Raw genomic sequence first — 45,832 nt, 5'->3', positions numbered from 1 at the left:
AATGCCCCTTGCGACTTGGAGCGCGAAGCGGCCTGAAGATTCTTAAATAATCGTCCAATTTATCTTGACCACTCCAAACCTAAAATCTCTATTAAATCACGGCTGTGAAATGCGACCCTCTTCGAGTGCAATAATGGCGTACTCAACTCGTTCGCGGGCTTCAGTTCGGCGGCGGAATGCTGTTGAGCGTCCTACTCCGAGCTCTGTCTGGATTGTTTCAATTGGGTTATTAAGCAGCCAGTCGTCTATTTGATTCTGGGTCATTTTGCTTATAGCGCTTTTAGTTGGGATAGTTTTTTTCTTGCGCCCTGCATTGCGTTTATGGGCTTCTCGATCGTATTCAAATATAAGCGCACCGCCAGATAGGGGGTTGGGCATCTTGACAGTGATGCCCATTATGCTCAGATCCTTTGCTAAAGATTCAAGGGATTGGATATCCGTATCGTTCAGGTTTTTTGCTAATGGAATAGCTATTTGAGTTTGCATTATGGAGCTCCTGATTCAGTTCTCGGGTAATTAATAGTATCATAATTAAATACGGTACTCATAAAACGATGCTTAGAAGCGGTGAGTGGAAAATGATGCCAAGGGAAAAACTGGCCAAATATGGTGCAAGCAACTTGAGCGATCTGGAGTTGTTGCGCTTATTGATTGGGAGTGGGAACAAGCAGGCATCGGCGCAGAGCATCTCGAAGCAGATTTTGAAGTTGCTGCGGGACAAAGGCAGCTCAGTTACCTATAGCGAACTAGTAAATATTAAGGGCATGGGTATCGCCAAAACAAGTGAAATCGTGGCGCTCTTTGAACTTGGCAAAAGGTATTTGATGCCAGCCGAAAACCCAGTTATTTCCGATACAGATGCAGCTGTCGAGCAGTTAAAAGACATTCGAGGCAAGAAGCAAGAGCACTTTGTGGTTCTAACGCTGGATGGGGCAAACAGGCTCATTAGCAACACGGTTATATTTCAAGGAACGTTGAATCAGAGCTTAGTTCATCCGAGAGAAATATTTGCGAAGGCTATCGAGGATCGAGCGGCAAGTATTGTTGTTGCCCATAATCACCCAAGTGGAAATGTAGAGCCATCGGATGAAGACGTGCAGATTACGGAGAAGCTTAGAGAGGCGGGGCAATTGCTTGGTGTTCCGGTTAATGAACATATCATCGTTACTAAGTATTCTCATTGGAGCATCTGATTCCCTATGAATTGCAAATTGTAATAATCAAAAATTACATATTGACAGGAATCTATAGAATGTCATACTGACATTGTGGCGGTGCGTATTATCGAAAGTTGAGGGGCTCAGTATTATGCTGCGATTGTCAGACATAGCCGAACTTAAAAGCGGAACTTCGCAGTATCGCACCGTGGAATCTTCCTCTGAAAATGATCCGATTTATTACTTCTACGGGCAGTCGGAAATGGAAAACGATTTGTCCGGAGTGGAAATCTGCAGCGAAAGCAGCAAGAGGATTAGAACTAAAGATAGAGTAATGACTTTGGAAGCCGGGGCTCTGGTCTATAGTCTTGCTTCTGGCAATGCCGCGATTGTTAGTCCTAAACATAGCGGATATCTTCTTACGCAGAACTATGTGAAGTTCATGCTCTCCCCTGGTGTTGACGCGCGCTATTTAGCGTATTTGCTCAACGAGAACGCTTTCATCCGGCGCCAACTGACAGGCGGTCTCCAGGGCTCCGCAACGCTCAAGTTCACGGTTAAGCAGCTTTCCGAACTTCAATTACCTGATTTGCCTTCTATTGAGCAGCAGCGGATTGTTGGGGCGTTGTATTTCAATCAACTGAAGCTTGCGGCACTGAAAAAACGTCTGGTTGATCTAGAAACAAAAAAGATGATGGGAAAACTCAAGGAGATAGTCAATCATGAATGAATCTCAGTTTGAAAATGAACTTATTCAATATCTTTGTAGCGGAACGATTGCTAACTCCTTTGAAACAGGAGAGCCCTCTCGGAATGTGGTAAAAGAGGGAGCCGTTGACTATGTGGCTAAAACAAAAAAGTGGAAATATGAGCCGGGTATTAAGACGACTGAGCAGCTTTGGGACAACTTCAAGAAGATTCTCGAACGACACAACCAAGATACTCTTGAGCACCCTCTCAGTGTTGTTGAGTTCAATCAGGTTAAGCAAGTGATTTCGGATCTGGAAACACCTTATAAAGCGGGGCAGTTTCTTTACGGCTTGAATGGCGTGTCTCAGATCGAAGTTGATCTCGACGACGGACGACATGTTTTTCTGACGGTGTTCGACCAAAAACAGATTGGCGCTGGCGACACGGTTTATCAGATAGTTAACCAGATCGAGCGTCCGGCGAAAATAGCAGGCAAGCAAAGTCGTCGCTTCGACACAACGCTTCTCATAAATGGACTTCCTATCATACAGCTTGAAGAGAAGTGCAACGCTCGCGATGTTGATGAGGCGCTCAATCAGATGCATCAATACATCGACGAAAACCAGTACAGAGATATTTTTTCCACGCTTCAGATTCTGGTGGCTATTACGCCCAACAACGTAAAATACATGGCGAATACAACAACGGAAAAATTCAATAAGGATTTTGCCTTCAACTGGCAACGCAAAAGCGACAACGGCATTGTGCGCAATTGGCGAGAGTTTGCGGACTCCATGCTTTCTATTCCTATGGCACATCAGATGGCGACGAATTACATGATTCTGGATGGCACAAAGAATAAAGAAAGCTTGAAGGTGATGAGGCCGTATCAGGTCTATGCTACTCAGAGTGTCATCAAAAAGCTGAAAGAAGTCGACTTCGAACTGGGTACAAACAAAGTTGGCTATGTGTGGCATACAACTGGATCAGGCAAGACTATTACCAGCTTTAAGACTGCGTGGCTAGCAAGTCGTATGCCCAAAATAGATAAAGTTGTATTTTTGGTTGACCGTATAGCGCTTACCAAGCAAACGAGTGAAAACTATCGCGCCTACGATCCCGATGCTTCAGACGAGCTTCCATCAAGCGTGCAAGACACGCAGAACACCAACGATCTAAGCCGCAAGCTTAAGTCAAAAGATAACAATATCATTGTTACTTCAGTACAAAAGCTCGACAAGCTGGTTAAGCGTAAGTCGTTCAAAGCACCTGAGAAGAACATCGTTTTTATCGTTGACGAAGCGCATCGCTCAACTGGCGGAGATTCATTTAAGGCAATTCAATCAGCGTTCAAGCACGCTGCATGGGTTGGGTATACCGGTACGCCTATGTTCGATGACGTTACGCAATCAGTGAGGACAGAGGATGTGTTTGGTGGGCTGCTTCACGCCTACACAATACGCGAAGCAATTGCCGATACGAATGTCTTAGGGTTTAAGGTTGATTTTGAAACCACCATTGACGAGACAGATATGAAAGAAAAATACCTGCCGAGTTTCTTTAGGCAGCAGTACCCTAACTGGTCGGACGAGCAGATTCAAAAGCGTATAGATAATATGACTGCCGACGATATGGACGATGCGGTGGAAGCCTCGTTTTACGACGAAAACAAGGAACATGTTGCATTGGTTGTAAAAGATATTTTTGACAACTGGCGGAATCGCTCTAACGATGGCAAGTACAACGCATTGCTTACAACTCATGTTGGTGGGGGCAAGGCAAGTACTCCTATGGCGATGATGTATTTCAGGGAGTTCCAGCGCGTGAATGCCGAATATGAAGCGATTGGAAAAAAGCCGCTCAAAGTGGCGGTTACATTTAGCCAAAACACGACCAATAACGACTATCAGCTGGAAACCAATCAGGGGCTCTACGAAGCTATTCAAGCCTATAACATGGAATTCCATACCAACTTTGGTATGGATGATGTTTCGGGTTACACCCAAGATGTTACAACGCGCTTGAATAGGACGGCTAGCGATAAGAATTATCTAGATATTGTTATTGTGGTAGACCAGTTACTCACTGGTTTTGATGCCCCCGAGTTGAATACGCTCTATGTTGACCGAACCCTTAAGGGTGCAAGCTTAATCCAGGCATATTCGCGTACAAACCGCATTGCGGACATGCAGGAAAAGCCGTGGGGCCGTGTGGTGAACTATCGTTGGCCAGCTCATAACGAGAAGCTTATGAACGAAGCGCTGGCTGTATATGCGAACAAGGATTCAGCAAACCTATCAGACGAAGAACAGAGTGCTAAAAATATCGAAGCTGGTATTACGGCACCAAAGTTCAGGGAAATGCTTCAGACGGTGCGAAGCAAGGTCGACAAACTGCGAGATTTGACCGACGACTTTACCCAGTTGCCTCCATCGGAGCGCCAGAAGGATTATATGCTCGATCTGCTGAGGGAATACAACAGCGGCATGGCGAAGCTGAAGCAATATGTCAAAGAAGATGGGGGAGAGGGCTTTGACTACGATAATCCCGATGCACTCATCGAAGCGCTTGGCATGACCTCGGAACAAGAAGAAATGCTGACGACCGTTTTAACCAACGAGCTTAAAGAGCATATCGCTAGCGAGAGGCGTATCCCGTTTTACCAGCTAGAGCTACGTATGACTCACGTTAAGGATGTCAAAGTCAATTATGATTATCTGACTGAACTGGTTGAAAAGCTGCTCAATCAGGTGCATGAGGATAAGACAGAGGAAGCCAAAGAAACGCAAGGCGAGATACGGCAGTTTGCTAATGGCCTCGAAGATCGTGCGTATGCCGCAAGAATTATCAAAGCTGCAGAGGCCATTGTAAAAAGACTTTACCCCACTGATGAAGCGAATCTCAAGTACCCGTTCAAACTTGAAGATTGCGAGGAAGTTATTCAGGGGGCAAATAGAGCCAGTTTGGATAAAACATTTGTGCATTTCCGCGTGAAATGGGGAATAACGGAAATTGTAAGCAACGCCCAGATGCGTGAAATGTTTGCGCGCCACCAATATAGTCAACAGGATCTTGATGATACGGGGCAGATCAAAGCAATTTTGGCAAAAGCAGCCGAAAGCTATAAAACCATTGCTGACGATGCTGAGGTGCAGGCGCTATCAAAAATCAAGTACAGAAACGGTCTACGTGAAGCAATCTATCAGCTGGCTGACGAGTTAGCTCTGTCTTAGAGGCGGACGAAGCGGCCGAGATCGCAGGACAAGGGAAAGACTATGGAACCTTTGAATAATCGAGCTTTTATTGATTCCCAGAATCTTCATCTGGCGACTACTACGGCAGCCGAACCGTGGAAAATCGATATGCGAAGGTTTCGAGTCTATTTAGAGGAAAAGTACCGCGTCGATCGGGCCTACTGCTTTTTTGGCGCTCGCGATGAGAGCCAACATAAAATGTATGAGGCATTTCGGCGATATGGCTATGATTTAGTATTCAGGGAGCATAGCAAAACGCTTAAGGGCAGGAAGAAAGGCAACGTCGATGTGGATATTGTCTTCGAGGTCATGAAGGAGCTGCTTGAGAAAGAGCCGTTTGGAAAGGTTGTTCTGGTGTCTGGCGATGGCGACTACAAGCGCATGGTGGACTACCTTGTAAAGATTGGACGCTTTGAGAAGATTCTTCTGCCGAATAGAGAGTTTGCCTCGTCTCTGTACAAAAAGCTGTCAAGCAAGTATTACGATTACTTAGATACTCCTGCAATGCGGGTTAAGTTTGGTTTGGAGGAGAAAACAAAGAAGCGGCAAGCTTAGGTATCTCTCCGTTCGCTAGCCGCTTCATGTTGAAACGTTTGTAGGGTAGCAAAGATTTACCTGATAGCGCAAGCGATTCAACAATATTCGTACTTTCTCGTTGCCAACTAAAGCCGGCTTTGCCCGAAAGGAATTATGTATGGATAACAACAAACCGAATGTGCCGAAGCTTCGTTTCCCTGGCTTCACTGAACCTTGGGAACGGCGTAAGTTAGGAGAATGCGGCACAACTTTTGGTGGCTTATCTGGAAAAACCAAGGAAGACTTTGGCCATGGAGAAGCCAGATTCGTACCTTACACTAATGTTTTCGATAACCCGATTGCTGATGCCGGCCGACTTGAAGCTATCGAAATTGATCCCAAACAGAACGCAGTGAAGTTTGGTGATGTGTTTTTTACCACATCATCTGAAACCCCGGAAGAAGTCGGTATGTCGTCGGTTTGGCTCTCTGAACAGCCGAATGTCTATTTGAATAGTTTTTGTTTCGGCTATCGGCAAGATGGAAGTTTCGACACGCACTATCTTGCATACATGCTTAGATCGCAAAGCATGAGGAACAGCATGACGTTACTGGCTCAAGGTATATCCCGCTTCAATATTTCCAAGAAAAAAGTAATGGAACTTGAAGTTTCTTGCCCGCAGCTTGAAGAGCAAACAAAGATAGGGACTTATTTCAGCAAACTTGATTCCCTTATCACCCTTCATCAGCGTAAGTTGGAACACTTGCAGAAATTAAAGAAGGGTCTTCTCCAAAAAATGTTTCCAAAAGACGGAGAGACGGTTCCAGAAATTCGTTTCCCGGGTTTTACTGACCCTTGGGAACAGCGTAAGTTGGGAGATTTGTTCTATGAGGCTACTGAGAGATCGTCTGAATTAGAGATTCTATCTGTAAGTATCTCCAATGGTGTTTATCCCGCTTCCGAATCGGAGCGAGACACTAATCCTGGCGCAAGCATTGTGAATTATAAAATCGTTTGCGTTGGGGATATTGTTTACAATAGCATGCGTATGTGGCAAGGCGCAGTTGATGCAAGCTCACACAATGGTATTGTTAGCCCAGCTTATGTGGTTGCAAAACCAAAATCACCTACATTCCCCCGTTTCTTTTCAAGGCTTTTAAAACGCCCTCAAATGCTTCACAAATTTCACTCGATTTCTCAGGGAAATTCGAAGGATACTTTGATGCTCAAGTTTGACCAATTTGCAAAGATCCCTGTTTGTTATCCGGCGAAAAAAGAAGAACAGAAAAGAATAGCGGCTTCATTTGACGAGATTGATTCCCTTATCACCCTTCATCAGCGTAAGGCTGAGCATTTACAACAATTGAAAAAAGGGCTGCTTCAGCAGATGTTTGTTTAGAGAGGAATGACCAAAATGAGCAACTTGCAAGAGATCTCTTCAAAGCTGTGGGCGATGGCCAATGAGCTTCGCGGCAATATGGATGCTGCTGAGTATAAAAACTATATTCTAGCTTTTATGTTCTACCGTTATTTGTCAGAGCATCAGCAAGATTATCTTGAGAGCGATGGCATCATCGATGTTGCTGACGGGCAAACGTTCAACGAGGCATATTTAGAGCAAGCAAATGGGGATGATCTCGATGAGTATCTGGAAGATATATCCTCGACTCTTGGTTATGCTATTGCTCCTCTCGACACATGGGCATCGCTGGTTCATAAGATTGACAACAGCATGGTCGTGCCGAGCGATTATCAAGCCATTTTTGACAACTTTAATAAGAATGCCCAGTTGAATAAAGATGCTGAGCGAGATTTCAGGGGTGTTTTTAACGACGTTAATTTGGGTGATTCGCGCCTGGGTTCGTCAACGAATGAGCGCGCTAAATCTCTTAGCCGCATCGTTAAGCTTGTTGATAGCATCGACTACAAAAGCGATGATGGCAAGGATATTCTTGGTGCAATATATGAGTATCTGATCAAGCAATTTGCTGCTTCGGCCGGAAAGAAGGGCGGCGAATTTTATACCCCCCATGAGGTGAGCGAGATTCTTTCAAAGATTGTTACCCTTGGCAAAGAGAAAACAAACGACTTCTTTGAAGTATACGATCCTGCCATGGGATCTGGCTCTCTTTTGCTGACCGTTGGACAAGAGCTGCCCGAAGGTCAGCCGGTAAAGTATTTTGGCCAGGAATTGAATACGACCACGTACAACCTTGCCCGCATGAACTTGATGATGCACGGCGTGCCGTTTAACAATATGACCTTGTCAAATGCCGATACGCTTGAGAGCGACTGGCCTTTTGGTAAAGATGCGAGAGGCATCGATAACCCGCATACGTCCTTTGATGCTGTGGTTGCTAATCCGCCCTACTCGGCCCACTGGGACAATAGCGAAACAAAGCTCAAGGATGAGCGTTTCGGCCCCTACGGAAAGCTGGCTCCAAAAACAAAAGCCGATTATGCCTTTATTCTGCATAGTTTGTATCATCTGGGAGAAAACGGCACAATGGCGATCGTTTTGCCTCATGGCGTTTTGTTCCGCGGTGCGGCGGAGGGTGTCATCAGGCAGAAGCTAATCGACAAAAACTACCTAGATGCAGTAATTGGCCTTCCTGCGAACATTTTTTACGGTACGGGCATTCCCACTACCATTTTGGTGTTTAAGAAAAACAAACAAACCAAAGACGTGCTTTTCATTGATGCTTCGCGCGAATTTGAGAAAGCAAAGAATCAAAATCGTCTCAAACCAGAGCATATTGAGAAGATTGTCGAAACCTATAAGAAACGTCAAGATGTTGACAAATATGCTCATGTTGCGTCGCGTGACGAAATCAAGGAAAACGATTACAACCTCAACATTCCACGATATGTAGATACTTTTGAGCCAGAAGAAGAGATTGACCTTGCTGAGGTGCAGAAGCTTATCGAGCAAGATGAGAAAGAGATTGCTGAACTTGAGAAAAACATAGCTGAACAGTTAAGGATTCTGGGTGTGTAACATGTTGTAATTTGAGCAATCAGCTAGCCTTTTTTGCTTACGCTGATGAAGGGTGATGAGGGAATCAATTTGATACAGGGTCCTGCCAATAAGCTGCTGCTCTTCTTGTTTTGGCAACGCCAGTTCAAAAGAAAGCACATCCGAATTGCTTATATTCTTCTGTGCCGCCCCTCGTCCTGCTGTTTCCATTGCAATTAAAAAGCGATCGCTACGAAGAGCCTGAAAGATGAATTCTTTATCCGTGTCACCAGCAATAGTAATTTTCCCAACCCGTTGATTTAAAACGGCCTTTTTGCTGGTCATCTTGGATACTCTACCGACATTTCCCGTAAGAGAAATAAGGATATCACCATGAGAGAGTAAGTACTCTGAGCAACTTTCACTGTTGATTCTGTTACCCACGGAATCATCGATTTCATATTCACCATTAACATTAGCGATTGTTATCACAAGATATTCACCTGATGGATCATACTCCTTAGAACTCCAAGCATTACCGCCAAAAATAGATGCCAATTCTCCCAACTTACGCTGTTCCCAAGTAATACAGATTTGCGATTTTCCATTCCTTCTGTTCAAAGTAAACATACTTGGGAACAGCGTAAGTTGGGAGATTTGTTCTATGAGGCTACTGAGAGATCGTCTGAATTAGAGATTCTATCTGTAAGTATCTCCAATGGTGTTTATCCCGCTTCCGAATCGGAGCGAGACACTAATCCTGGCGCAAGCATTGTGAATTATAAAATCGTTTGCGTTGGGGATATTGTTTACAATAGCATGCGTATGTGGCAAGGCGCAGTTGATGCAAGCTCACACAATGGTATTGTTAGCCCAGCTTATGTGGTTGCAAAACCAAAATCACCTACATTCCCCCGTTTCTTTTCAAGGCTTTTAAAACGCCCTCAAATGCTTCACAAATTTCACTCGATTTCTCAGGGAAATTCGAAGGATACTTTGATGCTCAAGTTTGACCAATTTGCAAAGATCCCTGTTTGTTATCCGGCGAAAAAAGAAGAACAGAAAAGAATAGCGGCTTCATTTGACGAGATTGATTCCCTTATCACCCTTCATCAGCGTAAGCATGTTTTTGTTAGATAAGGCTTGATAGCGATCTCATAACTAGGTCAACGTCTTTGTTTTCGAGTTCTTGGATGATGTGGAGATAGGTTTTCTGTGTTGTGTTGATGCTCGCATGACCTAATCTTCGAGCAACACTTGCAATTGATACGCCGGCAAAGAGCAGAAGCGATGCATGAGTATGGCGGAGGCCATGAACCGAAATAATCGGAACACCCGCCTTCACGCACCGTCGTTCGAGAATTGCATTTGCGGTGGAGTTATAAATCGGACCGCTGATAAAAATAGGGTCATCGGGTGGAAGTGCTTTCGTGAGCTCAGAGAACTGTATGATCATTTGCCAGTCCAGCTCGACCTTTCTCATAGAGGATCGGTTCTTTGTTGGAACAAACCCAGAACCCCCTTTGTAATCCCAAGTTTTGTTGACGGAGACTACCTGGTGAGCAAAATCAAAATCTCTTGGCGTAAGGGCTATTGCTTCTGAAAAGCGTAACCCCGTTTTAGCAATAAGGAGAATAAGCCAGTCCCAATTAAGCTCGGCACCCAGATTTAATTCGCCCAGTAATTTGTGTAACTCAAACTGATTGAGGTACTTGGGCTTTTTGCTCTTTGGGGGCTTGCCTTTGACAATTGCCTTACGTGTAGGGTCTCGGTCGATAAGACCTTCGTCCACCGCGTCGAGAATTGCGCCTTTCAGTTGGTGGTGAAAATCCATTGTTGTTTGACGTTCATGGTGCTCTGCGTAGTCGTTTAGAAGTTGCTGGTAAGCAACGCGCGTGAGCTCGCAGAGAGGCGTATGGGGTATGAGTTTCTGGAGCCAAGATTGAGTAAGGCGATATTTGTTCATGGTGACATCACGGATGGCGCCTTCCTTGTAAATAGCGATCCAGCGAGAATAGTAATCGCAAAACAAATCGGTTCGCTTAATATCGGTAAGCATGGGATCTCCTTTGTTCGGGGATGCTTACGCTGATGAACTATATTGGCAGCATTAAAAGTGGGTTCCTTTTCAAGGAGCGAGTTGAGTCAGTATATCAAGGCCGAATACGAATTCGGCGAAATAGGTTTATGCTAATGTTCAAGAGGGCACAGTTGCGATTTGATGATTGGCGGGATAGCTCATGGGTGCGTGGATGGTAAGGGCTGGGCGAAATGCACAGTATGCGGGGAAATGGTTGGACGATAATGCAGTATCTATCTACTGGGATATTGACGGGGCAGACCTCGTTGGTTTATCCAAGGAAGAAATCCGCGCTCGTTATGCTTCATGTCATTCCGATGCAAGTACTCAGGAAATTGCTACGGCGGTGGGGCAGATATGGCGCTTTGCTAACGACATTGTTGAGGGTGAGCGCGTTGTAATGTATGAGCCTGAGACGCGTCTTTACCATGTGGGTACTATTATCGGTGCATGCGAGCGCATCACAGATAGTGATGGCGACATTTCGTATCGACGAGCAGTGAGGTGGGAAAAGGAGTCTCCCCGTGACTCGCTAAAGAAAACATCGCGTAATTCGTTGGGGGCAATATCGACTATCTTCTCAATCGGAGATGAGGTATTTGCTGATTTAATGGGGGCATCTGATCGACCGACTGTACAAGAACTAGACGAAACCGAGCAAGATATCGATGCTGAAATTCGCTATGCAACTGCAGAAGATGGCATCGAGCGCATTAAAGATAGAGTTATGCATGTTGCTTGGGAGGATATGGAGCTGCTCGTTGCTGGTTTTTTGCGTATGCTTGGGTATAAAACATCAATGACGGGACGCGGGTCCGACGGCGGCCAGGATGTGATTGCTTCGCCAGATGGTTTGGGTTTGGAATCGCCACGCATTGTAGCTGAAGTTAAGCACCGCAAGGGCCAGATCGGAGCGCCGCTTATTCGGGCCTTTATCGGCGGTCTTAAGACTTCCGATAGTGGTCTATATGTAAGCACTGGTGGCTTTACTAAGGAGGCGCGTTATGAAGCAGATCGTGCCCCTATGCCTATTCGCTTGTTAGACCTCGATGGTTTTGTGCGTTTGTTTGTCAGCAATTACGAAGCAGCCGATGAAGAAACGCGCGCAATTTTGCCACTAGCTCGGATATATTGGCCTATGTAACACTGGCTATGTTTGGTGTGTGCTTGGACAAGAAGGGCACTCTCAATACATCTGTTCGTGAGGTTATTCGTTACCTAGGCCCCCATCGTGCTAAACACCAAAAGGAGCTCGAATCGAGCTCCTTTTTGAATTGGCGGGTTGCTTTTCGGCGGTTGTATTTGGTGTCGCCTTGGGGGCCGTGGGCGCAGGCGTGGCCGTTGTAGTGGGGCATTCTCGATAGCGTTGCTTCGGTGCTGGTTTGGTGCCAGACTGGGCCGGTTTTGGGTGCCTTTCGCTTCTTTGCCATGCTCGATCACCTCCTTTGCGTCTTCCGGCGCTCGACGATACCACAGCGTCTCCCGCGGGGGAACTGGCAGTAGGAGTATTCGACGGCATCATCGCAACCGCGGGCATTGCTCTAGCAGCAATATGGCGCTCTCGGAATCGAGGGCTTCAGTCGCGCGGGGTGAGCGATGCTGAGTAAAGAGGGTCGTAAGTTGCTCCGGTTTTGGCGAGGGTGCTTTTGTAGAGGGTTATCTGGCGCGTCGCAATGGGTTCGGGGAAGGGGATGGGTGGCAGCTCGGCGGCCGGGAAGCTTGCGTGGCGGCCGAGGGTCATGTGCGGCAGGAATGTCTTCCCGTCGAGGGCGAAGCCGCGTGCTTCGAGCTGGTCGCGCAGGCGCTCGACCAGCTCCATTAGGGCCGGCTCCTTCGCGAAGCCCATCCAGAGGGTCGCGTTCTTGGGGCGCCCGAAGGTGCCGAGGCCGTTGGCGCGCAGCTCGATGCTGGCACTGCCAATACAATCGGCGAGGGCGGCATCCATCGCGCTTTCCGCGTCGTCGAGCATGGCCTGCGGCACCTCGCCCAAGAACGCCAGCGTCATGTGGTAATTCTCGCGTGGGATGAACTGTCCCCGCGCCGTGCCCTGCAGGCACCGCGCAACCGCCGCGAGGTCGTCTCGCATTCGGTCGGGGATATCGAGGGCGATGAACGTGCGCATGGGTCTACGATAGCCCCGCCGGTTTCGCAGGAAGCGAAGCGAAGCCGGCGGATGCCGAGGTCGAATCGTTACAGCTCGATGCGGCCGAACTTCGCCAGCAGCTCGGTGGCGGCGGTGCAGGCGTCGCAGTTGCAGTATTTGGCGCCCTCGGCTTTGCGCTGTTGCTGCTCTGCCAGCATCTGGGCAGCCGCCTCTTCGCCGAATACCGCTTTAGCGGGGCCTCCAGCGAAAGCGATGACGCCATCGATGGTGGTGGGACGCCCTTCCAGCACATTCAACAGTTGCGCAGTCGCAGTGTTAACAGCCGTATCGCTCGCGTCGGCAGCTACCGCCTCTTTCCAGGCACGGGCCGCATCCTTTGTTATCTGCGTGCTCGCCATAGATGCCTCAAGGATGTCGGCGCGCTCGGCGATGTAATCGAAGGTGTTCTTGTCCATAGGTGCCTTCTCGTGTAGGGTTGTCCGATTTGCGATCGATCATAAGGCAGCCTGGCGTCTGTTGCAATGCCGTCAGTCGCAGGTTCGTCGCCAGCATGTTCGCATGTCGCTTCGTCAGCGCCTTCGTCTTCGGGGTAGTGGCGCCATTCTCGACAGAGGCTGCGGCAACGGAATGGTGATGGAGGGGGCATTTCGAAAAACGTGCTTAGCCATGCAGCCTGGCGACTACTCGAAGGCGAGCGATCTGGCGCCGGGCGAGCATGCTGCTGCGATAAGGGATCGCGAGCAGATCGGGCGAGCCATTGTCTCCGGAAAGGGCGGCGTTGCGGGAAAGCTCTCGTTCGCTATGGGCGCACGGCTCGCCAAAGCTGCAGACGAGCTCCGCAAGCTCGTGCTCGCTGAACAGCTCGTCGCGGATCCTAACCTCCTTGTGCTCGATGAGCTGGCGAATCATCTCGATGCCGACTCCATTGAGGCTCTCCAGAGGATGCTTGCCGATTTCCCGGGGACCATTCTCTTGGTTGCGCACGACGGGCAGCTAGCAGATGCAGCAGCTCAAACGAGGCGGAGAGCCGGACGAAATGGTGATGCTTTCGTTATCTCTCGATGACAATAGGATCAGATCATTTGGGTGTGGGGAGGCGTATGTACGGCCGTGATCGGCTCTGCGGCGAGGCTGATGCGGCGACTTGTCCATGCGATCGTAGGAACATACAGGAAAGCAGTCGCAACCGGCTCAATCGCTCCCATGCTCAAGGATGGAATCTAGGTTTTGGAGAATATGGGACTGTGCCGCTTGCGTATAGACAGGGAAAACGTATGCTCCGTTCTCGCCCTTTCCCGTCTTACTCTCGATCCCTATTTTCGTGCCCTTTTCAGTTGGCTTTCTCGTGCTAGGGTTCTCGTTCTCAAGATAGTGATAGCCGGCTCGAAGCAGGCACTTGTTCATGTGCTGGGCATCCACGGTCTTCAGCTTTTGTTGAAGCGCCGGCTTCTGCTTCCATGCTTCAAGACACTTCGATATGGGGATCGGGCCATCTCCTCGCCGTATCGCTTCGGAAACGAAGACGTGACCGCCGCCTCCGCTCTTGTTGAGGCTCAGTTGGCGTCGTATGTAATCCTCGATGGTCGGAGGAGGGACGAGCGAAGGTGAGCCAAGAAGGGAGCGCAAGGAAGAGGCCAGAGCATCTGTTTCCCCATAGGTGCTCCCATCGGATGGGATCCGGAGGAAGACGAAGGAAGAGGAGTCGGCGTTCAAATCGTCTGGGGTACAGCACCAATCCAGCGCCGTTATAGGGGCAACCTCTTCGGCCTGTGTGCTGGAACTTGTTGAAGGCTCATCTTCTTCGGAGCGTTGTTGGTCTTCGGGACAGCCGTCAGGATACGCATCCCTACCAAAAGAGCCGTCGTGGATGGGGCCGAGCCACGCCAGCGACGCATTGCAGACATCGCGCATGATGCTGTCCTTCATGGTGTCGTAGCTCTCTACGGAACGCTTCTCGGTCGTCCTTCGTGAGTATCGATGATGCGCACCGTCGACCTCTATGGCCAGGATAAGCCGTCCCGTAACAGGGTCGAAGATGACGAAATCGAAATGGGCCTGAGATGCGCATGCGTAAAACCCATCGCACCGATCAGCGAGCTTTTCGCGGGCGTCTCCTATCAAGATCCGATCGAACGTCACGTTCCTCTCGAAGCAAAGGCATTCGAGCATGGAGGCTGCGAGCGCATCTTCGATGCATGCTTCGGGGGCATAGTCGCAAGGGCTCTTCGTGGGCGATTGCTTAAAGGGGATCTCGTCGAAGATGGACACGATGCAGGATCTGCGGATGCCGAACTCCAGTTTCAATCCTTCGCGATCTTGAGCATCGAGGCTGGCGTACGTCTCGCGCGCATAATCGACGAGCTTTCTGACATACATTTGCTCGTCGTTCTCGTCATCTTGTTCTCGGGCTGGCTTCACGACCGCTACCTGTCGTTTTGCGAGTTCCTTTTGCGCTTCGTTGGACATTAGCTTCGTGGATAGGATGACCCTCAGTTCATGCTTGGCGCGGGAGACCGCGACATTGACGAGCCGCTTTCCTTGCGACCACGGCCATTCCCAATTTCCATCTTCGACCGGTAGCAGATATACGGTATCGAATTCCTGTCCTTGCGATTTGTGTATCGTGAGCGCGCACATCTTGTCGGAGCTGTCGCTCTCCGATTCGCCATCGCCGATCCGTTCCACGGCGAGGATCTCTTCCGCACCGGCGCTTCCGATCTCGTCGAGCAGCTCTTGGAGGTATGCCTTGACCAAAGCGATCTGCCCTCTGAAAGGAGACAGGATGCAAATGGACCGCTTATGCAGAATGAGAGATTCGAGATGCTCTCGCTCTTCTGTCCTGAGTATGGCAAGCTGCTTTCGGTTGACGAAGCTCGAGCGAACGGCTGCGCCATCGTTTTTCCGCGGATCCTGTTGAAGCTGGATGCGCTCCCGGTAATCTCCCTCGTACCAGAGGATGCTTAAGGGAAAAGGGTTGGTATCCGCATCCTCGAAATCGGTTTTGATCTCCAGGCGGTTGCCGTATATGTATTGGTTGCAGAATTGGATGATCGTCGGGTGGCAGCGATGATGCTCTGTGAGCATCGTCTTCAGGGACGGGCCATTATCGGTTTCTTTTGGGGCGAATATCTCATAGCAAGACTGAAGGAAGCTGGCATTCCTAACGCTAAAGCTGTAGGGCGAAAAAGAAGGAGAGTCCGATTCAGAAACCCCCAAGTTCGCCGCGAATCGCGCTGCTTCCTCCTGAGCATCTTCTGTCAGCACGGGAGGCAATTGCTCTTCGTCGCCCACGATGACGATTCGCTTGGCACAGCTGAGCGCGACGATACCCACGATATGGTTCGATTGCGACGCTTCATCCATGATCAGCAGGTCGTACTTTGACTCCGCTCCATCAACGAAGCACTTTTTCAAGGAATGGATCGTGCTCGTGATGAAGGGGAACGATCCGGTGAAGTCGGAGAACGTGATGCTCTGCTCCCAACCAGCTATGTCGCGAACCTTGTCGGCGTTGAATTCGAACTGCTTGCCTGTCAGGGGATCAACGACGGTTTTGCGGCGTCCTGAATTGCCGAGCGCGGCATGCTTTGTGGCGAGATTGAGCGCGTAATTCTCTTCGCAGGTAGCTTTGAAGTCCAGGGTCGCCAGCTCCTCCCGAGGTTTATTCAGGATAGCGCTCAGCTTGTCTTCGATATTCTTCACGGCTGAGGAGTTCGTTGATACGGCGGCAACTGTTTCGCCCTGTGCGATCGCGAGCGCTGCGATGCGGAGAATGGTCTCAGTTTTGCCCGTCCCTGGCGGCCCTTTGATGATGGAGAGGGGATAGTGCAGCGCCTTATGAACGGCTGTTTTCTGTTGCTCATTCAGGTTGTATGCGCTGTCTGGGAATCTTGAATCCAGAAGACCGTTTTCTCGCTTTATGTCTTCGGAATCGATCGGGGCGGGCTTGGATACCGCTTTGATACGGGAGCCAAGGTACGCATCCAGAAGGGGAGAATACGTTCGAGGTTGGTTTTTGTCGAGATCGCGGTTGATGAAGTTCTCGTAATACCAAAGGAGGGAATAGCCTGCCTGACCTTGTTCCTGATCGCCCGCCTCCGACGCATCGCTTTGGCGTGCTCGTCCAAGATATTCCGCGATGTTCGTGAAGTATTCTATGAGCTTCTCCTGAGGTATGTTCTGCTTCGTGCTCATGCTTCCTCTCCTCAGGGTCTGTTCGTGAAGCTTGGGTAGTCGATGGGCTCAGCTGCGCATACGAGGATTATAGGACAATCGGTTTTGAGCGCGACGAGGGAATGCGGGGATGCGGGAGCACGGCTGACGTTTGACCCGATCATCAACGACTCGATAACCCTGAACCGCGCGTTCACATATGCTCAAGACTGCTCTATGAACCATGCGGCTTCGATCGAGCAGTACACTGTGATGTCGTCCGGATTGAAGTCGGGGATCATGTTTTCATTGCTCGGAGTGCTCATGCACGAGTCTTCGCAGCACAGAAAGTGACCAGCATAGCCGTCAAAGGTATTCCTGACCGTATGCTCGATGCTTGCAATCCTCCCAAGACTAGCACCTGCCGCTGACGCCAGTATCTCGGCTCTTGCCTTTGCCTGCTCGACCGCGCTCGCCAAAAGCTCCTTCTCCACTGAAGCCTCGTCCTTCAGTCCGAAGTCGAATTGGAAACTGAAGCTCCCATCTGTTTCAAGAAGCGCGAGCCACGCATTGCCGTAGAGGTCTTCGTCGGCATCCATGAGCAGGGTCGCGTGCGACTCATACTCGTAGCCTTTCACCATCTCCGTCCTATAGTAGTAATCATCCTTGTCTTCTCCCACCTTTTCGTAAACGCTCTCCTTATGTGGGTAAACCTTGAAGCCGCTCTGCCTTATAGATTCCTTGTCAAACCCTATATTGTCGAGGGCTAAGAGGATTGCCGAGAGGTCTTTGTTGTATTGAGTAATGCACTCGTCCTTCTCGTTACATTCCCCGTAGAACGATATATCGAGTTCAACTTGATCCGGCTCTTTGCTTGCTCTGGCTGTTGCGCTGATTTTGATAAGATTGGGTTCGAGGTCTTTCATTGGCTCTCCCTTTGCAAGGTTTTCTGTTCTTACAACCTGTATTATCCTTCTTTTGCAAAAGGTTAGATGTCGCTTGATGGGACACCCTTTGATGCGTCTCCGGGCGAAAACATGGCTGCTATTGTCGTGTTCCGCTCTACCTATCAGTTCCTGAACGCGCGGAACGCCATAGCAAACGTGTTCCAGAGGTTTATCCAGGAGTTTGCCCGGGATCGACGTGGAAGGGAATGGCTTTGCGGGTGTCCCATGTGAGGGCGTCTTTCTTTTCCTGTGCGATTTAGACTCCGAGAAAAACGAGAGATTGCTAGGTTGAAATGAGTAACGAAGTACTGCCCTTTATCAGCAACGAGGTGGTCGAGCTGTTCGAGGAGTTCGACGACGATTACCTTGCAGATGTGTTTCGGGTATGGGATTGCGACGCGCAAAACTGGCAGAACGGCACCACGGTCGTGTTTCGGTTCGAGAACGATGATCTACTCGTATGGAACGTCATGGGCGGCCTGAAGGCCAAGCGAGGAGCTGTTGACACGCAGAAGTTTCAACTAGGGGCTCTGATAGGTGCCAGCGAGGAGAGCTGCATTGCGTGGCGATCTGACTCCTCGTTCGCAGATCTAATAGGAAGGGCTGCGCTCAGCGCGACCCTTCTGGAATCGTTTGTCTGACCCGGAAATAGATTAAAGTCCAAGTATTGAATTGCCGTACTTTTCCTTTAGCGCCTTCAGAGCCTCAGCATCTTCATCGCTCATGATCGGTATCAAAGTGTCTTCTGCGTTTGCCTGATAACTGCCACTCCACTCCTGAAGCGTCTCGATTATTGTATCTGTGACCCGCACATCCCGCTCGTCAATGTCCTGAAGCTCCCATGATGCAGGGGATTTTTCGGATAAGGCTTTGGTAACCTCTACCTCCGATTTCTCGTATTCCTTCTGCTTCTTCTCGAAGTATCCGTTGCTTGCCACGATGTTGAGCTTCTTCTCGAAGGGGACCTTGTTCCCGATATGTTTAATCTTCTCGTTCACGATAGACTCGTCATAAGTTGGGAAATGGCTCGATTGCCATTTCTTCGGAAAGATGTGCTCAATCTCCCATTTGGCAGGTAGCAGGTTGTCTTGCTCTGTGTAGGCGTGAAGTGCGAGTAGCATTCTAAACGAGCGCTTGTTGGGGAGTTTAACCTGGTCTCGAATCGACTTCCAGTCAACCTCGCCGAACTCGAACTCGGGGGTATCACTTTTGAGGATGGATGCGTTGAGCTTCATGACACCAGGCTTAACCGCACTAACCGTTGGAGTCTTGAGGAACTTCGCGAACATCTCGGCGGCGAGCTTCTTCAGGAAAGCCAGGAACTTGACCTCGAACCCCTCTTTATTTCTGTGCTCCAGGTAGTAAACAGTTACAGGATACTTCCAAAACTCGTTGGGATACATGTTGAGAGTATCGAGGATCTTTCGGATCTCGGTATTGTTGGTCCAAGGTTTCTCCTCGTCTATCATTCTCGCATTCACGACTTCCCAGATGTCCATCATGGCGTCGAGATCATCCATCAGCGCAGGATCTTTGAGACGGGAGAACTTATTATCGGCGTAGTACCTTCGCACGCCCGGCGTGGTCGTGCTGACGTCTTCTTCCTGGGCACGGAGATAAAACATGTAGTAATAAAAGAGCCTTTGGATGCTCTCGCCAGACTCATTTGCGCGCTCGTCAAGCGCTTTCCACTCCTTGATGAACTGATCCTTTTCGGCATCGTTTAAGAAGCCGTATATCTTTGCCTTGAATATGTCAGCATCGGAAAGAGGGAGGCCGCGATCGTTCAGGGTAGAAAAGATCCTCAATGCGGTCTCCTGAGTATCTGCCTGAATCGGGAAGATGATCACATGCTTTGTGATGTCGTTGAGGAATTGGTAGATCGATAGGCTGTTCTCAGCGGCAGCTTCCTTGAAACGGGATTGGAACCTCCTGAAGTTCTCCGAGTAGTGATCATCATGCTCGTCGATTGCTGACCCGGTAGTCAAAATGTCAGTTAGAACATCGCCGAACTGCGAGTCTACGACTCGTGATTCGAGCAGAGTCCTGTCTTTGAACACCTCGCCTGTTAGATCATCTTCTGGCCAGATGGATTTCTCGATTTTGCCCATGAAGTTCTTGGACTGCTTGGATTCCTCTCCGGCCTCAAGGGCTCCATAGATTGCCCTTAGGAACAGGAAGAGTGAAGTTAGTCTCTGCTGCCCGTCGATAATCTCGTACTCGCCCTCGTTTTCGAAGAACACGATGCAACCGAGGAAGTAGTCCTCGCTCTCATCCTTTTCGCTGGCCGAGAACTCCCAGAGATCGTCGAATAGGGTGTCGACCTGCTCCTGATCCCACTCATATGGTCGCTGGTACTCGGGAATAACGAACTTGTGCTCTTTACCCTCGGCGAGGAAGTCGCACACTCTTTTTTTGTTTACCTCTATGGAACTTGCCATTGTGCTCACACTTCTATCTTCTTGGCATCATTGAGGATTAGCTTGGCCAAATCGTCCGTTTAGCTGTTTCGGCAACGATGTCTACAAATAATTCTCTTGCAGCTGTGGCTGTTTCTGAGCCTGCTCGTGAAAGTATCTTCTTGAACTTTATAGCGGCCACTTTGGTCTTTGGGGTTTCGCTCATTATTTCTTTTGCCGAAACTGAAAGGTCCTTCACGTCATTTTCGTCCAGCAAATCATCAAGCTGAGCAAGTTCCTCTAGTGCCTCTAATGACGCTTTAGTCCAAGGGAACGGGTCTCCGCACTTGTAGCAATATTTAGGCGGTTCAGCTTCAAAGCCGATGGCGACAATACCGTCAAAGCGCTCTTCTCCTTTGATGGGTGTGCCGCAAGTGGGGCACTCGCATATTGCCTTTGCACCACACTCTTCGCAATAATCCACCTCGCAGGTTCGCTCTTCCATTCTCTCTTCAGTGACATGACCATTCATGCACACCTGCATCGTGTAGTGATAATCCACTATTTCCCTCCTTGTTGGCGGCAGTTAAATACTTCGTCTACGAGCTCAGGCAGATTCCCGTCTTTGGATGCCTGAGCCGCGTCTCCTTCTGCGAAATTGGGGAGACCGTCAGCAAGAGCCTTCTCACAAAGTTCGGGATCGAAGCCGAAGATGTAGTTCATCGCAATCAGATAGATAATTCTAGTTGGAGCCATACCGTAGACCTGCTCCGTGAGGATGTGCTGGATTCGCTCCTGCTCGTCGGGATAGGCCCTCTTCAAACCATCGCTACTAAAGAGCCTCTTCACAATCTCGGTGATATAGAGCCCAGACTTCATGTACAGGTCCGCGAAAGTTGCGTTCGGGTCGTCGTAGCACCCGGGGTTCTCCTCCTCCAGGGCGTCGACCATCTTCTTGACCACCCATCGGGGAGTGTAGATCTGGTTGGTCTTCTGTGGCGGGATGTATGTGAAGATGTCCTCCGTATGAGACTCGTCGAAGTAATCAGCAAGCTCATTGCGAAGACGCAGGAACTCCTTGACAGAATCGTCGAAGACGACAGGGTCGAAGAGGTTGCCGTCGAAGTGGCGCATCTTGCCGGTTTCAGAGTCCTTGTAATCTCCGCCATCGCGCAGGAAGCGGAACTGGTCCTCGGTGATGCCCGTAACTTCATAGAAGACATCGTCTTCTGTGTAGTCGTCGATGTTCGCAAGGCAGAGATCGTCATCGCCGTATGCCATGAGGAAGCTGGGTATGGTGCGCGAGAAGCCGCGAAGATGGTCCCTGATGGTCATCTCGATGCTGTTCTTGCGCGCCTCCTTTTTGGCGGTCTCGACCTCGCGCACGATCTCGGTGCCTGCGGTCTGGATGAGCTCCGATTTCTTCGTCTCAAGTGCCCTCTTTAGATCCTTCGCGGCCTCTGCCTTGCGCTGGTCCATCTCGGCGTTTATGCTCGCACGCTCCTGATCGGAGGTCGCGTTGGCGATCTTGTCGGCACGCTCTCGCTCGATCATCGTGCGCTCAATCTTATAATTGCCGACCTCGCGGTTGAGGGCGATATCGGCATTCGTCTTTATCTTTCGCTCTACGCGCTTGCGCTGAGCAACCTTCAGGTCCTTTCCGTAGTTTTCCTCGGCAGCGGCCACGAGCGGCTTGGTAACGTCACGGGCGAACACCTGCTCAAGGTTCTTGAGCATCTTGTCCTCGTCGTCCTCCTCGATACCCTCGTCCACGATCGTGACGATGGCGTAATCGAACGCTTCCTCGACCTCGCCGTAGACGCGGTCTCCGAAGAGGTCGCTTGCCAATCCGATGACCTGCTCTTCGGGAATGTCAACGTTGCCGTCAGCATCCAGGTCGAGCTCTCGCGCAGTCTCGCCCTCGGTGATTCCGAGGTCCTTGTCCGGGGCCTTGAATGGCTCGAGGCTCTCGATTATATCGAGGACCTCTTTGGGCGCATGGAACACGTTGGAGATGTTCTGGAAGAGGAAGTCGCTCATGAACCCGCGGCGCACCACCTCTTGTGAGCGGATCTTTCGCGGTATCGAGAGAACCTTCTCCGCATCCAGCTCCTCCATCTGCCCGTCGCTGTCCTCGCCATAGACCGGGAAGAAGTTCAGGAGCGTGAGGATTCGGCGCTTGCGCGTGTCCGTGTCCCCTCCAGCGGCCGCCGTGTCGCTGTAGAGGTCGTTGGCGAACTGCTCGAAGATGGTCAGCGTGCGTGCGGGGTCGAAGTCGAAGACGTAAGCGTTTTCCTTGCGTAGGTATTTTCCGTCTCGGTAGAAAAGGCACGGGTTCTGGGCGCGGAACGCGGCTTGCATGTAGAGGGACGGGCTCTTCATGTTGGAGAGCATGAGCACTGCGGTCCATTCGGGGATGGTGACGCCGGTCGTGAGCTGCCCAACTGAGAGAGTGATGGTCTTGTCGTGTTTGGCGATGGCGTCTCGCACCTTGTCGAATGCCTTCTGGGTCTCTTCGGAGTCGTCTATCTTGCCGTCTCCTGCCGCTAGTACGATCTCGTAATTGCCGAACACGGGATGAGCCTTGAGCTTCTTCGCGAGCGCGCGTGCGGAATCCACTCGATCGAGCATCCAGAACGTGTGGCGCAGCTCGGATCTGAGCTCAGGGGTGCTGAACGGGAACTTAGTCTGCGTTGTGAGTGCGTCGAGGAACTTGTCGATGTCGCTGCTGTAGGTGAACGCGCCGTTGTCCTTGGTGCTGAAGAACTCGTTGAGGTCGAAGGCGTACTCGACGGTCTCGCCGTCGATCTCCATGCCCTCTGCGACCTCTTCCTCGACGATGTCGCTCATGCGGTAGGTGAACATGTTGAGCTGGGGCAGGTCGGCGTAGGGATTGCGCTCATCTGCGTCGTCCCAGTCCCGCTTCGCCTGTTGCTCGTCGGCGTAGGTCCAGTTGAAGATCGCGCTCTCCGGGAACTTCTCGTTGGCCAATGCCTTGAAGGGCGTGCCTGAAAGATGAAGTGTGAACTTCCTCTTGATCTGGTCGAAGGCTACATCGGTCTTAAAGGTGTCGACGCCCTCATGAGCCTCATCGATGATGAGAATGTCCCAGTTGATATCGGCTATCCATTCAAGTTTTTGATAGCCTCCGCCGAAGCGTTCGGATCCCTTGAGGTCTTGCAGGCTCACGAAAGTGATGAAGTCCTTTGCCTCATCAGGGTTGTTCCTTCGGTAGGAAAGGTACTCCTCGCGGTTTTTCACGAAGGCTTGTTTGGTGATGGAGCCAGCGCTGGAGATGAAATGGTACCCGCTATCAATGCCCAAGAACTTCACGTAGTCGTCGTACCAGCTATTTGCGATGGCAGGGCGATTGGTGACGATGAGCACAGTGTGTGCACCGAGGCGCTTGCATAGGTCGTACGAGGTAAGCGTTTTCCCGAAGCGGGGCTTGGCGTTCCAAAGGAACTCCGCACCTTCATGGAGCTTGGCATAATCTGCTGTCTCGGTAGAAGCGCGTTCCTGCTCTGCGCGAAGGTTATAGGAAACTGCGGAGTGTGCCTCCAACAACCCTCTGTTAATGCGGAAGTCGAAGAACTTCTGGTGTGAGTCGGCAGGCGTGATATGCACCCACTCTTTGGAGGGCTTCTTCTCGTAGCCTAGCTTCACGAGATAGTTGTGGAAATCCGTATCTCGGAAGGTATCGCCTGTACCGTCCTCGTAGATGGCATTTCCTTGCCATTCGAGCTTGGTCTCGATGTCGGCGGTATATGTCTGTTGCTTGATGCGGGTATCTGCGTCCTGTTCCGTGTATCCGATCTTCGTCCAGCCATCATGAGGGGTGTAACCTGGAGTTGTGTATGCGTAGATAGTCGGAATGGCCCGAAATGAGCTTTTGACCTTGCTTGTGATATCGGAGGTGGCCATTGTTATACCATCTCCTTCACATGGGATTCGATGAAATCGATCTCGTCTGACGACAACCCGTATTTCTTATAGAGCTGCTTGTCGATCTCGGGTACGGTGAGCGACCAATCAATATCGGAGTTGTTGCTGAAGTCTTGCATTGGAATGTATTTCCATTTCTCCGGTGGATTGTGTTGGGTAGCCTTGAGGACTCCTAACAGGGATCTAGCAAATTTAGACTTGATATACTTCATTGCCGCTTCTGATTCTGAGCGAGTGTCGAAGTTTCCGATGCTAATGAAAGATTCTGTGTGACCTACGAGTGGCTCGCCAATTATGGGAGCGCTAAGTGTTTCGCCGAAAGTGCCTGAGCCATTAGCGGCAGGAACAAATACCTTCCATTTTCTTAAGTTACCTGGATCATTCACGTATTCAGAGCGAATATATTTTTCCGTTCGTTCGTTATCTTCGCGGCCAAGTATCCTAATGTACTCGTGTCCATCCTTGGGGTCACGGTCGAAAAAGACCGAGGGCAGGCGATCAAAAATGTTAGTTGACATGTCGTACGGATGCCCAGTACTAAGCTGCTTGATCGCATCGGGGTTGTCCTCGTGCAGCATGTCGGTAAGCCTATATGCCGTCCTAGTAATCACTATGTCGCTAAACGAACGACTTGCATGATTGGCATCAATCATTGAGAGCAGTGAATTCAATTCTGGATAGGCTGTGAATGTCCCGATGCGTCCATAATCTTTATCTTTGCTGCGAATGGTAATGGCAACTCCGCCCTTAATATCCGTTCCGGGAAACACCTTTGAGCTATCTGGCTCAAAATAGAGAATGGATAGGTGTTCGTCGTTAAGCATTTTTTCATTCCAGGATTTTGGCGTGCTCCCGGCATTGAAAAGAAACCGGGCAGGATGAATGAGTTCGACAACGTCGCTTATTTCGTAAGCACCTTCCATAAAATGATGGTATATCGGCGCCGCTGAGTTCTTGTTCTCGCCAGCTACTTCTTCCTGATATGGCGGGTTCCCGATTATGTAATCAAACTTCATGGCTTTGCCTTCCCTCGAAACGCCGTCAAACTCAACCGTCTCGCCTGTGCTCCAGTTTTTAATCTTTGCCAATCCTCTATCCGGAAATAGTGTCTCTTGCTCGGATGGAGGGTCATCGAACAACCCTCCGAACAAGTCCATCTGTGGGTTTTCTTCCTTATGCGAACCGAATGGAACGCACTTAGTAAGTCCGTCCATTTGCCAGAGGTTCCAGCTAATTGTTTCAGCTATACCCTCAGCTTCGCTCTGCTCCAAGGGCTTGTAACCGGCGCAGTCTAGCGCTTCTTCTATTGTGGCGAACGCGTTGATTCGAGCAATCAGCAGGTTGTCGCCTTGGAACTCATAGCCATAAGTTGACTGAAGGGCTTTAATTGCCCATCTCATGAAGTCTTGTCGGCGGCTCGTATTGGCAGCTATCAGATATAGCTTGCGGTCATATATGCCGATACGGTCCTCGAACGCGATGGGATTTCCATTGGCCGCATCGTATCGTCCGAAAAGATAGGGTGCCTCGCCGCAGGTAATCTCCAGTCTGGGCGATTGAATGATTTCCTTCCAAGAGGCTTCGCGGGTCTGGTTCTGCAGCCATGCCTCGTCAGCGTGGTCGATCATCAACTTGCAAATCCAGGTAGGTGTGAAAACCTCCGCATGGGATCTCGTGAGGTTCGTCCGCTCATCCTTGTCCTTCCGGGCGCGGCGACGAATCATCTCGATGCGATCGCCCGTGATCGCATCGACGGTCATCTCGTCAGTAGCGCGGTATTCCGCACCCAGCCCCTCGTAAGCCGAGGTGCCCCATACGATGTTCCCGTCTGTAGAATTGTCCTTGAGCAGCGTGCCAAGTACGCCAATTTCATTCAGCCGGGCGATGTCGCGAGGGATCGAGATGTCCTCGGAGCTGCTCATATGTTCTGCCAACTCTGTCACTCTTCAATCAAACCCTTTAGGTACTCGTTGTATTCCTTCTTCAGGCTCTTCGGTCCGTCTACCTTTACAGCTCCATCCATACCTGCGACCCAGCCGAAGAACTGCGGGCTCTTGCGGATCTTCACCACGGCCTTGCCCACGTTCTTGTTCTTCGCGAAGATCTCAGCCGCATCTCCGAAGCGGTCCATGATGATCTCTATCTTGTCGGCGTCCACCAGGAGCGTCGCCGTCACCGGATCCCCCACGAAGCGGCCGAAGCTCTCGTGCTCGTCGCCCTCGTAGGTATGGTGCGTTATCTGCTCGTTCCTGGTTGCGCGTTCATCGGACACCTTGAGCTTGTCCATGCGGTCGATGCGAAACTCTGTCATCGCCTCATGGGCATCGTTCCACGCCGTCAGGTAGTAGTAGCCGTCGTCGTAGGTGATGCCCACGGGCGTCACCAGATGGGGCTTGCCGTCGTGTGTGGCGTAGCGGTTGCCGTCCACGTTGTACTTGTAGTACATGAACTCGACCTTCAGGTGGTTTCGCATAGCCTCGTGCAGGATGTCGATACACCCGAAAACACTGTCGTTCTTCGAGGTGATGCGCCCCGGCACGTGTATGCGACGGTTGAGCAGCGCGCGCTCGTGGTCGCTCGCGAGCAGCTTAAGGTTCATGGTGAGCGCCCTCGATTGCCGTTTGGTGAGGAACTTGCATGACTCCACGGCATCCACCAAGAGCATCAGCTCGGAGAGGTCGAAGTCCCGCCTCACGATGGCGTACTGCACCGGGTTCCTCTGGAAGGTCTGGATGTCCACGCCGAACTCCCGCAGGGCCTGGATATCGGTGTAGAGGCCCTTGCGCTCTGCTTGTATGCCGTAGTCTCCCAGACGCTCGATGATCTCGCGAAGCGAGAGCCCGTGCTCGGCATCTGTCTCGTTCTGAAGGATGCGCATGACGTAGAGCGTCTTGAGCTTCGCCTTGGGGTTGTGCACCTTATTCGACCTTTCGCCTTTTGCTCTGAAACGCATTACGAGGGCATCGTCCTCATTATACTTCGAGCACTCGGATCATCCTAGCCGGGTGTCCCATGGTCGCATAATGAAGAAGCCCCAGCGGCCGCAGTCGTACCGCCGCGTTGATCCAGTTCCAGTATCTATGCGCCCTCATGCCGACAGCTCACTGCCGCGTCGTTCCTTATACGACACACGTTCGCACGGAATCGCTCAATCTTTGCAAGGGCCGCGATACTTTTTCGATTTCTGCAGCATATTGCTAGATCATAAGTTGGGATATCGCAATTCTGTATCTTGAGACTTTAGGCGGGATCGCAAGGAGTTTGATATGAGACATGCTATCGCCGATGCTTGGTGTTGAGATGAAGGCGAGGCATCCTCGGCCCTTGACATGCGCCGCACTGAGAAGAAAAATAGAATGCTAGATTTCTAGAAATATTCCTTTGGGGGGTCACTGTGTCCGAGGTTGCTAAACCAGCATCGTTTGAAGAATTTCTTGAGGCCTCTACTCGCCTTTCAAAACAAGGGGAAGTGCGTGCTGGCGATTCCGGTAGCGAAGCGGCGGCATCCGCAGCAAAACCCCATTCTGCGTGCAGGTTGAAGCGCCCCATGAGTTCCTCCCAAAAGGTGAAGGTGGGGCTGACCATCGACGAGGGCCTTGTCGATGCCGTTGACGACTACATCTACCACGCGCGAAAGCAAGGGCGCCGACTTAAGAAGAACGACGTGTATGAAGCTGCTCTGCGCCAATTCCTTGAAGCCGAAGGGGTCGATATCCGATGACCGCACATGGAAGGCTCTCCCTTGAGGACAACATCTTCCTCGCTAAACGAAACTTGGTGGACAGCATCTGGAAAGAGGCTCGACTCGAGGGCATCGCTGTCACGTACCCTCAGACCGCCGATGTGCTTGCATTCGCATGGACGTGTCGCTCGCAGCTGTTCCGCGACGGCAACAAGCGGACAGCTCAGCTTATTGCCAACGACATCCTCATCCATTCGGGCGAGGGCATCCTGGCTGTGCCCATTGACTCCCAAGATGAGTTCTTCGGATTGCTGGTGGCGTTTTATGAAAGCAATATCCCCGATGAACTTATTTCGTTCTTGCGTGAGAAATGCATCGAAAAGCCCGCGATAGGGAAGGCTGATACCTGTTGAACTTGCCATTGTGGTTCGGGAATGTCTGAAGGTCTCCAGGGTCTACTGGCTCGCGAAGGCACTGGAACCGCTGATTGGCTCTAAAACAGAGAGGTATAGTTAAGCAGCAACGCAACGCCTGAATTCTGTCGTTGCCCGAATTCGGCCGTTTTCCGAACTCTGTCGTCGTTCGAACTTGGTCGTTTTCCGAACTCTGTCATCGTTCGAACTTGGTCGTCGTCCGAATTTGACCACCGCCCGAGGTCACTGCCCGAGCCCAGGCGCGCTACCATGCGCATGTGGCAGATGCAGGACAGAGCCGTTCCCTATCCTGCATCTTGAGCATCAGTCGTAGGTGTAGAAACCAGCTTTCGCGTTCACGCCGGTGCGGCCTTCGTCGATCAGCTTTTTGAGCAGAGCGGCGATGCGTCCGGGCGTGCTGTTCGGGTCCTGCGCCTGTGGGCTTGCCGCCACGATGTTGTAGGCGGTGTTGAGTCCCACGATGTCTAGGATGCGGAACGGCCCCAGCGGCGCACCTGTACCCAGCATCCACGCCTTGTCTATCGTTTCTACGTCAGCCACGTCGTTGGCCAGTAGCGCTTCTGCCGCGTTCAAGAACGGCACCAGCATGCTATTCAGCAGGTAGCCCGCTTGTTCCCGGTTTAGTTCCAACGGGATCATCCCGATGGCCTGAGCGAACTGCACGACGCTGCGGTATGAATCAGCTGACGTTTCGCTGGTGCCCATGACCTCTGCCGTGTTGTTCTTCCAGATGTTGTTCGCGAAATGCAGCGCCAAGAACCGATCCGGGCGCCCAGTGAAGTCCATCATGGCGCTGGGGAGCAGTGTGGACGAATTCGTGCAGAGGATCGTGCGCTCAGGCAACACTGATGTGATGGAACGGTAGAACGCCTCCTTTTCGCTCATCACCTCGGCGATGGCCTCGATCACCAGGTCTGCATCGCCGAACGCCTCGGCAATATCCGTCGTGAGCTTGATGGCACCGCGCGCTGCTTTGGCCCTCGCGACGAGTTCATCCAGTTTCTCGGGCGGCACATCCGGCGAATCCGCCAGGCCGCGGCAGTATGCGTGCGGGTCTGTCTTCATGGCTTCCAAGGTCTGGGTGTAGATGCCCACCAAGCGATCTAGCTTCGGCTGTGCGCGCCCGATGGAGCCTTCGCTGCGAAGCCACATGGTCACATCGAACCCTTTATAGGCGCTCTGCAGCGCGATCTGGCTGCCGAGAACACCGCCTCCTGCAACGGTCACACTCTTGATTTCCATCTGTTATTCCTTCCTTTTCCTGCTGGTTCGTAATCTGCGTTATTCTGTCTGAATATTGATGTGATATCGAGTTTTCGATTCTTCGGTAAATCCATTGTAGAGAACGCATCATATGGGCCACCGTTTTGCCGCCCGAAGCGCTTCGCAAAGGTCACCACGCCGTTGCCGATGCGTGAACGAGGCAAAGGGATGACCCTATCGTTACGCATGGCTTTTTTGAAGGAGCGCATGTTGTAATTTCGGCATTGGTTATTCAGCGGAGCCTTTGGCAAGCGCCGTTTCGAGTTAGGTCAGGTTAGATGAAGAACTGGCGATACCCATTTTGGGTGCCCCATACGACCATTCCGCACATTCGGTCGCTGCAAGTTCGGCGAGTTTAGTATTGGATGCACTCAGAAAGCATCAAAGCCTGCGAAGGATCTGCAAAGGAGAAAGCTATGGCGCATAGATGCAATGAAGAGGCCAAACGATGCAAACCGCTGTCGACTATACAACACATGATTGACAGGAAGTGGAAGATCGAAATCCTTATCTACGTCGCCTTCAGGGATGTGCACCATTTCAGGCAGTTGCGCCGCTGCATTGGCAACGTCTCTGAGTCGATTTTCCAAGTAACCCAAAGAGCTGGTGGAGGATGGATTTCTTGCAAGCACGGATTCCGGCGAGATATCTCTGCGCGTTGAGTATACGTTGACGCCACAAGGTGAGAGCTTCGTGCCACTTCTTAGGCCTATGAAGCGCCGGGGTGAAGCGGAATTGAGATTGTAGGTCTGAATGGGATTTGACTGTGACGCTACGTCAAGGTTTAGCCTTGTCTTAGATGGCAATAAGCAGCGGTTTAGTCAAAGAAGGGAGTCGAATTCAACGTGATGGAAGATTCAAAGATGTATGGCATCAAGGAACTCGCTGACCTGGCGGGCGTAACCGCGCGCACGCTTCGCTATTATGACGAGATCGGTCTTTTGGTGCCAAAGCGAGCGAATAACGGCTATCGCACCTATAGTGCGGCAGATGTGCGCACGCTCCAGCATATTCTTTTGTTGCGGAAGTGTTGCGTGCCCCTCTCTGTCATTGTTGATGCGCTTCGTGAACCCGCCTTCGAGATAGGCCGCATGCTTTCAAGCCATCTCAACGATCTCTGTCGACAGAGATCCGAACTGGAAGAGACGATTGCTATCGTGAGACATGCGGTGGCGGGATTGGAGGCTTTCGAGGCTATGGATGACAAGCAGCGATTCGAGCAGCTCAAGAAGGATGCGATCTCTTGCTTTGAGGATGAGTATGGGGTTGAGGCCCGGGAGCTCTACGGCGATGCGGCCATTGACGCGGCAAACGAGCGTATACTCGGAATGTCGAAGGCGGCATGGGATGCCAAGGAGGAGCTGGAGCAGCGCATTAAGAACAATCTCAAGTTGGCAATGTCTGAGGGCGATATTGATTCCGAGATTGCGAGAATGTTGGCCGAGATGCACGCCCGGTGGATCCGAGTTCATTGGGGCGAGGACGGCTACACACCAGAAGCGCATGTGGCGCTTGCAGAGGGATATGTGCATGATCCGCGCTTTGTAGCTTACTACGACGATGCCTGCGGGAAGGGGGCGACTGCATTTCTCGTCAAGGTGATCAAGGCGAACGTAGGGTAGTTTTTACTCGTTTGATATGTAAGATGCCGTGTATGTATTGCGCAGCGCAGCATCCTTCACCTGATGGCGCGAAAGTTCGACATCTGGCAGTTCGATGATCGCTGCCGAATCGGGAAGCACTGGAGAGGGTACTCTGCGTCACGTGGAAGAGCATGTAAGTTGAACCTTTTGTGCTCGAGATCGTATCCCATTCGCTTTCCGGACTTTCAGGTACGCCTTTGTTTGAACGAGAACGACTATGGACAAACCGGGGTTTTCCGTTCGCGTGGATCAACAAGTCCGGTTGACTTCAAGCTGATCGCGCCCGATGGTGATCAGCCCTATATGCGCACGTATACTCTTGAGATTGTAGCGGTCGACGACGATGAAAACCCGCCTACTGGTAGCGATGGGGGCAACAATGGCAAGCCACCTTTCGATGAGGATGACGATAATAATGGCGCAAGCCGGCTGCCATACCAGACTCTTCAGTTTCTGGCGGAGATGGCTCCGGCCACAACACCGACGGAAGTGGAGATGCTAACTCTGAGGGATCGAACAATGGGAATTTAGGCAGTTTCGATTCTGGTGGTAAACATTTCGTCGAAAATGCTGACGCGGCGGGTAAGTTCGCAACGACAGATGATAATTCCGCGCTGGCCTTAGGCGCATGTGCCGGAATCGGTCTGATCTCTTTGGTGCTTATGTTGATCGCGCGTTGTCGCATGAAGCGCGGCAAAACGTAGTGGGATGTGTCAGAGGAGAAGGGACACGGCTCCAGTCTCTGGCGCTTGTTGCTTTCGTTCTTTAGTCCTCGAGTAGACGTTTGAGGTATTCACGATACTCTTCTTTCAGACTCTTCGGGGCGTGTATGCGCACGGTGCCTCCAAGACCGGAGACCCAGCCGAAAAACGGTTCTGACTTGCGGATCTTGACAACCACCTGAGCAGTTTCGTCGTCGTGCCTAAACCACTCGGCAGCATCGCCGAAGCGATCCATGATAATCTCGGCTTTGTCGCTGTCAACGAGAAGTGTTGCCGTTACTGGCTCGCCCCCGAAGCGACCGAAAACTTCGTGGTCTTCGCCTTCGAATTCATGGTGGGTAATCTGCTCGTTTCTGGTCGCCCTGATCGAGGACACGTCCAGCCTCTCCATGCGATCAATACGATACTCGGTCATGCACTCATGATCATCATTCCAAGCGGTCAGATAGTAGTAGCCGTCTGAAAAGGTGATGCCGACAGGCGTCACGAGATGCGGTTTGCCGCCATGCGTGGCGTGCCGTTTCCCGTCCAACCCGTACTTGTAGTACATGAACTTAACTTTCCGTTTGCACCTCATAGCTTCGTGCAGCATATCGATCGAGCCAAACACCGACTCCACTTTGGAGGTGATCCTGCCTGGTACGTGTATGCGCCGATCGAGCAGCACCCGCTCGTGGTCGCTTGCCAATAGCTTCAGATTCGTGGTGAGCGTTCTTGACTGGCGAGCGGTGAGAAATTTGCACGATTCTACCGCATTCACAAGCAGCATTAACTCCGACAGCGTGAAATCTCGTTTTACAATTGCGTATTGCACCGGGTTTCTTTGGAAGGTCTGGATATCGAATCCGAACTCGCGTAACACTTCGATATCGCGATAGAGGCTTTTGCGCTCTGCTTGGATGCCATAGTCCGCCAAGCGCTCGATGATCTGCCGAAGCGAAAGCCCGTGCTCGGCGTCCGTCTCGTCTTGGAGGATGCGCATGAGATAGAGCGTCTTGAGCTTCGCCTTTGGGTTATTTGCCATCTTGAACCTTCTTTTTTGAGTCTTGGTCGCAGTGCAAAGCTGCTTCGTTCATTCTACGATAGCCGTTTTATATCTGCTAACAGGATGGCACGAGTCTCGTTCTGCCTCATCCTACGTCATCATGGGAGGGCTGAAGGGGCGGTTTGAAATCGAAAGCGCCAAGGAGCAACAATGCCTCGCACCGCGATTGAATCTGAAAGCTCACCAATAAGCAGAAGCGCACGCTCGTTGCACGTCTGACTGCGGTGTCCTCAGAGGTCATGGGCGTGCCTCCCGAGTTCTACAGTATCACCATCCACGAACTTGACGATGCGAGCTATGGTATCGGCGGCACGTGCATCGCTGTGCTGAAGCGAGAATACGCGGGGCAGCACTCCGCGCAGCGCAAGGAGCTGTGAGCGGTGACGCACGTTTTGATCGTTGAGGACGATGGCGAGCTCGCGCGTTTGATGCAGCGTACCTTCGAGTCGGAGGGCATGACGGCTCGCATCGCTGGTAGCGCCGAGGAAGCCTACGATCTGCTTACTGATTCTGTCTTCGATTGTCTCGTGGTCGATGTAAACTTGCCGGGTGATGACGGCTATGCGCTCTGCCGCACCTTGCGCGAACGCAGCGGGGTTCCTGTGGTGTTCGCTTCGGCGCGTATCGAACCTGATGCGCGCATCCGCGCCCTGGAAGAGGGAGGCGACGCCTACCTCTCCAAGCCGTTCAGCCTGCGGGAAATGCTCGCCCAGGCGAAAGCCCTCATGATGAGGCCCGAGTGGAGAAGCGAAGCTGATGGGGCCGTGCTCTCCGTCGGCCCGTTCGAGCTTGACCGCGGGGCGAAAACGCTCGGGAAGGACGGGCGGCTGATCGCCCTATCTCCTCGGGAATTTCAACTTGCATCCGTCCTTATGAGCAACGTCGGTACGAGCCTGAGCCGTGATGCCCTCTTGGTGAAGGCTTGGGGCGCCTTCGCAGAGGTAGAGCCGCAAACGGTCTCGGTCCATATGAGCTGGCTGCGCGCAAAGCTTGAGGACGACCCGTCTAGCCCCGCTACTTCAGGACGGTTCGCGGCGAAGGCTATCGTTTCGACGTGCCTGATGAGGACTGTTGATGGCAAAGGAAGGGAAGCGCCTGACGTCGCGGCTCGTAGGAGGGAGCCGTGCTTGCCGTGTTGGCGGTTGCGGTCGCGGCTGCCGTCAGCGTTGTGATCGCGGCCATCGTTTTGATAGCGCTCTACCTGTATCGGGTAGTGGCGCGCCCGTTCGCGCGGCTGGAAGGCTTCGCTGAAGAGGTGGCGGCGGGTAATCTTGATGCGCTGCTCATCTACGAGCGGTCGATCATGCGCAAGTGCGATGAGGCATCAGCGCTGGTGGAGGATCTGTTCCAGCATGCGCTCTCAGGCCTGGATCGTATTTCGGTACAGTGCATGCCTCTGTCGGCAGCCGCTGTCATTAAGCGTTGTGCGGCCGATTCGTCGGGTTTGATCCAGATTGCATGTCGGCGGATCGACGATGCTGTGATAGAGGCTGACGAAACACGGCTTGTGCAGGTCATCGACAACCTCATAGGGAACTCCATCAAGTATGCAGGCGCTTCACCGGTAGAGATCGAAGCGGTGACCGAGGGGGAGCGGTATCTGATCTCGGTTCGCGACTTCGGCCCAGGTATGGCGGCCGAGGATCTTCCGTTCGCGACCGAGCGCTTCTTCCGGAGGTCCAACGTGTCCGATCAACCGGGATCCGGTCTGGGTCTCGGCGTACTTGGTGCAGCGCATGGAAGGTCGGTTGCGTGTGACAAACGCTCACCCGGGTCTTAAGACGACGATCGAGCTTCCCGTTTCGGATTGTTCGTAGTTCGCCCGTTGTGTTCTTAATGATTCCTTAATGCTGTTCGTTCCACGATGGCGCTGTTCGTAGTCAAAAGAAAGGCTGCATCATGCAGGAAACCATACTCACAACGCGCCGCCTAGCGAAGACCTACGTAGCGGACGGCGTGCAGACGCATGTGTTGGGAAGCGTCGATCTCGAGCTGTACCGGGGAGATTTCACGGCGATCATGGGGCCGTTGGGGTCTGGGAAATCAACCTTGCTCTATTGCCTGTCAGGGATGGATGCGCCCACCTCGGGACAGGTGGTATTCGAGGGTGAAAACATCGCCCAGTTCAACGAGAGTCGGCTTTCCGAGTTGAGGGCGCAGAGCTTCGGCTTCGTCTTCCAAGCGGCGAACCTCGTGAGCAACCTCACCCTGTACGAGAACGTGGCCGTGCCCGGCTATCTTAAGCGCGGGCGCAGCGTCGGGGAGACGAGGCGAGTTGTCGAAGTCTGGAACATATGCATTTGACCAAGAATTTGCCTTGGCAAATATGCCTGTGGCAAGATGGAGGTCATGAGTCGGGCTGAGCAAGCGGACGCGGCAGCGTGAAGGAGGGCCTATGAGCACGGCAAGGAGTCGAAGAGCGGCTCTGGTCGCCTTCTGCGTGGTGGCATGCGCGCTGTACGTCTACGGCGTTGCATCGACGGGGTGCATCCCGCGCGCCGTCGAGGGCATCGCGCTGCCACTCGACTTCATGGTCGGCATCCCTGCTGGCTTCTATCTCATGGTGGTGCGCCCGCGCCGCCTCACATCGCTGTGCGTCATCCCTGTTATCTGGATTGGCTACGGGCTGAGCGTGTTCGCGCTCGGCTCGCCGGAGGTCGGCGCGCTTCCGTGGCTGCTCTGCGTGCTGGTTCCTGTTGAGGTTGCCATCGCCGCGCGGGAATGCCTGAAGGTTGCTCACATCTATAGGGTCGCGAAGGCGAAGGGCCCCGACCCCATGGTCTGGTTCACGGAGACGATGCGCTACCTTGTGCGCCACGACACGGCGGCGCACCTGGCGGCTGCCGAACTCAGCGTCTGGCACTACGCGCTGCTCTCCTGGCGGCGCGCGCCCTACGTGCTGTCGGGTGAGAAGGCGTTCAGCTACCACAACGCCGGTGGTTACCTGAACATGATGCTGGGGCTCGCGCTCGCGTTTCCCGTCGAGATCGTTGGGGTGCATCTGCTCGTTGCGCAGTGGAGCGTCGCTGCGGCATGTGCCATCACTGCGCTTTCGGTCTATGCCGTCGTGTGGCTTGCGGGCGATGCGCGAGCGCGCGTTATGCGACCGGTCGCGATCGGTGGGGATTGCATGCGCCTGGAATGCGGCATTCAGATGGAGGCGCGCATCCCGCTGGCCGCCGTGCGGGAGGTCACCTTCACTGAGCCGACCGGCGATGGTCTCGCCAAGGGCGACAAGCTCAATTTCGGAACTTTCTATCAGGCGAACATATGGATCGCGGTCAAGCAGCCCATTGCGGTGCGCACGATGCTCGGCGAGAAGCGCGCGCGTGTCATCGGGCTCAGTTTAGACGACCCGCAGGGCTTCGCGAAGGCGCTTGCCGCCGCAAATCACTGAGGCGACGGCATAATCTCCGTTCTCGTGGCGCTCGCGATTCGCTTGATGAGGCGTGCTGGGTTGCCGCCGACTATCGTGTGTGGGGCCACGTCCTTGGTGACCACGGCCCCTGCGGCCACGATAGCGCCGTCACCCACGGTTATGCCCGGAAGCAGGATCGCGCCCGAGCCCACCCATACGTCGTTGCCCAGCCGCACCGGTTTCGGCGTCATGCCGCCACGACGCTTGACGTCAAGATGATGGTTGAGGGTGACGATGACGACATTGTGCCCGATAAGGCATCGGTCGCCGATGAAGATGCCGCCCTGGTCTTGGAACTTACAGCCGCTGTTGATGAATACGTTCTCGCCGAGATGGATGTTCCTACCGCAATCGGCGTTGAATGGCGGAAACGGAGCGAACCCGTCAGGAACGGCCTTCCCCGTCAACTCCTCCATGAGCACCTTCAGCTCGCCGGGGGTGTGATAGGCGCCGTTGATCTCCATGCAGATGCGGATGGCCTCCTGGCTCATGCTGTGCATCATGAGATGCATCTCGCTCCCAGCCTCCACGGCCTCTCCCGCAAGAAGGCGCTCGAGATATTCCCGCTCCTCCATCTTCCACCCTCCAAACCCTCTAGTACCAGTCGTGCTTCTCGTCGCGGTTCAGTGCTGCGATGCGAGCCATCTCCGCATTGCTCAACTCAAAATCGTAAACGCTCGCATCCTCGCGGATGTGGGCAGGGTTGCTCGACCCGGGAATCACCACGACGCCACGCTGTAGGTTCCACCGCAAGATGACCTGTGGTAAAGAGACCCCGTGCGTCGCAGCGATAGCAGCGAACACAGGATCGGCGAGCAGCTCTGTATTAAGTGGCAATAGGGTCAAGTGACAATAGGGTCAGGTCGTTGTGTCACATTTTGCTCGATATATTATTCCTCTGCCAATGCCTGTTACTCGTTTGATCTGTTGAACTGATAGACCATTTGGGGCGGAACCGACCCCTGTTCCGCATCTTCTACAGACTCCAGTTCCACATGCGGTGTCCGAGCAGTTCTTTCAGTAGGAGGCGCATCACTGCATCGCCTTTCAAAAACGTTAGAGAGCAGTAAGGCAAATCGATGGCGGTCGCGGTACCGCAACGGCATCATCGCTTCATGGATCAAAACGACCAAGGAGAATGACCCATGAACAAGAAAATAGCAATGGCGATCTCGGCAATTGCTGTTGTCGGATTGGCAGCGGCCCTTCTTTTTGCTGTATCGACGACAAATCTGCTCTTAGCTGGCGACTACTACGTCAAGATCGATAACGCTTGCCTCTCCAAGAATGAGCCGAGCGGTGGACTTATCAACTTCGGGACTAGCGAACCGTATCTGTACAAACTTGAGGCGGTTAACGCGACGGACGATAGGGTTGAAATAGACTTCGGCGCCTCTCGAGAACTTCGCCAGGATGCTTTTTTGAAATTGGATCTTCAACCGTTTCGCGGGGTTGTTGGATGGTCGGAAATCCCAGAAGATGCGCTTCCGTCCAATGTTGCAGAGGCTCTCAACTAGGTGGCATGCCAGTATCCTTGTTCCTTTACAATGATGACAAGGTGACAACGGGGCCAAGTGGCCTGACCCTCTTGTTGCGACTCTTTTCATGATGGAGGATTGCGATGAGCGACGATCAGTCATACGAAGAGCGACTTGCCGGTCTTTTGATGAGTTGCGATATGATCTCTGGATGCAGTTCTGCGAGCGCATTGACGACCAATACGAGATGGACAGGACATGGGGCAGCGGCGGCAAAGCCTGGGACTTGGAATACAAGTACCGTCGTGGTGGGAAAACGCTCTGCGCACTGTATGCGAAGGAAGGTCGCTTCGGGTTCATGGTGATCCTTGGAAAGGATGAGCGTTAAGATGCCCCATTCCTCGCGAACCTATGCAATGCGATACGCGCCGGCGACAGATGAGCATGCCGGGGCTATTCATAATGTGCTGCAAACCACGATCCGCGCAATTTATCCGAAATACTATCCTCAAACGGTCGTTGATTTCTTCTGCAACCTTCATTGTCTTGAGCATGTGAGAGAGGGAATCGCTTCAGGGAATATGGGAGTTGCGCTCGATGATGCGGGAAACGTGGTGGGAACAGGCTGCTACGATGACAACCACATTACCGGTGTGTATGTTCACCCTGCGTTTCAAGGCAGAGGGTGCGGGACGCTCATCATCGATCGGCTGGAAGAGAAAATAGCGGCCGACTACGATGTTGCTTGCATTGATGCGTCGCTGTCAGCGGCTTGCTTATACGAGCGCAGGGGGTACAAGACCGTTGGGCACGGCGTGATCGAGTTTGATGATGGCGTGAAACTGGTCTATGAGAAGATGGAGAAGCAGCTGCGCTAGGACAACATCAAATCGGATCGTGAACGAACAGCACATGCTGGAGAGGAACCGAGCTGAGAGTGTAGCTATGAGAGGAAGATCCATGCCGTCAAATTATTCAGAGGATGAGCTTCTTGAAGCAAAGCGGCAGATCGGCTCGATCCTGCACAAGCTCCGAGAAACCGTTCGTGCTTTGAGCGAAAAGGAGAACGCCGACCGATTGAAGTCGCAAATAACTTTGGCTCAGCGCAGAATTCAGGCTTTGGGAATCGCAAACGCTCTCATCGAAGAGGCGATGGGTGTCCGTATTTGGCGGTTGTCCGAGAACCCCGCTATGATCGGTGAGGCTGCCGAGTGGTTTTCGTCAAAATGGGATATTCCAGTTGAGGCTTATCAGAAAAGCATCGAGGGGAGCGTGCATTGCGCGGATTCGGTTCCTCAGTGGTACATCGTGCGGCTCGGTAACGCGGAATCAGGCCGCATCATTGCGGGATGTGGGATTATTGAGAACGATTTCCATGATCATCCCGACCTTGCTCCAAATCTCTGTGCGCTCTTTGTTGAGGAAGAGCATCGCGGTCGAGGGTTGGCTCGGCGACTGGTTGAGCATGCGGGGAGCGAGGCGCATCGCCTGGGTCGAGATGAGCTCTATCTCATTACCGACCACGTTGGCCTCTACGAGCGGTTTGGCTGGAAATATCGAGGCGATGTGACGGATAGCGATGGAGTAACGGTGCGTTTGTATCAAGCGCCTTAGCGTGACAGAATGACCTGACCCTATTGTCACTGTTCTATTGTCGCCGGTGCAATGCTTTTCGGCAGGCGAAGTGCAACAGTCCTGTGCAGAGATGGCTATTTGCTATCATGGGCGCTATGAACGGCTTTTCTACAGAAAAGGATGTGGCGTCAATGCGCCAGGATTCAAGTCCGAAAGCAACGTGTGGGTGCGCGTCGGAGGTTCATTGGGGTTCGCCGCCACTCCATGAGCCGGTCGCTCAACCAGCCGAACAACGTATCGAGCGACCAACCCCGAAACGCAAACGCCTGAAAGCGGTTCTGGTTGCTTGCGGCATATGCGTCTTGGTGGCGATCGTTTTTTTCGGGATCACGAATGCCCTCGTCATCGGCAAAGCATCCCAAGTCATCACGACCGTCGAAGAGGCGTCTGCTCATGATGCGGATGCGATCATCGTTTTGGGCGCACAGGTAAACCCTGATGGTGCGCCTTCGTGGGTGCTCCAAGACAGGTTGGATAACGCCATCGACCTCTACGAACGTGGTGCGGCTCCCAAGATCATCATGAGCGGAGACCATGGAACCGCCGAATACGATGAAGTGCGTGCTATGAAGCAGTATGCCATCGATGCTGGAGTTCCTGCCGAAGATGTCTTTTGTGATCACGCCGGCTTTTCCACCTACGAAACCATGCATCGCGCGAAGAACGTGTTCGGTGCTGAGCGCATCATCGTCTCCACTCAGAAGTATCACCTCTATCGCGCCTTGTATGACGCATTGGGTTTGGGACTTGAGGCGGTAGGAGTGCCAGCTGAGGGCCATGTTTTCGCCCAGCAACTCATATGGGATATTCGTGAGATACCGGCTCGCTCCAAGGATCTGGTGAAGGTGGCCATCGACGCGCCGCCCACGTTCGGCGGAGAGCCGATCGATCTGAATGGGTCGGGCAACGTTACGGATGACTGATATGTGAGAAGCACCCGCATCACCCCATCGTACTTCTCAACCTCCGTTTCCTTCTGCTCAAAGAGGTGGTAGAGGGTGGATTCCTCGCGCACACGGATTTCGGCGAGGTACCCCTCTGCGTCGAGTGCCCGCTGGCGTCCCAAGGGGAGAGTTTCGTGCCTCTTCCTCTAGCTCTAAGTGTTAGGGAGAGACTGAGCTGGGATTGTGGAGCCCTCGTGCCTACAGCGCGATGACCGCTTCGATCCATGCGAGAACATCATCGAAGACCAGCTGGGCGTCCTTTTCGTTGAGAATCTCGTGACGCATGCCATCGTAGAGGATGATCTCCACGTCTTCCGCGCCAGCTCTGCGCATGAGGTCGGCCGCGGCCGTGACGCCTCGTCCGTTTTCGCCCACGGGGTCTTTCGCACCCGCGATGAACAGCAGCGGCACATCGTTCGGTATGCGCTTGGCCAGCTCCAGAGAGGCGGCGAGCAGGGTGAGGCGGGTAAGCGACGCATAGCCCCCCAGCGTGAATGGGAACCCGTTGAGATCGTCGGCGATATAGTCATCAACGTTATCCTGGTTCGCCGAAATCCAGTCGAACTCGGTGCGCGGGTCGTCTATGGCGCGCGAGAAGGCGCCGTCTGCCATAGCGTGGATCAGCTCGCTCTTCTCTCGTTCGCCGCGCACTTTGGCGCCCAGATGCGCTAACGCATTGCCTGCAAGGGATACGACCTTAGGTTTGTGCCCCGTTCCGCAGAGGATAGCACCCGCTAGGCCCTCGCCATGACGCGTCAGATATACGCGCAAGGTGAAGCTTCCCATGGAGTGGCCGAAGATGAAATAGGGAAGATCGTCCGAGAAGGCACGTGAGACGATGGCGCGTAGCGTATCCACATCCTCGACGAGCACATCCGCCCCGCGCTCTACCGGCATGTGTCCGAGCTCATCAGTGCTGGAGACGCTGTGTCCATGACCGATGTGGTCGTGTCCGCATACGATGAAGCCGTGCGCTGCCAAAAACTGGGCGAAGGACTCGTAGCGCTCGATATGCTCCGACATGCCGTGTATGAGCTGTACGATCCCGCGCGGTGTGCCAGCGGGCTGCCAGATCAAAGCATGGATGGTACTCGTGCCATCCCATGAGGGGAATTCAATCTCCATGGGTGCTATGGGTTTTGTCGTCTCGGCCATGGCTGCTCCTGCGTCTCTTCGCGGGCGGTGTCAGCGGGGGCCATCACGCCGTTGCGTGGCGTTTCAGCCCGAATGCGCCCATTGTAGCAACCGCGTCCGGCCTGTCCTGAAATGCAGCCAAACTGAAACAATAGGGCACAAGGCTCAAGGATCCCGATCTGCGCGCACACTGATCACGCCGTGTTGCAAAACGATGAACCGGGGTATCTGGATGGCAGAGGCGAGTTCCTGTGATACATTACAGAGGCTCTCACCGTAAGTGTCATCATAGGATCGCTCTGGTCGACGCATGGGAGGCGCCTAAACCGTGCGAGCCCAGATATCCCTTGAGGTCAATACCGGCAGGGCATCTCGTAACAAGCGATACCAATGCGAAATCAAAAGGCAAACTGCACATGAACCAGCGTGACAAGATAAAACCGATCCTATTCAGTATCATCAAGCATTCCAGTGCAGAAGAGCTCAAAGAGCAGATACCTCGGGATATCGTTGCCGGTATCGTGGTTGCGGTGGTGGCGTTCCCGCTCTCTATCGCCTTAGGCATCGCATCGGGCGTCACGCCTGAACAAGGCCTCTACACTGCCATCATCGCCGGGTTCCTTATCGCTTTTCTCGGCGGCAGTCGCGTGCAGATATCTGGCCCTACGGCAGCGTTTGCCACTATTGTGGCGGGCATCGTGGCAACCGATGGTATCGAAGGTCTGATCGCCGCCACCATCATCGCGGGCATTCTGCTCGTGTTGATGGGCCTCTTCAAGCTGGGGGCGATCATTCGTTTCGTGCCATTCACTATTACCACGGGCTTTACGGCGGGCATTGCGGTCACGCTTGTCATTGGGCAACTGAAGGGTTTTCTTGGGTTGACGTATCCTGATGGGGTCGTTGTGGTCCATACCGCCGACAAGCTTGCAGCGATGGCGGCCAACATCGCAACCATCAACGTGCAGGCGTGCATGGTGGGTGCCGTGTGTCTGGTCATTCTGTTCGCGTGGCGGAAGGTGCCGCAGATAGGGGAGCGCATCCCGAGTTCGTTGGTGGCGCTTCTGGTCGGTATCGCTTTGGTCGGCGGTCTCGATCTCAAGGTGAGCACGATCGGCGATCTCTATAGCATCAGTGGCGCACTGCCCGAATTTCATCTGCCGCAGCTCGATTTCGACCTCTTTCGCAGGCAGATAGCCAATGGGGCCACCATTGCTGTTTTGGCTGCCATCGAATCGCTACTCTCGTGCGTGGTGGCGGACTCCATGATCAGTTCGCATCACCGCGCCAACACTGAACTGGTGGCGCAAGGCATTGGTAACATCGCCTCGGTGCTTTTCGGCGGCATTCCAGCAACAGGTGCTATCGCCCGCACGGCGGCGAACGTGAAAGCGGGTGGCCGCACCCCAATTGCAGGCATGGTCCACGCACTCGTGCTCGTTGCGGTGTTGGCTTTCCTGATGCCGTTCGCCTCGCTCATTCCCATGCCAACCATCGCGGCAATCCTCTTTTTCGTGGCCTACAACATGTGCGGTTGGCGCAACTTCGTCCATCTCTGCAAAACAGCGTCAAGAAGCGCTGTTGCTATCTTGCTGCTCACCTTCGCGTTGACCATCGTGCTCGATTTGGTGGTAGCTATCGGCGTGGGCATGACGATCAGCGTGGTGCTCTTCCTGAAAGATATGAGCAACGAGACCGAAGTCAAAGGCTGGAAATACTACTGTGACGAGAACTCCGAGGTCACCCATCTGCGCGAGTTGCCGAAGAGCGTGCGCGTCTATGAGATCAACGGCCCGATGTTCTTCGGCATGACCGAGCGTATCGCGGACATTTCGGTGAAAACATTCACCAAGTATCTCATCATACGGATGCGTGGGGTGCCATCGCTTGATGCGTCGGGTATGAACGCGCTTGAGAATCTTTACGAGTACTGCAACGCGCATGGGGTGAAGTTGATCTTTTCGCACGTGAACGAGCAGCCCATGAAAACCATGCGGCATGCTGGATTCGTCGATCTGATCGGCGAGGACAACTTCTGCGGTCACATCGACGAGGCGATCGCTCATGCTCGCGCGCTGCTCGAAGGTGAGGGTCAGGTTTCGGATGCATGAGCGATTTCGGCATCAAGGGTGGCATTTCGACGCTATGCTATAGTCGAAACAGATGAACCAGCCAAGCGAGAAACGGTGTGATGACATGAAGAAGCTTGAAGGAAGAGTGGCGATCGTGACCGGCGCGAGCTCGGGGGTCGGCCGCGGGCTGGCGAAGGTGCTCGCTGAGCAGGGCGCGAAGATCTGCGCATGCGCTCGCCGAATGGAGAAACTCGAAGAGCTCAAAACCGAGCTTGCGGTTGAAGGGGCCGACGTCTTGCCGGTGGCATGCGATGTGACCGACCCGGACCAGATCAAGAACGTGGTCACGCAGTGCGTTGAGGCGTTCGGTGGAGTGGATATCCTTATCAACTGTGCGCAGGGGTCCATGGCGTATTGTGAGATCCAGGATATCGATATCGAATACGCTATGACGGCGTACCAGAGCGGCGCGTTGGCCACCATGTTGTTCATGAAGGAGTGCTTCCCGTATCTCAAGGAAAGCGGGCACGGCCGCATCATCAACACGGCATCAGCTGCGGGCTATGATGGCAACGAAGGTTTCGGCGCGTACGGTATGGCCAAGGAGGCTATTCGCGCGATCACGCGCACGGGCGCTCGCGAATGGGGCAAGTACGGAATCACGGTGAACGTGTTCCTGCCCATCATCGCGACCGACTTCTTCCGAGAGACGCAGCCTCAAGCCTTGAAAAGCCTGGAAGCGAAGAGCCCATTAGGGCGCATCGGCACAACAGAAGAGGATTGCGCGCCGTTGATCGTGTTCCTGGTGAGCGATGAGGGCGGTTACTTCACCGGCCAATCGTTCATGGTGGATGGCGGCATCCATATGCACACCTAATATCCCGCGATCCGCGGTAGAATACAGACGGTACGTATACGCAGGAAAGGCGCACGCATGGGAAGTCTGCATGTTATCTCTCATCCGCTCATTGAGGCGAAGCTCACGCGGATGCGCGACAAGGATACGCCCTCTCCGGAGTTCCGCACGCTGCTGAGAGAGATATCTCTGCTGATGGGCTACGAGATCACGCGCGATTTCCCTACGCATCTCATCAGCGTTGAGACGCCCATCTGCCTAGGTGAGTTCCCGGCGCTCAAAGACGACTTCTTCACCATCGTGCCCATCTTGCGCGCGGGCCTTGGCATGGTTGACGGATTGCTTGAGCTCATGCCTTTTGCCCATGTGGGGCATATCGGGTTGGTGCGCAACGAGCAGACGCATCTTCCTGAGGAATACTATTACAAGATGCCCGAGGGGTATGAGCGCTCAGTCATCATGGTGGTTGATCCGATGCTCGCCACGGGCGGCAGCGCAGTGGATGCTATTGATAGCCTCAAGCGGCGTGGGTGCAACAACATTCGTTTGGTGAATCTGGTAGCAGCGCCTCGGGGCATTGACGCGGTGCGCGCGGCGCATCCTGATGTTGATATCTATGTTGCGGCGGTCGATGAAGGCCTCAACGAGCATGCCTATATCGTGCCCGGGTTGGGCGATGCGGGTGACCGCATTTTTGGTACGCGCTAAAGCGGGCTGCGGGCTGTAGTACTGCTCCCACCCTACGTCGTACAAGCAATTGACGTGCTGCCGCGAAGCCACGTTGCGACGAGTTCTATCCGTACACCCGTTTCTGTGATTCCAACAGTGGAACTGTCGCGTGTTAGAATCAGCTTCGGATATACGTCACCGATGCGCTCCAATGGCGCTACCTCCCGCCCACGAGTTGCCACGTCTAGCAGCGTTTCGCACACCTGGATATAGATTCGTTCGGATCGCCTTTGCGCAACGAAATCAACTTCGCCAGATAAAAGCGTGCCGACATGAACCTCATATCCTCGCCGGAGCAGCTCAAGATAAACGATGTTCTCAGGCTGAAATCCTATATCTTGTATCAAAAAGCTCCGGCATCCTGCCGAATCGCATATAGATATCGAACGGATCGGCATCCAAGGGTTTATGAAACACCTCAGAAAATGAGAGAAACTCTGCAAAAGAGAGGGGAAATACGGGGATTTCTGTATAGCGCCCTGATAAGTGAGTAGCCAGATCGGACGATAGCAAGAAAGCGTTTGATCCCGTCAAATATATATATATATATATATATATATATATATATATATATACG

Annotated in this window: 44 protein-coding genes and 2 pseudogenes; 27 read left to right on the top strand and 19 right to left on the bottom strand. The window is 52.7% G+C overall.

Annotated features, from left to right (window positions below):
* Window positions 1-96 precede the first annotated feature (96 nt).
* Window positions 97-486 (bottom strand): hypothetical protein, encoded by a 390-nt coding sequence (locus NFR19_RS07015; protein WP_251213077.1) that lies wholly within the window; start codon window positions 484-486, stop codon window positions 97-99.
* A 68-nt stretch (window positions 487-554) separates the two neighbouring features.
* Between NFR19_RS07015 and radC the strand changes: the two genes are divergently transcribed.
* The 6 genes from radC to NFR19_RS06985 all read left to right on the top strand — a co-directional run bounded on the left by radC (window position 555) and on the right by NFR19_RS06985 (window position 8,615).
* Complete coding sequence (gene radC, locus NFR19_RS07010) at window positions 555-1,193, top strand: RadC family protein (RefSeq protein WP_349665521.1); 639 nt, start codon at window positions 555-557, stop codon at window positions 1,191-1,193.
* A gap of 115 nt (window positions 1,194-1,308) precedes the next feature.
* Complete coding sequence (locus tag NFR19_RS07005) at window positions 1,309-1,887, top strand: restriction endonuclease subunit S (RefSeq protein WP_251213075.1); 579 nt, start codon at window positions 1,309-1,311, stop codon at window positions 1,885-1,887.
* Window positions 1,880-5,080, top strand: coding sequence for a type I restriction endonuclease subunit R (locus NFR19_RS07000; RefSeq protein ID WP_251213074.1), 3,201 nt, complete (start codon window positions 1,880-1,882; stop codon window positions 5,078-5,080). The genes NFR19_RS07005 and NFR19_RS07000 overlap by 8 nt, the downstream gene beginning before the upstream one ends.
* A gap of 42 nt (window positions 5,081-5,122) precedes the next feature.
* Entirely contained in the window at window positions 5,123-5,656 is a 534-nt protein-coding gene (locus tag NFR19_RS06995; protein ID WP_251213073.1) for an NYN domain-containing protein, read from the top strand.
* Between the two features lie 139 nt (window positions 5,657-5,795).
* Window positions 5,796-7,016, top strand: a complete 1,221-nt coding sequence (locus NFR19_RS06990; protein ID WP_251213072.1) for a restriction endonuclease subunit S — start codon at window positions 5,796-5,798, stop codon at window positions 7,014-7,016.
* Between the two features lie 15 nt (window positions 7,017-7,031).
* Entirely contained in the window at window positions 7,032-8,615 is a 1,584-nt protein-coding gene (locus tag NFR19_RS06985) for a type I restriction-modification system subunit M (RefSeq protein ID WP_251213071.1), read from the top strand.
* Here NFR19_RS06985 and NFR19_RS06980 read toward each other — a convergent pair.
* Window positions 8,595-9,203 (bottom strand): restriction endonuclease subunit S, encoded by a 609-nt coding sequence (locus tag NFR19_RS06980; RefSeq protein ID WP_285813469.1) that lies wholly within the window; start codon window positions 9,201-9,203, stop codon window positions 8,595-8,597. The two genes, NFR19_RS06985 and NFR19_RS06980, sit on opposite strands and share 21 nt — an antisense overlap.
* Between NFR19_RS06980 and NFR19_RS06975 the strand changes: the two genes are divergently transcribed.
* Window positions 9,168-9,713 (top strand): restriction endonuclease subunit S, encoded by a 546-nt coding sequence (locus NFR19_RS06975; RefSeq protein WP_285813468.1) that lies wholly within the window; start codon window positions 9,168-9,170, stop codon window positions 9,711-9,713. The two genes, NFR19_RS06980 and NFR19_RS06975, sit on opposite strands and share 36 nt — an antisense overlap.
* On the opposite strand, the gene NFR19_RS06970 is transcribed toward NFR19_RS06975, so the two are convergent.
* Entirely contained in the window at window positions 9,706-10,632 is a 927-nt protein-coding gene (locus NFR19_RS06970; protein ID WP_251213068.1) for a site-specific integrase, read from the bottom strand. The two genes, NFR19_RS06975 and NFR19_RS06970, sit on opposite strands and share 8 nt — an antisense overlap.
* A gap of 181 nt (window positions 10,633-10,813) precedes the next feature.
* Between NFR19_RS06970 and NFR19_RS06965 the strand changes: the two genes are divergently transcribed.
* The gene (locus NFR19_RS06965) at window positions 10,814-11,797 is read left to right on the top strand and encodes a restriction endonuclease (RefSeq protein ID WP_251213067.1); all 984 of its coding nucleotides are present in this window, start codon (window positions 10,814-10,816) and stop codon (window positions 11,795-11,797) included.
* A 432-nt stretch (window positions 11,798-12,229) separates the two neighbouring features.
* Here the strand turns inward: NFR19_RS06965 and thpR are convergent, their stop codons facing one another.
* From thpR to NFR19_RS06940, 5 genes are all read right to left on the bottom strand, one after another.
* Entirely contained in the window at window positions 12,230-12,775 is a 546-nt protein-coding gene (thpR, locus tag NFR19_RS06960) for an RNA 2',3'-cyclic phosphodiesterase (RefSeq protein WP_251213066.1), read from the bottom strand.
* Window positions 12,776-12,843: 68 nt separating this feature from the next.
* Entirely contained in the window at window positions 12,844-13,212 is a 369-nt protein-coding gene (locus NFR19_RS06955) for a 3-hydroxyisobutyrate dehydrogenase (RefSeq protein ID WP_251213065.1), read from the bottom strand.
* 205 nt (window positions 13,213-13,417) lie between these two features.
* Window positions 13,418-13,741: a hypothetical protein gene (locus NFR19_RS06950; RefSeq protein WP_251213064.1), complete on the bottom strand. Its 324-nt coding sequence runs from the start codon at window positions 13,739-13,741 to the stop codon at window positions 13,418-13,420.
* 207 nt (window positions 13,742-13,948) lie between these two features.
* The gene (locus tag NFR19_RS06945) at window positions 13,949-16,951 is read right to left on the bottom strand and encodes an AAA domain-containing protein (protein WP_251213063.1); all 3,003 of its coding nucleotides are present in this window, start codon (window positions 16,949-16,951) and stop codon (window positions 13,949-13,951) included.
* Window positions 16,952-17,133: 182 nt separating this feature from the next.
* Entirely contained in the window at window positions 17,134-17,835 is a 702-nt protein-coding gene (locus NFR19_RS06940; RefSeq protein ID WP_251213062.1) for an SIMPL domain-containing protein, read from the bottom strand.
* A gap of 314 nt (window positions 17,836-18,149) precedes the next feature.
* Here NFR19_RS06940 and NFR19_RS06935 point away from each other — a divergent pair, with 314 nt between their 5' ends.
* On the top strand, window positions 18,150-18,497 hold the full coding sequence (locus tag NFR19_RS06935) for a hypothetical protein (RefSeq protein WP_251213061.1): 348 nt from the start codon (window positions 18,150-18,152) through the stop codon (window positions 18,495-18,497).
* 12 nt (window positions 18,498-18,509) lie between these two features.
* On the opposite strand, the gene NFR19_RS06930 is transcribed toward NFR19_RS06935, so the two are convergent.
* Genes NFR19_RS06930 through NFR19_RS06910 form a run of 5 tightly spaced genes read right to left on the bottom strand, consistent with a single transcriptional unit; the run spans window position 18,510 to window position 27,117 of the window.
* Window positions 18,510-20,297, bottom strand: a complete 1,788-nt coding sequence (locus NFR19_RS06930) for a DUF262 domain-containing protein (RefSeq protein ID WP_251213080.1) — start codon at window positions 20,295-20,297, stop codon at window positions 18,510-18,512.
* Between the two features lie 37 nt (window positions 20,298-20,334).
* Window positions 20,335-20,817, bottom strand: a complete 483-nt coding sequence (locus NFR19_RS06925) for a DUF2321 domain-containing protein (protein ID WP_251213060.1) — start codon at window positions 20,815-20,817, stop codon at window positions 20,335-20,337.
* Window positions 20,817-24,179 carry a DEAD/DEAH box helicase family protein gene (locus NFR19_RS06920; RefSeq protein WP_251213059.1) on the bottom strand — a complete coding sequence of 1,121 codons (3,363 nt, stop codon included), beginning with the start codon at window positions 24,177-24,179 and terminating at the stop codon, window positions 20,817-20,819. Before NFR19_RS06920 ends, NFR19_RS06925 begins: the two co-directional genes overlap by 1 nt.
* A gap of 2 nt (window positions 24,180-24,181) precedes the next feature.
* Window positions 24,182-26,143, bottom strand: a complete 1,962-nt coding sequence (locus tag NFR19_RS06915) for an Eco57I restriction-modification methylase domain-containing protein (RefSeq protein WP_251213058.1) — start codon at window positions 26,141-26,143, stop codon at window positions 24,182-24,184.
* Window positions 26,140-27,117 carry a helix-turn-helix transcriptional regulator gene (locus tag NFR19_RS06910; protein ID WP_251213057.1) on the bottom strand — a complete coding sequence of 326 codons (978 nt, stop codon included), beginning with the start codon at window positions 27,115-27,117 and terminating at the stop codon, window positions 26,140-26,142. The genes NFR19_RS06915 and NFR19_RS06910 overlap by 4 nt, the downstream gene beginning before the upstream one ends.
* 630 nt (window positions 27,118-27,747) lie before the next feature.
* Here NFR19_RS06910 and NFR19_RS06905 point away from each other — a divergent pair.
* Together NFR19_RS06905 and NFR19_RS06900 are read left to right on the top strand one after the other, a co-directional pair.
* A complete protein-coding gene (locus NFR19_RS06905; RefSeq protein ID WP_251213056.1) occupies window positions 27,748-27,921 on the top strand; it encodes a hypothetical protein in 174 nt (57 codons plus the stop codon).
* The gene (locus NFR19_RS06900) at window positions 27,918-28,295 is read left to right on the top strand and encodes a hypothetical protein (RefSeq protein WP_251213055.1); all 378 of its coding nucleotides are present in this window, start codon (window positions 27,918-27,920) and stop codon (window positions 28,293-28,295) included. Before NFR19_RS06905 ends, NFR19_RS06900 begins: the two co-directional genes overlap by 4 nt.
* A 324-nt stretch (window positions 28,296-28,619) precedes the next feature.
* Here NFR19_RS06900 and NFR19_RS06895 read toward each other — a convergent pair whose 3' ends face one another.
* Entirely contained in the window at window positions 28,620-29,558 is a 939-nt protein-coding gene (locus tag NFR19_RS06895; RefSeq protein WP_251213054.1) for a 3-hydroxyacyl-CoA dehydrogenase, read from the bottom strand.
* A gap of 627 nt (window positions 29,559-30,185) precedes the next feature.
* Between NFR19_RS06895 and NFR19_RS08985 the strand changes: the two genes are divergently transcribed.
* From NFR19_RS08985 to NFR19_RS06885, 3 genes are all read left to right on the top strand, one after another.
* Window positions 30,186-30,326: a winged helix-turn-helix transcriptional regulator gene (locus tag NFR19_RS08985; protein WP_432762721.1), complete on the top strand. Its 141-nt coding sequence runs from the start codon at window positions 30,186-30,188 to the stop codon at window positions 30,324-30,326.
* A 101-nt stretch (window positions 30,327-30,427) separates the two neighbouring features.
* Complete coding sequence (locus tag NFR19_RS06890) at window positions 30,428-31,201, top strand: MerR family transcriptional regulator (protein WP_251213079.1); 774 nt, start codon at window positions 30,428-30,430, stop codon at window positions 31,199-31,201.
* 222 nt (window positions 31,202-31,423) lie between these two features.
* Entirely contained in the window at window positions 31,424-31,753 is a 330-nt protein-coding gene (locus NFR19_RS06885) for a hypothetical protein (RefSeq protein ID WP_251213053.1), read from the top strand.
* Window positions 31,754-31,987: 234 nt separating this feature from the next.
* On the opposite strand, the gene NFR19_RS06880 is transcribed toward NFR19_RS06885, so the two are convergent.
* Window positions 31,988-32,968, bottom strand: a complete 981-nt coding sequence (locus NFR19_RS06880; protein WP_251213052.1) for a helix-turn-helix transcriptional regulator — start codon at window positions 32,966-32,968, stop codon at window positions 31,988-31,990.
* A gap of 215 nt (window positions 32,969-33,183) precedes the next feature.
* Here NFR19_RS06880 and NFR19_RS06875 point away from each other — a divergent pair.
* The 5 genes and pseudogenes from NFR19_RS06875 to NFR19_RS06855 all read left to right on the top strand — a co-directional run.
* Window positions 33,184-33,366: pseudogene (locus NFR19_RS06875) on the top strand (tautomerase family protein); the annotation flags it as partial.
* 3 nt (window positions 33,367-33,369) lie between these two features.
* A complete protein-coding gene (locus NFR19_RS06870; protein ID WP_251213050.1) occupies window positions 33,370-34,161 on the top strand; it encodes a response regulator transcription factor in 792 nt (263 codons plus the stop codon).
* Complete coding sequence (locus NFR19_RS06865; protein WP_251213049.1) at window positions 34,113-34,769, top strand: sensor histidine kinase; 657 nt, start codon at window positions 34,113-34,115, stop codon at window positions 34,767-34,769. The genes NFR19_RS06870 and NFR19_RS06865 overlap by 49 nt, the downstream gene beginning before the upstream one ends.
* Before the next feature lie 119 nt (window positions 34,770-34,888).
* Window positions 34,889-35,293 carry an ATP-binding cassette domain-containing protein gene (locus NFR19_RS06860; RefSeq protein ID WP_251213048.1) on the top strand — a complete coding sequence of 135 codons (405 nt, stop codon included), beginning with the start codon at window positions 34,889-34,891 and terminating at the stop codon, window positions 35,291-35,293.
* A 91-nt stretch (window positions 35,294-35,384) separates the two neighbouring features.
* Complete coding sequence (locus NFR19_RS06855) at window positions 35,385-36,386, top strand: hypothetical protein (RefSeq protein WP_251213047.1); 1,002 nt, start codon at window positions 35,385-35,387, stop codon at window positions 36,384-36,386.
* Window positions 36,387-36,424: 38 nt separating this feature from the next.
* Here the strand turns inward: NFR19_RS06855 and NFR19_RS08945 are convergent.
* Window positions 36,425-36,577, bottom strand: a pseudogene (locus NFR19_RS08945) (DapH/DapD/GlmU-related protein); the annotation flags it as partial.
* Between the two features lie 424 nt (window positions 36,578-37,001).
* Complete coding sequence (locus NFR19_RS06845; protein ID WP_251213045.1) at window positions 37,002-37,244, bottom strand: aldo/keto reductase; 243 nt, start codon at window positions 37,242-37,244, stop codon at window positions 37,002-37,004.
* Between the two features lie 308 nt (window positions 37,245-37,552).
* On the opposite strand from NFR19_RS06845, the gene NFR19_RS06840 reads away from it, so the two are divergent.
* The 5 genes from NFR19_RS06840 to NFR19_RS06820 all read left to right on the top strand — a co-directional run bounded on the left by NFR19_RS06840 (window position 37,553) and on the right by NFR19_RS06820 (window position 40,443).
* Entirely contained in the window at window positions 37,553-37,924 is a 372-nt protein-coding gene (locus NFR19_RS06840; RefSeq protein WP_251213044.1) for a YxeA family protein, read from the top strand.
* Window positions 37,925-38,096: 172 nt separating this feature from the next.
* Entirely contained in the window at window positions 38,097-38,273 is a 177-nt protein-coding gene (locus tag NFR19_RS06835) for a DUF3788 family protein (protein ID WP_251213043.1), read from the top strand.
* The gene (locus NFR19_RS06830) at window positions 38,263-38,763 is read left to right on the top strand and encodes a GNAT family N-acetyltransferase (RefSeq protein WP_349665520.1); all 501 of its coding nucleotides are present in this window, start codon (window positions 38,263-38,265) and stop codon (window positions 38,761-38,763) included. Before NFR19_RS06835 ends, NFR19_RS06830 begins: the two co-directional genes overlap by 11 nt.
* Before the next feature lie 82 nt (window positions 38,764-38,845).
* On the top strand, window positions 38,846-39,499 hold the full coding sequence (locus tag NFR19_RS06825; RefSeq protein ID WP_251213042.1) for a GNAT family N-acetyltransferase: 654 nt from the start codon (window positions 38,846-38,848) through the stop codon (window positions 39,497-39,499).
* 326 nt (window positions 39,500-39,825) lie between these two features.
* Complete coding sequence (locus NFR19_RS06820) at window positions 39,826-40,443, top strand: SanA/YdcF family protein (protein WP_251213041.1); 618 nt, start codon at window positions 39,826-39,828, stop codon at window positions 40,441-40,443.
* 219 nt (window positions 40,444-40,662) lie between these two features.
* Here the strand turns inward: NFR19_RS06820 and NFR19_RS06815 are convergent, their stop codons facing one another.
* Window positions 40,663-41,619 (bottom strand): alpha/beta fold hydrolase, encoded by a 957-nt coding sequence (locus NFR19_RS06815; protein ID WP_251213040.1) that lies wholly within the window; start codon window positions 41,617-41,619, stop codon window positions 40,663-40,665.
* A 395-nt stretch (window positions 41,620-42,014) separates the two neighbouring features.
* On the opposite strand from NFR19_RS06815, the gene NFR19_RS06810 reads away from it, so the two are divergent.
* From NFR19_RS06810 to upp, 3 genes are all read left to right on the top strand, one after another.
* Entirely contained in the window at window positions 42,015-43,709 is a 1,695-nt protein-coding gene (locus NFR19_RS06810) for a SulP family inorganic anion transporter (RefSeq protein ID WP_251213039.1), read from the top strand.
* A gap of 85 nt (window positions 43,710-43,794) precedes the next feature.
* Window positions 43,795-44,547, top strand: coding sequence for an SDR family NAD(P)-dependent oxidoreductase (locus NFR19_RS06805; protein ID WP_251213038.1), 753 nt, complete (start codon window positions 43,795-43,797; stop codon window positions 44,545-44,547).
* Between the two features lie 57 nt (window positions 44,548-44,604).
* On the top strand, window positions 44,605-45,234 hold the full coding sequence (gene upp, locus NFR19_RS06800; protein WP_251213037.1) for a uracil phosphoribosyltransferase: 630 nt from the start codon (window positions 44,605-44,607) through the stop codon (window positions 45,232-45,234).
* A gap of 339 nt (window positions 45,235-45,573) precedes the next feature.
* On the opposite strand, the gene NFR19_RS08940 is transcribed toward upp, so the two are convergent.
* Window positions 45,574-45,789, bottom strand: coding sequence for an AAA family ATPase (locus NFR19_RS08940; protein ID WP_349665522.1), 216 nt, complete (start codon window positions 45,787-45,789; stop codon window positions 45,574-45,576).
* Window positions 45,790-45,832: the final 43 nt, after the last annotated feature.

Source organism: Adlercreutzia murintestinalis, from assembly GCF_943192905.1.
GTDB classification, from domain to species: domain Bacteria; phylum Actinomycetota; class Coriobacteriia; order Coriobacteriales; family Eggerthellaceae; genus Adlercreutzia_A; species Adlercreutzia_A murintestinalis.
The sequence above is the reverse complement of the archived record's forward strand: the minus strand, read 5'-3'. Positions and strand labels throughout refer to the sequence as shown.

Bases quoted from the DNA above. Each gene is read 5' to 3' on its own strand.
- NFR19_RS06860 (WP_251213048.1), top strand. From the start codon at position 34,889: ATGCAGGAAACCATACTCACAACGCGCCGCCTAGCGAAGACCTACGTA.
- NFR19_RS06805 (WP_251213038.1), top strand. From the start codon at position 43,795: ATGAAGAAGCTTGAAGGAAGAGTGGCGATCGTGACCGGCGCGAGCTCG.
- NFR19_RS06900 (WP_251213055.1), top strand. From the start codon at position 27,918: ATGACCGCACATGGAAGGCTCTCCCTTGAGGACAACATCTTCCTCGCT.
- NFR19_RS06815 (WP_251213040.1), bottom strand. From the start codon at position 41,619: ATGGCCGAGACGACAAAACCCATAGCACCCATGGAGATTGAATTCCCC.
- NFR19_RS06920 (WP_251213059.1), bottom strand. From the start codon at position 24,179: ATGGCCACCTCCGATATCACAAGCAAGGTCAAAAGCTCATTTCGGGCC.
- NFR19_RS06945 (WP_251213063.1), bottom strand. From the start codon at position 16,951: ATGAGCACGAAGCAGAACATACCTCAGGAGAAGCTCATAGAATACTTC.
- NFR19_RS06940 (WP_251213062.1), bottom strand. From the start codon at position 17,835: ATGAAAGACCTCGAACCCAATCTTATCAAAATCAGCGCAACAGCCAGA.
- NFR19_RS06930 (WP_251213080.1), bottom strand. From the start codon at position 20,297: ATGGCAAGTTCCATAGAGGTAAACAAAAAAAGAGTGTGCGACTTCCTC.
- NFR19_RS06985 (WP_251213071.1), top strand. From the start codon at position 7,032: ATGAGCAACTTGCAAGAGATCTCTTCAAAGCTGTGGGCGATGGCCAAT.
- NFR19_RS07005 (WP_251213075.1), top strand. From the start codon at position 1,309: ATGCTGCGATTGTCAGACATAGCCGAACTTAAAAGCGGAACTTCGCAG.
- NFR19_RS06810 (WP_251213039.1), top strand. From the start codon at position 42,015: ATGAACCAGCGTGACAAGATAAAACCGATCCTATTCAGTATCATCAAG.
- NFR19_RS06905 (WP_251213056.1), top strand. From the start codon at position 27,748: ATGAGTTCCTCCCAAAAGGTGAAGGTGGGGCTGACCATCGACGAGGGC.
- NFR19_RS06830 (WP_349665520.1), top strand. From the start codon at position 38,263: ATGAGCGTTAAGATGCCCCATTCCTCGCGAACCTATGCAATGCGATAC.
- NFR19_RS06935 (WP_251213061.1), top strand. From the start codon at position 18,150: ATGAGTAACGAAGTACTGCCCTTTATCAGCAACGAGGTGGTCGAGCTG.
- NFR19_RS06980 (WP_285813469.1), bottom strand. From the start codon at position 9,203: ATGTTTACTTTGAACAGAAGGAATGGAAAATCGCAAATCTGTATTACT.
- NFR19_RS06955 (WP_251213065.1), bottom strand. From the start codon at position 13,212: ATGGACAAGAACACCTTCGATTACATCGCCGAGCGCGCCGACATCCTT.
- NFR19_RS06890 (WP_251213079.1), top strand. From the start codon at position 30,428: ATGGAAGATTCAAAGATGTATGGCATCAAGGAACTCGCTGACCTGGCG.
- NFR19_RS06825 (WP_251213042.1), top strand. From the start codon at position 38,846: ATGCCGTCAAATTATTCAGAGGATGAGCTTCTTGAAGCAAAGCGGCAG.
- NFR19_RS07000 (WP_251213074.1), top strand. From the start codon at position 1,880: ATGAATGAATCTCAGTTTGAAAATGAACTTATTCAATATCTTTGTAGC.
- NFR19_RS06895 (WP_251213054.1), bottom strand. From the start codon at position 29,558: ATGGAAATCAAGAGTGTGACCGTTGCAGGAGGCGGTGTTCTCGGCAGC.
- upp (WP_251213037.1), top strand. From the start codon at position 44,605: ATGGGAAGTCTGCATGTTATCTCTCATCCGCTCATTGAGGCGAAGCTC.
- NFR19_RS06880 (WP_251213052.1), bottom strand. From the start codon at position 32,968: ATGGCAAATAACCCAAAGGCGAAGCTCAAGACGCTCTATCTCATGCGC.
- NFR19_RS06970 (WP_251213068.1), bottom strand. From the start codon at position 10,632: ATGCTTACCGATATTAAGCGAACCGATTTGTTTTGCGATTACTATTCT.
- NFR19_RS06965 (WP_251213067.1), top strand. From the start codon at position 10,814: ATGGGTGCGTGGATGGTAAGGGCTGGGCGAAATGCACAGTATGCGGGG.
- NFR19_RS06995 (WP_251213073.1), top strand. From the start codon at position 5,123: ATGGAACCTTTGAATAATCGAGCTTTTATTGATTCCCAGAATCTTCAT.
- radC (WP_349665521.1), top strand. From the start codon at position 555: ATGCTTAGAAGCGGTGAGTGGAAAATGATGCCAAGGGAAAAACTGGCC.
- thpR (WP_251213066.1), bottom strand. From the start codon at position 12,775: ATGCGCACGTTCATCGCCCTCGATATCCCCGACCGAATGCGAGACGAC.
- NFR19_RS07015 (WP_251213077.1), bottom strand. From the start codon at position 486: ATGCAAACTCAAATAGCTATTCCATTAGCAAAAAACCTGAACGATACG.
- NFR19_RS06990 (WP_251213072.1), top strand. From the start codon at position 5,796: ATGGATAACAACAAACCGAATGTGCCGAAGCTTCGTTTCCCTGGCTTC.
- NFR19_RS06840 (WP_251213044.1), top strand. From the start codon at position 37,553: ATGAACAAGAAAATAGCAATGGCGATCTCGGCAATTGCTGTTGTCGGA.
- NFR19_RS06855 (WP_251213047.1), top strand. From the start codon at position 35,385: ATGAGCACGGCAAGGAGTCGAAGAGCGGCTCTGGTCGCCTTCTGCGTG.
- NFR19_RS06835 (WP_251213043.1), top strand. From the start codon at position 38,097: ATGCAGTTCTGCGAGCGCATTGACGACCAATACGAGATGGACAGGACA.